Here is a 57,671-nt window from a genome sequence, read left to right on the forward strand (position 1 = left end):
GGCGGCGAGGCGGGCGGCGAGGCCGCGGTGGATCTCCCGGCACCAGAAGGGGCCTTCGTAGATGAACGCGCTGTAGCCCTGGACGAGGGTGGCTCCGGCGAGGATGCGCTCCCAGACGTCGTCGGCGGTGGTGACGCCGCCGACGCCGATCAGGGTGATCCGGTCGCCGACCCGGGCGTAGAGCCGGCGCAGCACCTCCAGGGAGCGGGCCTTGACCGGGGCGCCGGACAGCCCGCCGGCCCCGATCCGCTCGATCTCCTGCGCGGAGGTGGCCAGGCCCAGGCCCTCGCGGGCGATGGTGGTGTTGGTGGCGATGATGCCGTCGAGGCCGAGCTCCAGGGCGAGGTCGGCGACGGCGTCGACGTCCTCGTCGGCCAGGTCCGGGGCGATCTTGACGAGCAGCGGGACACGGCGGTCGGTGACGGTGCGGTCGGCGGCCTCGCGCACCGCGGAGAGCAGCGGGCGCAAGTGGTCGACGGCCTGGAGGTTCCGCAGTCCGGGGGTGTTCGGCGACGAGACGTTGACGACCAGGTAGTCGGCGTGCGCGGCGAGGCGCTCGGTGGAGGTCACGTAGTCGGCGACGGCCTCCTCCTCGGGGACGACCTTGGTCTTGCCGATGTTGACGCCGACAGTGGTCGGGAAGACCGGGTTGCGGGCCGCGAGGCGGGCGGCCACCGCCGCCGACCCGTCGTTGTTGAAGCCCATCCGGTTGATCAGGGCGCGGTCCGGGATCAGTCGGAAGAGACGCTGCTTCGGGTTGCCGGGCTGGGGCTGCGCGGTGACCGTGCCGATCTCGACGTGGTCGAAGCCGAGCATCGCCATGCCGTCGATGGCCACGGCGTTCTTGTCGAAGCCGGCGGCCAGTCCGAAGGGGCCGTGCATCCGCCGGCCGAGGGCCGTGGTGCGCAGCGCCTTGTGGCGCGGGGCGAGCACGGCGGCGGCCAAGGTGCGCAGCACCGGGATGCGGGCGACGCGCCGGATCCAGCCGAAGGCCAGGTGGTGGGCCTGCTCGGGGTCCATCCGCCGGAAGAGCAGATCGAAGAGGAGACGGTACATGGGGTGCTTTCTGCGCGGGGCCGGGGTCTCCTGCGGAGCCCGCCGGAGGTGGGGACGGGTGAGCTCACGGAGACGGGTGAGCTCATGAAGAGGGGGACACCGGCCGGTGTCCCCCTCTCTCGGTGCCGGGGCCGCCCGGATCGGATCATGCCGGGCTCACGGGGCGCGGTGCCGCACCACGCCGGGCGGCGTCCGTCCTGGCTCCCGCCATGACGTCGCCTCCCCCGCGCGGTGCGGCACCGGGCCCGGCCCGATCAGACCTCGCGGGCCGCGGTCAGGTGTTGCGCGTGCTCCTGGAGGGAGCGGACGCCGATGTCGCCGCGGCTGAGCGCCTCGATGCCCTGGACCGCGGCGGCCAGCGCCTGCACGGTGGTCAGGCAGGGCACCCCGCGGGCCACGGCCGCCGTACGGATGTCGTAGCCGTCGAGGCGGCCGCCGGTGCCGTACGGGGTGTTGACGATCAGGTCCACCCGGCCGTCGTGGATGAGCTGGACGATGGTCCGCTCGCCGTCCGGGCCCTCGCCCTCGCTCTGCTTGCGCACGACGGTGGCGTTGATGCCGTTGCGCTTGAGGACCTCGGCGGTGCCGGAGGTGGCGAGGAGCTCGAAGCCCATGGCGACCAGCTCCCGCGCCGGGAAGATCATCGAGCGCTTGTCGCGGTTGGCGACGGAGACGAACGCCCGCCCCTTGGTGGGCAGCGCGCCGTACGCCCCGGCCTGCGACTTGGCGTACGCCGTGCCGAAGACCGTGTCGATGCCCATGACCTCGCCGGTGGAGCGCATCTCCGGGCCGAGGACGGTGTCCACACCGCGCCCCGAGGCGTCCCGGAAGCGGCTCCACGGCATCACGGCCTCCTTGACGGAGATCGGGGCGTCCAGCGGCAGCGTGCCGCCGTCCCCGGCCGTCGGGAGCAGGCCCTCGGCGCGCAGCTCGGCGATGGTCGCGCCCAGCGAGATCCGGGCGGCGGCCTTCGCCAGCGGCACGGCGGTCGCCTTGGAGGTGAACGGCACCGTGCGGGAGGCCCGCGGGTTGGCCTCGAGGACGTAGAGGATGTCCCCGGCCATGGCGAACTGGATGTTGATCAGTCCGCGGACGCCGACGCCCTTGGCGATGGCCTCGGTGGAGGCGCGGAGCCGCTTGATGTCGAAGCCGCCGAGGGTGATCGGGGGCAGCGCGCAGGCCGAGTCACCGGAGTGGATGCCGGCCTCCTCGATGTGCTCCATGACGCCGCCGAGGTAGAGCTCGTGGCCGTCGTAGAGGGCGTCCACGTCGATCTCGATGGCGTCGTCGAGGAACCGGTCGATGAGGACCGGGTGCTCGGAGATCAGTCCGGCGTGCCGCTCCAGGTACTCGGCCAGCGAGGGCTCGTCGTAGACGATCTCCATGCCGCGGCCGCCGAGGACGTAGGACGGGCGGACCATGACCGGGTAGCCGATCTCGGCGGCGATCTCCTTGGCCTCGTCGAAGGAGAACGCGGTGCCGTACTTCGGCGCGGGCAGCCCGGCGTCGGTCAGTACGCGGCCGAAGGCCCCGCGGTCCTCGGCGGCGTGGATCGCCTCCGGGGAGGTGCCGACGATCGGTACGCCGTTGTCCTTGAGCGCCTGGGCGAGACCCAGCGGGGTCTGGCCGCCGAGCTGGACGACGACGCCCGCGACCGGCCCGGCCTGCTGCTCGGCGTGGACGATCTCCAGGACGTCCTCCAGGGTGAGCGGCTCGAAGTACAGCCGGTCGGAGGTGTCGTAGTCGGTGGAGACGGTCTCCGGGTTGCAGTTGACCATCACGGTCTCGTAGCCCGCGTCGCTCAGCGCGAAGGAGGCGTGGACGCAGGAGTAGTCGAACTCGATGCCCTGGCCGATGCGGTTGGGGCCCGAGCCGAGGATGATCACGGCGGGCTTCTCGCGCGGCGCGACCTCGCTCTCCTCGTCGTAGGACGAGTAGAAGTACGGGGTCTTCGCGGCGAATTCGGCGGCGCAGGTGTCGACCGTCTTGTAGACGGGCCGGACGCCGAGGGCGTGCCGGACCTCGCGGACGACGTCCTCGCGCAGCGAGCGGATGCCGGCGACCTGAGCGTCGGAGAAGCCGTGCCGCTTGGCGTCGGCGAGCAGCTCGGGGCCGAGCTTGTCGGCCGCCGCGATGTCGTCCGCGATCTCCTTGATCAGGAAGAGCTGGTCGACGAACCACGGGTCGATCTTCGTGGCGTCGAAGACCTCCTGCGGGGTGGCGCCGGCCCGGATGGCCTGCATGACGGTGTTGATCCGGCCGTCGGTGGGCACCTCGGAGGCGAGCAGCAGCGCGCCCTTGTCCCCCGGGTCACCGGTGAACGCGAACTGGCTGCCCTTCTTCTCCAGCGAGCGCAGCGCCTTCTGCAGCGCCTCGGGGAAGTTCCGGCCGATGGCCATGGCCTCGCCCACCGACTTCATGGTGGTGGTGAGGGTGGCGTCGGCGGCGGGGAACTTCTCGAACGCGAACCGCGGCACCTTGACGACGACGTAGTCGAGCGCGGGCTCGAAGGACGCCGGGGTCTTCTCGGTGATGTCGTTGGGGATCTCGTCGAGGGTGTAGCCGACGGCGAGCCGGGCCGCGATCTTCGCGATCGGGAAGCCGGTGGCCTTGGAGGCCAGCGCGGAGGACCGGGAGACGCGCGGGTTCATCTCGATGACGATGACCCGGCCGTCCTCGGGGTTGACCGCGAACTGGATGTTGCAGCCGCCGGTGTCGACACCGACCTCGCGGATGACGGCGATGCCGACGTCGCGGAGGACCTGGTACTCGCGGTCGGTGAGCGTCATCGCCGGAGCGACGGTGATCGAGTCACCGGTGTGCACGCCCATCGGGTCGAAGTTCTCGATGGAGCAGACGACCACGACGTTGTCGTGCTTGTCGCGCATCAGCTCCAGCTCGTACTCCTTCCAGCCGAGGATGGACTCCTCCAGGAGCACCTCGGTGGTGGGCGAGAGCGTCAGGCCCTGGCCGGCGATCCGGCGCAGCTCCTCCTCGTCGTGGGCGAAGCCGGAGCCGGCGCCGCCCATGGTGAAGGAGGGGCGGACCACGACCGGGTAGCCGCCGAGCGTGTCGACGCCCGCGAGGACGTCGTCCATGCTGTGGCAGATGACCGAGCGGGCGGACTCGCCGTGGCCGATCTTGGCGTTGACGGCCTCGACGACCTCCTTGAACAGGTCGCGGTCCTCGCCCTTGTTGATCGCCTCGACGTTGGCGCCGATCAGCTCGACGCCGTACTTCTCGAGGGTGCCCGCCTCGTGCAGGGAGATGGCGGTGTTGAGCGCGGTCTGGCCGCCGAGGGTGGGCAGGAGCGCGTCGGGGCGCTCCTTGGCGATGATCTTCTCGACGTAGTCCGGGGTGATCGGCTCGACGTACGTGGCGTCGGCGATCTCCGGGTCGGTCATGATCGTCGCGGGGTTGGAGTTGACCAGGATGACGCGCAGGCCCTCGGACTTGAGGACGCGGCAGGCCTGGGTGCCGGAGTAGTCGAACTCGGCGGCCTGGCCGATGACGATCGGGCCGGAGCCGATGACCAGGACGGACTGGATGTCGGTGCGCTTAGGCACGCTGGCCCTCCATCAGGCTGACGAAGCGGTCGAACAGGTAGGCGGCGTCGTGCGGGCCTGCGGCTGCTTCGGGGTGGTACTGGACGCTGAACGCGGGCTGGTCGAGCAGCTGGAGTCCCTCGACGACCTGGTCGTTGAGGCAGACGTGGCTGACCTGGGCCCGGCCGTAGGGGGTGTCGGAGTCGCGGTCCAGCGGGGCGTCGACGGCGAAGCCGTGGTTGTGCGCGGTGACCTCGACCTTGCCGGTCGTGCGGTCCTGCACGGGCTGGTTGATGCCCCGGTGGCCGTACTTCAGCTTGAAGGTGCCGAAGCCGAGCGCGCGGCCGAGGATCTGGTTGCCGAAGCAGATGCCGAAGAGCGGGGTCTTCCGCTCCAGCACGCCCCGCATCACGGAGACCGGGTGGTCGGCGGTGGCCGGGTCGCCGGGGCCGTTGGAGAAGAACACGCCGTCCGGCTGGACCGCGTAGATGTCCTCGACGGTGGCGGTGGCGGGCAGGACGTGCACCTCGATGCCGCGCTCGGCCATCCGCTGCGGGGTCATGCCCTTGATGCCGAGGTCGACCGCGGCGACGGTGAAGCGCTTGGTGCCGACCGCCGGGACGACGTACGTCTCGGTGGTGGCGACCTCGGCGCTGAGGTCCGCGCCCTTCATCTGCGGCGCGGCCTGCACCCGGGCGAGCAGCGCCGCGTCGTCGGCGGACTCCAGGGCGGGGCCGGAGAAGATGCCGACCCGCATCGCGCCGCGCTCCCGCAGGTGGCGGGTGAGGGCGCGGGTGTCGATGCCGCTGATGCCGACGACGCCCTGCGCGGTGAGCTCCTCGTCCAGGGTGCGGACGGAGCGCCAGTTGGAGGGGATCCGGGCGGGGTCGCGCACGACGTAGCCGGAGACCCAGATCCTCGCGGACTCGGCGTCCTCGTCGTTGACGCCGGTGTTGCCGACGTGCGGGGCGGTCATGACGACGACCTGGCGGTGGTACGACGGGTCGGTCAGGGTCTCCTGGTAGCCGGTCATGCCGGTGGAGAAGACGGCCTCGCCGAAGGTCTCCCCCACGGCGCCGTAGGCACTGCCGCGGAAGGTACGGCCGTCCTCCAGGACGAGTACGGCGGGGGTCCTGTCCCCCCGGGTGGAGGTGGTCATCGTGCGCCTTCCTGGTGGTGCGGTTCGGCGACACCGGTGTCGCCGGAGAGTTCGTTCAGGGCTTCGACCCAGGCCGGGTGCTCGGCGGCGTGGTCGGAGCGGAAGCCGGAGTCGATCAGGGTGTCCGCGTGCTGCCAGGTGATCACCAGCAGCCCGCCCTCGGTGAGGACCTTGCCCGCGATGCCCTTGTCGAGCCGGGCGCCGCGCAGCGCGGCCACCGGGACGAAGAAGTCCTGGGCGCCGGGGCGGACCACGGCCAGGCCCTCGGGGTGCAGGGCCAGCTCGGCCCGGCTGCGGACGCCCAGGCCGTGGGCGACGATCCGGTCGAGCCACTGCCCGGCGGTGGTGCTGCCGTGGTAGCGCCCGCTGAGGGTGCGCAGCGGCTCGCCGACGGCGTCGGGCGCGGCCGGGAGCGCGGGGAGGCCGGACTGGAGCAGCCGGCGCCACTTCCAGCCCTCGCGCATCAGCCAGTAGACGAAGGCGATGAAGATCAGCAGGCCGACGACCCAGCCGATGCGCGCCGCCCAGTCGGTCACTTCCTGGGACTTCCGTTCGGCCGCGAGATCCGCGGCCAGAAGGGTCAGAGGTGTCACGCCAGCTTCCCGTCCACGACCGTCGCCCGGCCCCGCAGGAAGGTGTGGGTGACGCGTCCCGGCAGCTCACGGCCCTCGTAGGGGGTGTTGCGGCTGCGGGAGGCGAAGCCCGCGGGGTCCACCTCACCACGGTAAGCCGGATCGACCAGCGTCAGGTTGGCGGGCTCCCCCTCGGCGACCGGACGGCCGTGCCCCTGGAGGCGGCCGATCTCCGCCGGGCGGAACGACATCCGGTCGGCGACCTGGGCCCAGTCGAGCAGCCCGGTCTCGACCATGGTCTGCTGCACGACCGAGAGCGCGGTCTCCAGGCCGACCATGCCCATGGCCGCGGCGCCCCACTCGCAGTCCTTGTCCTCGTGCGGGTGCGGGGCGTGGTCGGTGGCGACGCAGTCGATCGTGCCGTCGGCGAGCGCCTCGCGCAGGGCGTGGACGTCGGCCTCGGTGCGCAGCGGCGGGTTCACCTTGTAGACCGGGTTGTAGGACCGGACCAGCTCGTCGGTGAGGAGCAGGTGGTGCGGGGTGACCTCGGCGGTCACGTTCCAGCCCTTGGACTTGGCCCAGCGGACGATCTCCACCGAGCCGGCCGTGGAGAGGTGGCAGATGTGCACCCGGGAGCCGACGTGCGCGGCGAGCAGCACGTCACGGGCGATGATCGACTCCTCGGCGACGGCCGGCCAGCCGCCGAGCCCCAGCTCCGCGGAGACCACGCCCTCGTTCATCTGGGCGCCCTCGGTCAGCCGGGGCTCCTGGGCGTGCTGGGCGACGACGCCGTCGAAAGCCTTCACGTACTCCAGCGCCCGGCGCATGATCACCGCGTCGTCCACGCACTTGCCGTCGTCGGAGAAGACCCGGACGCCGGCCGCGGACTCGTGCATCGCGCCGAGCTCGGCGAGCTGCTTGCCCTCCAGGCCGACGGTGACGGCGCCGACGGGCTGGACGTCGCAGTAGCCGGACTCCCGGCCGAGCCGCCAGACCTGCTCGACGACGCCGGCGGTGTCGGCGACCGGGAAGGTGTTGGCCATGGCGTGCACGGCGGTGAAGCCGCCGACGGCCGCGGCGCGGGTGCCGGTGGCGACGGTCTCGGAGTCCTCGCGGCCGGGCTCGCGCAGGTGGGTGTGCAGGTCGACGAGGCCGGGCAGCAGCACCTTCCCGGCGGCGTCGATCACGGTGACGTCGTCGCCGTCGGCGGTCAGGCCGGTGCCGACGGCCGCGATGACGCCGTCCGCGATGATCACGTCCTGCGGCTCGCCTCCGAGGATCTTCGCGCCGCGGATCAGGGTCTTGCTCATGGTTACTTGCTCTCCTCGGGGCGGGACTGCGGGGTGCTGACGGCCGGCTCGGAGCCGCCCAGCAGCAGGTAGAGGACGGCCATCCGGATGCTGACACCGTTGGCGACCTGCTCGACGGCGGTGCAGCGCACGGAGTCCGCGACCTCGGCGGTGATCTCCATGCCACGGTTCATCGGGCCGGGGTGCATCACGATGGCGTGATCGGGCATCCGCGCCATCCGGTCGGCGTCGAGGCCGTAGCGGCGGGAGTACTCGCGCTCGGTGGGGAAGAAGGCGGCGTTCATCCGCTCGCGCTGGACGCGCAGCATCATCACCGCGTCGGACTTCGGAAGCACCGCGTCCAGGTCGTAGCTGATCTCGCAGGGCCAGCTGCCGACGCCGATCGGCACCAGGGTGGGCGGCGCGACCAGGGTCACCTCGGCGCCCAGGGTGTGCAGCAGATGGACGTTGGAGCGGGCGACCCGGCTGTGCAGGACGTCGCCGACGATCGTGATGCGGCGGCCGGCCAGGTCGCGCCCGGTACCGTCTCCGGGGCCCCGGTGGTGGGTCGGGCCGCCGTCCGGGGCGCCGGCCAGGTGGCGGCGCATGGTGAAGGCGTCCAGCAGGGCCTGGGTGGGGTGCTCGTGGGTGCCGTCGCCGGCGTTGACCACGGAGCCGTTGATCCAGCCGGAGGTGGCCAGCCGGTGCGGGGCGCCGGAGGCGTGGTGGCGGATGACGACGGCGTCCGCGCCCATCGCCTCCAGGGTGAGCGCGGTGTCCTTCAGCGACTCGCCCTTGGAAACCGAGGACCCCTTGGCGGAGAAGTTGATGACATCGGCGGAGAGGCGCTTGGCGGCGGCCTCGAACGAGATGCGGGTGCGGGTCGAGTCCTCGAAGAAGAGGTTCACGACGGTACGGCCGCGCAGCGTCGGCAGCTTCTTGATCGGCCGGTCGGCGACCCGGGCCATCTCCTCGGCCGTGTCGAGGATCAGCACGGCGTCGTCGCGCGAGAGGTCGGCGGCCGAGACGAGGTGACCGGGGTTCCGGGGGCTCTCCCCGGGAAGGTGCAGCATCCGGAGTCTCCGTGGGTGAGGGAGGTGAACGGGGGTGCGCACGGGCAGCGGGCCGGAGCCCCGCCCGGAGTCCGCCGTGCCGGGGGCAGGAGGACGTACGGGAGGGACGGCGGGGCGCTACTGCCCGTCGGCGGCCGGAGCGGTGGCCTCGGCGTCCGCGGGCGCGGCGGGCCGGACGCCGAGGAGCACGCTGTCGCGGCCGTCCTCCTCGGTGAGCTGGACCTTGACCGTCTCGCGCAGCGATGTCGGGAGGTTCTTGCCGACGTAGTCGGCACGGATGGGGAGTTCGCGGTGGCCGCGGTCGACCAGGACGGCGAGCTGCACGCCGCGGGGGCGGCCGATGTCGCCGAGCGCGTCGAGCGCGGCGCGGATCGTCCGGCCGGAGAACAGCACGTCGTCGACGAGGACGACCAGCCGGCCGTCGATGTCGTCACCGGGGATCTCGGTGCGGGCGAGGGCACGGGCCGGGCGCAGTCGCAGGTCGTCCCGGTACATGGTGATGTCCAGGGAGCCGACGGGAACGGCGCGGCCGGTGATCGATTCGAGCTTGGCCGCGAGCCGACGGGCGAGGAAGACGCCGCGGGTCGGGATGCCGAGCAGCACCACGTCGTCGGCGCCCTTGGCACGTTCGACGATCTCGTGGGCGATGCGGGTGAGTACCCGCGCGATGTCCGGGGCCTCCAGCACGGGGCGTGCCGGTTCCGCGGTCTTGGGTGCGTCCATACGAAACGGACCTCCTTCTCCGCCTCACGGGACGGACTTTAAAGGACGTCGAAATTACGCCGCCCACGGTATCAGGGCCGAGGGACAGGCCGGGAGGCGGCCTCCCGGAGCCGACCCGGATCATGCCCGGACCCCGCCCGAGCTGCGGCCCGGACCATTCGGCTTGACGAGTGAGATTACGCTGCGTAACCTCACAGTGAGTTACCAGCCTTCGTCCGGGGAGCTATATGTCCAGCGAATACGCCAAACAGCTCGGGGCCAAGCTTCGCGCCATCCGCACCCAGCAGGGGCTCTCCCTGCACGGTGTCGAGGAGAAGTCTCAGGGCCGCTGGAAGGCCGTCGTCGTCGGTTCCTACGAGCGCGGCGACCGCGCGGTCACCGTGCAGCGCCTTGCCGAGCTGGCGGACTTCTACGGGGTGCCGGTGCAGGAGCTGCTGCCGGGAACCACGCCGGGCGGTGCCGCCGAGCCGCCGCCGAAGCTGGTACTGGACCTGGAGCGCCTGGCCCACGTGCCGGCCGAGAAGGCGGGCCCGCTGCAGCGCTACGCCGCCACGATCCAGAGCCAGCGAGGCGACTACAACGGCAAGGTCCTCTCGATCCGTCAGGACGACCTGCGCACGCTTGCCGTCATCTACGACCAGTCCCCCTCGGTGCTGACCGAGCAGCTCATCAGCTGGGGTGTGCTCGACGCCGACGCACGGCGTGCGGTGCAGCACGAGGACGCCTGACCCTCGTCGGCCACCGACCGGGCCCGCACGGGCCCGTCCGGCACCGCTGCAGAAACGTGCCGCCGCCGCGAGCGGAACCCTTCCGGGTCCCGCTCGCGGCGGCGGTTTCGCTTTTCCGGGGCGGTGCGGCTCTCGCTGTCGGTTCACCTGCCGGCGGTTCTCCCGGCTGCACCGCTCGCGGTCGCCGATATGCGTCCGGGCCCGGAGCGCAGTGCGCTCCGGGCCCGGTGACGGCCGTACGGCGGCGGGGCTACGCCCTGCGCAGCGACGGCTTGAGCTCCTTGAGACGGCCCAGCAGGCCGTTCACAAAGGCCGGGGAGTCATCGGTGGAGAACTCCTTGGCGAGCTGCACCGCCTCGTCGATCACCACCGCGTCCGGGACCTCGTCCTCCCAGATCAGCTCGTGGGCGCCGAGCCGCAGAATGTTGCGGTCCACCACGGGCATCCGGTCGAGCGTCCAGCCGACCGCATAGGTGGCGATGAGTTCGTCGATCCGGTCCGCGTGCTCCGCGTACCCCTCGACCAGCTGCATCGTGTACTCGTTGACCGGCGGCTGCCGGTCGTCGGTCCGGGCCAGCCGCATCCAGTCCGCGAGCACGGTCTGCACGGACGTACCGCGCTGGTCGGACTCGAACAGGATCTGGAAGGCCCGCTTGCGGGCCTTGTTCCGGGCCGCCACGGTTACTTGTTCACCCGGCCGAGGTAATCGCCGGAACGGGTGTCCACCTTGATCTTCTCACCGGAGGTGATGAAGAGCGGGACCGCGATCTCGTAGCCGGTCTCCAGGCGGGCCGGCTTGCTGCCGCCGGTGGAACGGTCACCCTGCACACCGGGCTCGGTGTACTCGATCACGAGCTCGACCGAGGCCGGGAGCTCGATGTAGAGCGGGGCGCCCTCGTACATGGCGACCACGGCCTCGAAGCCCTCGAGCAGGAAGCGGGCGGCGTCGCCCACGACCTCCGGCGTGATCTGGATCTGGTCGTAGGTCTCCGTGTCCATGAACACGAAGTCGCTGCCGTCCTTGTACGAGAACTGCATGCCGCGCTTGTCGACGTTGGCCGTTTCGACCTTCACGCCGGCGTTGAAGGTCTTGTCGACCACCTTGCCGGAGAGCACGTGCTTCAGCTTGGTGCGGACGAAGGCAGGGCCCTTGCCGGGCTTGACGTGCTGGAACTCGACAACGGACCAGAGCTGGCCCCCGTCGAGCTTGAGCACCATGCCGTTCTTGAGGTCGTTCGTGGATGCCACGGTTGCGGAATCTCCTGGACTGAAGCTGGTGGAACCAAAGGTGCGCGCCAGAACCCTAGGGCTCAGAGCGCGAGCAGCTCTTTGGTCGTGATGGTGAGTAGCTCGGGTCCGCCGTCCGCCTCGGGGCGGACGACGAGCGTGTCGTCGATCCGGACACCGCCCCGCCCCGGGAGGTGGACCCCCGGTTCGACGGTGACCGGCACACAAGCGTCCAGTTTACCCATGGCCGCGGGCGACAGCTCAGGGTCCTCGTGGTTTTCCAGTCCCACACCGTGTCCGGTCGACGGGGCGAGGTGCTCACCGTAACCGCCATCGAGCAGCATCTGCCGGGCCGCGCGGTCGACCTCGCAGTACGCGGCACCGGGCGCGAGCGCCTCCCGTCCGGCCCGCTGAGCGGCGAAGACGAGGTCGTACAGCTCGATCTGCCAGGTCGCGGGGGTGCTGCCGATGACGAACGTCCGGCCCAGCTCGCTGCGGTAGCCGCGGTAGTTCGCGCCGAGGCAGACGCAGAGGAAGTCGCCCTCCTCGACGCGCCGGTCGGTGGGCAGGTGCCCGGCAGCGCCGGCGTGCGGCCCGGTGGCGACGGAGGTGGGGAAGGCCGGGCCGTCGGCACCGTGGTCGACCAGCCGGCGCTCCAGCTCCAGGGCGAGGTGCCGCTCGGTGCGTCCCACCAGGATCGACTCCAGCAGCTCCCCCAGCGCCTGGTCGGCGATCTCGGCCCCGATCCGCAGACAGGCGATCTCCTCGTCGTCCTTGATCAGCCGCTGCTGCTCCACGGCGGTGCCCAGGTCGGTCAGCCGGAGCCGGGGGGCCACCGCCGCCAGGGCGCGGTGCCGCGCCACGGTGAGGTGGTGCTCCTCCAGCGCGAGGCTCTCGGCGCCCGCCGCGGCGGCGAGCCGTGCGGCGGCGACGGCGGCGTCCTCGCCGGGGGCGGGGAGCACGAGCAGCCGCAGGTCCTCGGTGACGCGGCCCTCGGCGGGGTCGCCGGAGGGCGTGTCCGGGCAGAGCAGCACGTCCTCGTCGGGCCCCAGGAGCAGCGCAGCCGCGTGCGGCGCACCACCGGCGAGGTACCGCACGTTGGGGGGACGGGAGACGAGCACGGCGGCCCGGCCGACAGCGCACCGGTCGCGCAGCTTCGAGCGCCTGGCCGCGTGCACATCCGACATGATTCGAGCGTACGAGGAGACGGTGGCCCCGGCCGCTCCGGTGCGTCCGGACGGGCGGCACGGGCGCGGCCGCTCATGCGGAGGGCGGATCGGGGCGGAGCCGTCCGGGTGGAGGAGGGGGAGCGCGGCGGGGCCGGCCTGATGGAGGAGGCGGAGCGCGGCGGGGCCGGGCGGAGCGGACAGAGCAGGGCGAGGCCGACCCCACGGAGCGCAGCAGGGCGGCGCGGGCCCGTCACGTACGGGGCCGGGCGTGACGACCCTACGGAGCGCAGCAGGCCGCGCAGGCCGTCCCGTACCGGGCGTGCGGGCGGTGCCGACCCCGGCCGGGCCCCGTCCCGTGCCGGCGGTGTCCGGGCCGCACCGGGCCCGGGGAGGACGGGACCGCCCCGCCCCTCGCCGCTGGGCTACCAGCTCGGCGGGCTGGCGAGGCTCCGGGACAGGACGTCGTCCAGCAGGCGGGCCGTCGTGTCCACGTCGAGCTGGGAGTTGTCGATGATGGGCAGCCCCGAGCCGTACCAGCCGGCCATCTTGCCGTGGATCATGGCCACCTCCTCGTCGGAGAGTCTGCGGTTGCCGGTGCGCTCGGCGTTCCGCTCCAGGACGATCTCCAGGCCCGGCAGCAGGACGACCGGCAGGAGCCCGGGCCCCACATGCCGCTTCCAGCCGCCGAGGCCCACCGTGGGGCGGTCCGGGAAGACGGCGTCGTCGAGGATGCAGGAGATGCCGTTGGCGAGGAAGTTCCGGGCCGCGAAGCCGCAGGTGCGGCGGGCGAGACGGTACTGCGCCTCGGAGTTGTCGTTCCATCCGGACTGCGGGTCGGCGAAGCCGGAGCGGACCCATTCACGGACGTCGTCGAGGCTGATGTGCGCGGTCGGCACCCGGCGGGTGTCCGCCCAGTGGCGGGCCACCGTGGTCTTCCCGGCGCCGGCCGGACCTATGAGGAGCACCGCGACGGGCGCATGGGTCACATCGGCGACGGCGCTGCCCGCCGCCGGGCCGGGTATCGGCACCGGGGCGCCGGCCGGGAGCCGGATGTGCCCGGTGCTCTCGGACGGCGGCACGGAGGCGTGCCGGGCCGGTGCCTGCGGTGCCGGCGCGGGAGGCCCGGGCGGCTGCGGAACGGGCCCGCCGCCCGGCCAGCCCGGCTGCGGTCCGGGCGCCGGATGGGGCGGCACCGGTTGCGGCGGGACGGGCGGCCCCTGCTCGGGGTGGGGCTGCCCCGGGTGCGGAACGCCCGGATGGTGCGCACCCGGGTGCACCGGCGCGGCCTGCTCGTGGCCCTGCCCCGGGGGGACCGGCCCCCAGCCGGAGGCGGCCGGCGGGTGGGATCCGTGGGGCGGCGGCAGCGGAGCCCCCATCGTGTGCTGCATCCGCTGACTCTCCGTCTCGTGCAGGCAACTGGCGCGTGGTCGAGCGGCCTTGCGGGCCGCCCGGCCGGAGCGCCGGGCGCACGGCACCCGGTGGACCGGCCGGACGGACCGTGAACTGGTCGCCGGTGCCCCCGGTTTCCACCGGAAGCATCAGAACCGTACCCTTCCCGGCCGCTCGCCGGGTGAACGGCCGAGGGCCCACGGGAGTGCCCGGACCTGCGGGCAGGCCGCCGGAGGGAGCTTCCGGGCCGTCGGACGGACGTGCCGTCAGCCGGCCACTTCCTCCGCCAGCGCGCGCAGCGCCAGCCGGTACGAGCCGATGCCGAAGCCCGCGACGGTCCCCGAGGCGACGGCCGCGACGACCGAGGTGTGCCGGAACTCCTCACGCGCGTACGGGTTGGAGATGTGCACCTCGACGAGCGGGGCGGTGCGCTGCGCCGCCGCGTCCCGCATCGCGTACGAATAGTGCGTGAAAGCGCCGGGGTTGAGCACCACGGGGACCGAGCCGTCCGCGGCCTCGTGCAGCCACCGGACCATCTCGCCCTCGTCGTTGGTCTCCCGCACCTCGACCGCGAAGTCCAGCTCCTTGCCGAGCCGCGAGCACTCCTCGACCAGCCCGGCGTAGGAGGTGGCGCCGTAGACGTCGGGCTCGCGGGAGCCCAGCCGGCCCAGGTTCGGGCCGTTGAGCACCAGCACCCGCCGGGTCACTTGGAGACCTCCGCGTAGGCGGCGGCCAGCACGGCCGGGTCCGGGCCCTCCAGGACGGTCGGCTTGCCGAGGCCGTCGAGGACGATGAAGCGCAGCAGGTCGCCGCGGGACTTCTTGTCGACCTTCATGGTCTCCAGCAGCTTGGGCCACTGGTCGCCGCGGTAGGCCAGCGGCAGCCCGACGGACTCCAGGACGGTGCGGTGCCGGTCGGCCGTGGCGTCGTCCAGGCGTCCGGCGAGACGGCCCAGCTCGGCCGCGAACACCATGCCGATGGAGACCGCCGCGCCGTGCCGCCAGTTGTAGCGCTCGTTCTTCTCGATCGCGTGCGCCAGGGTGTGGCCGTAGTTGAGGATCTCCCGCAGGCCGGACTCCTTGAGGTCGGAGGAGACCACATCGGCCTTGACCCGGATCGACCGCTCGATGAGCTCGGCGGCGTGCCGGCCCCCGGGCGTACGGGCCGCGGCCGGGTCCTCCTCGATCAGGTCCAGGATCACCGGATCCGCGATGAACCCGGCCTTGATGATCTCGGCGAGCCCGCTGATGTAGTCGTTGACGGGCAGCGAGTCGAGGCTGGCGAGGTCGCACAGCACGCCGGACGGCGGGTGGAAGGCGCCGACCAGGTTCTTGCCCTCGGCGGTGTTGATGCCGGTCTTGCCACCGACGGCGGCGTCGACCATGCCCAGCACCGTGGTCGGCACTGCGACCCAGCGCACCCCGCGCAGCCAGGTGGCCGCGACGAAGCCCGCGAGGTCGGTGGTGGCCCCGCCGCCGACGCCGACGATCACATCGGTGCGGGTGAAGCCGGTCTGCCCGAGCGCCTTCCAGCAGTACGCGGCGACCTCGACGGTCTTGGACTCCTCGGCGTTGGGCAGCTGGATGGCGATGGCCTCGTAGCCCTGGTTCGCCAGATCCTCGCGCAGTGCCTCGCCGGTGGCCGCCAGCGCCTCGGGGTGCAGCACCGCGACCCGCTTGGCGCCGCGCCCGATGAGCCCGGGGAGCTCGCCGAGCAGCTGACGGCCGACCAGCACCTCGTAGGGGTCCGTCCCCGCGGTGCCGCCGACCTGGATACGCGTGGGGGTCTCGCTCATGCCTTCTTCTCCTGGCTGGGGGTCCGGGGAGTGCCCTCCGCGGGGCGCCGCAACTCCAGTGCGTCGAGCACCGCTTCGGCGACCTCCTCGGGGGTGCGGTCGTCCGTGCCCACGACCACGCGGGCGACTTCGGTGTAGAGCGGGCGGCGCCGCTCCATCAGCTCGCGCCAGGTCTGCCGCGGATTGACGGCGAGCAGCGGGCGGGGGGCGTTGAGACCGACGCGCTTGACGGCCTCGCTCACCCCCACGTCGAGGAAGACGACGGGCAGCCCGGTGAGCAGGGCGCGCGTGCCCTCGTCCAGGACGGCGCCGCCGCCCAGCGCGAGGACGCCGCGGTGTTCGGCCACGGCCGTGCCGACGGCCGTCCGCTCCAGCGCGCGGAAGTGCGGCTCCCCGCTGTCGATGAAGATCTCCGGGATGGCGCGGCCCGCGGTCCGCTCGATGTCGTCGTCGGTGTCGCGGTAGCCGAGGCCGAGCCGGTCCGCGAGGATCCGGCCGACGGTCGACTTCCCGACGCCCATGGGGCCGACCAGGACGACGGCCGGGCCCGGCGCCGCGGTCCCGCTCACCGGATCGCCAGGTGGTCGAGGAAGTTCTGCACATTGCGGCGGGTCTCGGTCACCGAGTCGCCGCCGAACTTCTCCGCCACGGCGTCGGCCAGGACCAGGGCCACCATCGCCTCGGCGACGATGCCCGCCGCCGGGACGGCGCAGACGTCCGAGCGCTGGTGGTGGGCCTGGGTGGCCTCACCGGTGGCGACATCGACGGTGGCCAGCGCCCGCGGCACGGTGGCGATGGGCTTCATCGCCGCCCGGACCCGCAGCAGTTCGCCGGTGGTCAGGCCGCCCTCGGTGCCGCCGGAGCGGCCCGTGGTGCGCCGGATGCCGTCGTCGGTGCCGACGATCTCGTCGTGGGCCTGGGAGCCGGGGACACGCGCCAGGTCGAAGCCGTCGCCGACCTCGACGCCCTTGATGGCCTGGATGCCCATCAGCGCGCCGGCCAGCCGGGCGTCGAGGCGGCGGTCCCAGTGCACGTGCGAGCCCAGGCCGACGGGAACGCCGTAGGCCAGCACCTCGACGACGCCGCCGAGGGTGTCACCGTCCTTGTGGGCCTGGTCGATCTCGGCGACCATCGCCTCGCTGGCGGCCACGTCGAGGCAGCGCACCGGGTCGGCGTCCAGCTTCTCCACGTCGGCGGGGACCGGCAGCACGCCGTACGGAGCCTTGGCCGCGGCCAGCTCCACCACATGGCTGACGATCTCGATGCCCGCGGTCTCCTTGAGGTAGGACCGGGCGACCGTGCCGAGGGCGACGCGGGCGGCGGTCTCCCGGGCGGAGGCCCGCTCCAGGATGGGCCGCGCCTCGTCGAAGCCGTACTTCTGCATGCCCGCCAGGTCTGCGTGGCCGGGGCGGGGCCGGGTGAGCGGGGCGTTGCGGGCCAGCTCCGCGAGCTCGTCGGGGTCGACCGGGTCGGCCGCCATGACCTTTTCCCACTTGGGCCACTCGGTGTTGCCCACCATGACCGCGACCGGGGAACCGAGGGTGAGGCCGTGCCGGACACCGCCGATGAACGTGACCTCGTCGCGCTCGAACTTCATCCGCGCGCCGCGCCCATAGCCGAGCCGCCGCCGGGCCAGCGCGTCCGCCACCATCTCCGTGGTGATCGGTACGCCGGCGGGGAGACCCTCCAGCGTCGCGACGAGTGCGGGGCCGTGCGACTCCCCCGCGGTCAGCCAGCGCAACCTGCTCAACGATGCTCCTCATGCCCGTGCCTCGGTGTGGGGCGCAGCCGGGGGCGGCTCACCCAGCGTGGCTGGTGGTACCCGGTCCCCGGTACGCCACCTCCGATCCTCCCACGTCGACGGCCGCGGGCCGGACGCCGGTCCATCAGGCGGACCACGGGTGACCACCGGCACGACCCGGCACGCGGGCCCCGGACAGAGGCGGAACGGTTCAGTCCGCCGGGGTCTCCGGCCGGGCGGCGAGGGCCCGCTCCCCGGCGGCGCGCATGGCGGCCAGCGGCGCCGGCACATGGCCGGTCATGCGCTGGACCTGGAGGACGGCCTGGTGGACGAGGAGGTCCAGGCCACCGACGACCTCGCCGCCGCGCGCCGACCAGGAAGCGGCGAGCGCGGTCGGCCAGGGCTCGTAGAGCACGTCGAACAGGGTGCCGGGACGGTCGGGGACGGCCGCGGCGAGGGCGTCGGTGGTACCGGCCGGGGTGGTGGCCACGACCAGCGGCGCGCCGAGCCCCTCGGCCGCGCGGGACCAGTCCGCCGTCCGCAGGTCCACGCCGAGCCGCTCGCCCCAGCGCCGCATCTCGGCCGCCCGGGCCTCGCTGCGCACATACGCGGTGACCTCGCCGAGGCAGATCCGGGAGAGCGCCGCGAGCGCGGAGGAGGCGGTGGCTCCGGCGCCGAGCACCGACGCCCGCTCCACCTTCTCCACCCCGTGTTCGCGCAGCGCCGCCAGCATGCCGGGGATGTCGGTGTTGTCGCCGTGCCGTCGGCCGTCCGCGCCGAAGACCACGGTGTTGACGGCCTCGACGGAGGCGGCCGTCTCACTGATGTCGTCCAGCAGCGGGATGACCACCCGCTTGAGCGGCATGGTCAGGGACAGCCCGGCCCAGTCGCCCTCCGGGAGCTCGTCCAGGAAGGCGGCGAGCCCGAGCTCGGCCACCTCGAAGCGGTCGTACGTCCAGCCGTCCAGGCCCAGGGCCTCGTAGGCGGCGCGGTGCAGGACCGGGGAGAGCGAGTGCGCGACCGGCGAGCCGAGGACCGCGGCGCGCCGGCCCGTCGGACGGTCAGCCACGGCCGGCCGCCCTGTCCTCGCGCCGGCTCTTGTTGAACTCCTCGACCAGCCGGTTGTGTTCCTCCAGCGTGCTGGCGAACTTCGTCTTCCCCTTGATGGCGACGAAGTAGTACCAGTCGCCGGACTCGGGGTTGAGTGCCGCGTTCAGGGCCTCGATGCCGGGGTTCCCGATCGGACCGGGCGTCAGGCCCTTGTAGAAGTAGGTGTTGTACGGGTCGTCGTACCGGCGGAGCTCCGCGGGGTCCAGATCGAGCTTGCTCTGGCCCTTCAGGTAGTTGTAGGTGGAGTCGAACTCCAGACGCCCGTTGGTCTCGGTGTTGCCCGGCTTCAGCCGGTTGTAGACCACCCGTGACATCTTGCGGAAGTCGGCGTCGGTCTTGCCCTCGGCCTGGACCAGGCTGGCCACGGTGACGACGTCCAGCGGCGACTTGAGCCCCAGCTTCCGGGCGTCGCCCGCCAGGTCGTGCTTGGCGTACTCCTTCTTGGCGCGGCTCACCATCTGCCGCAGCACGTCCACCGGCTTGGTGCCCTCGGCCGCGCTGTACCGGGAGGGGTAGAGGAAGCCCTCGAGGGGGTCCTTGATGTCCGGGTCGTCGTCGGCCCACTCGGGGAGCCCGAGCTTGTCGGCCTGCTTCGCGGCGACCTTCTTGGTGGTGCCGGCCGGCACGTCGAGCTTCTTGTCGACGGCCGCGTAGATCGCGGGGGCCCGGCTGCCCTCGGGGACGATGAGCGCGTTGAAGCTCGCCGGGTCCGTCATCATCGTGACGGCTTCCGCGCCGGACATCTTCTTGTGCAGCACATAGACGCCGGGCTGGATGTGCTTGCCCTTGGGGTTCGCCTCCTGCGCCTCGACGAAGGCGCCGGCGCTCTTCACGACGCCCGCTTTCTGCAGAATGCCGCCCATCTCCTGGCCGAGGGCGCCCTCCGGGATCTCGACCTGCACCGTGCCGGTGCCCTGGCCCGAGTAGTCCGGTGCCGGGCCGAAGTGCTCCTGCCAGAAGTCGTAGCCCAGATAGCCGACGCCGCCGAGGACGCCCACCAGGATCACCCCGGTGAGCAGGCAGGCCGTCCCGCTGCGGCGTTTGGGACGGTCACGGCGGTCGGCGTCGTCGGAGTCCGCGCCGCCGGGCTCGTCGTCGCCCTCGACGTACCGGCCGCGGCCGCGCTCCCGGCCCTCCTGCCCGGCGAAGAAGGGGTGCTCCTCCCGCGGCTCGGGCGCCGGCCCGGCTTCCGGTCCGGGCTCCGCCCCGGGGTCCGGCCCCGGGCCGTCGGCCTGCTGGGGCTCGAACGACGGGGGTTCGAACGGCTGGGTCTCGTGCGGCTGCCCCGGGTACTGCTGAGGCCCGCCGTACGGCTCCTCCTGGTACGGCTGCTCCTCCGGGTACGGCCGGCCGGGGTGCCCCGGCTCCGCGTACGGCGGCTGCCCCGGGTGGCCGGGCTGCGGCGGGTAGGCGCCGGGGGTGCCGTAGAGGTCGGGGCGCTCGCCCGGGTACGGGCCGGACGGCGCGGGGCCGTACGGGTCACCCTGGTCGCCGCCGTACGCCATGCCCGTCGTCCGCGCCGGGTCCCACCCGTACTGCTGATCGCCGTACGGCTGCTGGGCGTACTGCTGCTGCCCCGCGCCCGGACCGTACTGCTGCGCGCCGTCGTCCCACTGCGGCTGCTGGTAGTGCTGCCCGCCGTCGTACGGCCCCGGGGCACCGCCCTGGGGCTGCTGCCCGTTCCACCCGTCCCCGTACAGCGGGTCGTCGGGGTGCCAGGGTTCGGAGCCTGGGCCCCGGCCGTACTCAGTCATCGATCCCCTTGCGCCGCGAGACGGCTCCCGGTACGCCTTCTGTGCGGGCGTCCGGTCCGCCTCTTATCCGTGGCGGCCATGGAGCGCCGCCGCGTCGCGCGGAACGTTACCGTATCGCGATCAGATGACCACTTCGACGCCCTCCCCCGGAGCTTCACCTGATGTCCGCTCGGTCTCCAGCGCGTTCTGCAGGATGATCACGGCGGCGGCCTGGTCGACGACCTTGCGGCCCTTCTTGGAGCTGACGCCCGAGGCCCGGAGCCCCTGGGCGGCCGTCACCGTGGTCATCCGCTCGTCCACCAGGCGTACCGCCACCGGGGCGATCCGCCGCGCCAGGTCCTGGGCGAAGGCCCTGACCTTGGCGGCGGCCGGGCCCTCCCCGCCGCTGAGCGAACGGGGAAGGCCCACCACGACCTCGATCGGCTCGTACTCCTCGACGATCGCCGCGAGCCGCCGCTGGGCCGCCGGGATGTCGCGCCCCGGAACGGTCTCCACCGGGGTGGCGAGGACCCCGTCGGGGTCGCACGAGGCGACCCCGATCCGGGCGTCCCCGACATCGACGGCGATCCGCCGGCCGCGGCGCATGGCCCGAGTCTCCGTCATGCCGCTTCCGCCACCCGTCCCGTCAGGCCTTCTCGGCGACGAGGCGCTCGACGGCGGCCACGGCGTCGTCGACGGCGGCCGGGTTCTGTCCGCCGCCCTGGGCCACGTCGTCCTTGCCACCGCCGCCGCCACCGAGGGTCTTGGCGGCGGTACGGACCAGCTCACCGGCCTTGATGCCGCGCTCGCGGGCGGCCTCGTTGGTGGCGATCACAGTCAGCGGGCGGCCGTTCGCCACGGTGAACAGGGCGACCACGGCCGGGCGGCCGCCGCTGATCCGCTGACGCACGTCGAGGACGAGCTTGCGCAGGTCGTCCGCGCCGGTGCCGTCCGGCACCCGCCCGGCGGCCAGGGCCACGCCCCGGACGTCCTTGGCGCCCTCGGCGAGACCGGCGGCGGCCTGGAGGACCTTCTCCGCGCGGAACCGCTCGATCTCCTTCTCGGCGTCCTTGAGCTTGGCGAGCATCCCGGAGATCTTCTCCGGCAGCTCCTCCGGACGGCCCTTCACCAGGTCGGTGAGCTGGGAGACGACCGTGTGCTCGCGGGCGAGGAAGTTATAGGCGTCGACGCCGACGAGGGCCTCGACCCGGCGCACACCGGAACCGATGGACGACTCACCGAGCAGCTTCACCAGGCCCAGCTGGGCGGTGTTGTGGACGTGGGTGCCGCCGCACAGCTCCTTGGAGAAGTCGCCGATGGTGACCACGCGGACGCGCTCGCCGTACTTCTCGCCGAACTCGGCGATGGCGCCCTGCTTCTTGGCGTCGGACATGCTCATCACCTCGGCGGTGACGTCGAGTTCGCGCGAGAGCACCTCGTTGATCCGCTGCTCGACATCGGTGAGAACGGTGCCGGGTACGGCGGCCGGCGAGCCGAAGTCGAAGCGGAAGCGGCCCGGGGCGTTCTCCGAACCGGCCTGGGCGGCCGTGGGCCCGAGGGCGTCCCGCAGCGCCTGGTGGGTGAGGTGGGTGGCGCTGTGGGCGCGGGCGATGGCCCGGCGGCGGCTGACGTCGATGTGGGCGTAGGCCGCGGAGCCGACCGTGACCTCGCCCACCTGGACGACGCCCTTGTGCACGCTGACGCCCGGCACCGGCTGCTGGACGTCGCGGATCTCCACCACGGCGCCGGTGTCCAGCTTGAGCCGCCCGGTGTCGGCCTGCTGGCCGCCGCCCTCGGCGTAGAACGGCGTGCGGTCCAGCACGACCTCGACCTCGTCGCCCTCGTGGGCGGCCGGCGAGGCGACGCCGTCCACCAGCAGGCCCACCACGGTGGACTCGCCCTCGGTGTCGGTGTAGCCGGTGAAGACGGTGGCACCGGAGCTGTCGGCCACCTCGCGGTAGGCGGACAGGTCGGCGTGGCCCTGCTTCTTGGCCTTGGCGTCGGCCTTGGCGCGCTCCCGCTGCTCCTTCATCAGGCGCCGGAAGCCGTCCTCGTCCACGGACAGGCCCTGCTCGGCGGCCATCTCCAGGGTGAGGTCGATCGGGAAGCCCCAGGTGTCGTGGAGCAGGAACGCCTTGTCGCCGGGGAGCACCGTGCCACCCGCGGACTTGGTGTCGGAGACGGCGGTGTCCAGGATGTTGGTGCCGGTCTTGAGGGTCTTGAGGAAGGCGGCCTCCTCGCCCAGCGCGACCGTCTCGACGCGCTTGCGGTCCTCGAGGAGCTCCGGGTACTGCTCGCCCATGGTCCTGACGACCACGTCGACCAGCTCGCCGACGACCGGATCGGTGGCGCCCAGCAGACGCATGTTCCGGATGGCGCGGCGCATGATGCGGCGCAGGACGTAGCCGCGGCCCTCGTTGCCGGGGGTGACACCGTCGCCGATCAGCATCACGGAGGTGCGGATGTGGTCGGCGACGACGCGCAGCGACACGTCCGAGCCGTGGTCGTCGCCGTAGCGGACACCGGTGAGTTCGGTGGCCTTGTCCATGACCACACGCAGGGTGTCGGTCTCGTACATGTTCCGCACGCCCTGCAGGATCATCGCCAGGCGCTCGAGGCCGAGGCCGGTGTCGATGTTCTTGCTGGGCAGCTCGCCGAGGATCGGGAAGCTGTCCTTGCCCGAGCCCTCGCCGCGCTCGTACTGCATGAAGACCAGGTTCCAGATCTCCACGTAGCGCTCGTCGTTGACGGCCGGGCCGCCCTCGACGCCGAACTCCGGGCCGCGGTCGTAGTTGATCTCGGAGCACGGTCCGCACGGGCCGGGCACGCCCATGGACCAGTAGTTCTCCTTCATCCCGAGCCGCTGGATGCGCTCGGCCGGGACGCCGATCACGTTGCGCCAGATCTGCTCGGCCTCGTCGTCGTCCTGGTAGACGGTGATCCAGAGGCGCTCGAGGTCCAGGCCGTAGCCGCCGTCGGCCACCGAGGAGGTCAGCAGCTCCCAGGCGAACGTGATGGCGCCTTCCTTGAAGTAATCGCCGAAGGAGAAGTTGCCGCACATCTGGAAGAACGTGCCGTGCCGGGTGGTCTTGCCGACCTCTTCGATGTCGGGCGTGCGAACACACTTCTGCACGCTCGTGGCGCGGTCGAAGGGGGGCTTCACCTCGCCCAGGAAGTAGGGCTTGAACGGCACCATGCCCGCCGGGACCAGCAGCAGCGTCGGGTCGTCCGCGATCAGCGACGCCGACGGCACGACGGTGTGCCCTCGCTGCTCGAAGAAGCGCAGCCAGCGGCGACGGATTTCAGCCGACTCCATCAGTGGTCCTCATTCCGGTTGTACGGGTTCTTCCGTCCCAGCGCCGCCGGCCGGCGGGGCGCGGGCAGTTCTCGGTGGTCGTCCCGGGACTCGATGCCCAGGGCGTCGTTCAGTTCGGTCTCGCGCTGCGCCATGCCGTCGCGGACGTCGAGGGCGAACTCCTTGAGCCGGTGCCCCGCCTCGACGGCCTTGTCGGCCGCCTGGGCGGCGAGGCTCTCCGGGGTCAGGCTGCGGAGCTTGCGGTTGACCTTGGTGGTGGCCCACACACCGGCGGCTGCGCCCGCGGTGAACCAGAAGGTGCGGCGGAACATATACGTCAGGCCTTTCCGCCGCGGTTGCGCCGGCCCGCTCGCCGGGCCGACGGCAGGGTGCGTCCTACGATCACGGTACGGCGGCTCTCCGGCGCCTGCGGATCCTTCCGGCCCATCGCCCGGCGCACCGCGTAGCCGAACGAGGCGACCTTGACCAGCGGACCGCCGAAGGTGGAGGCGACGGTCGAGGAGAGGGCCGAGGCGTTGGAGGTGACCTCCTGGACGTCGCTCGCGATGGCGTCGACCCGGTTGAGCTGGGTCTGCGCGGAGCGCACGGTCGCCGATGCCTCGCCGAGCAGCGGGACGGCCTGTTCGGAGACGTCCGCCACCAGCTTGGTGGTCGCTCTGAGCACCTGGGCGAGCCTCACCAGCACGACGGCGAGGAAGGACACCAGGATGGCCCAGAAGACGGCCACGAGGATCCCGGCCACCTCTCCACCGGACACAATGCACCGCTTCCCTGTTGGACGAACCCTGTGAACGATTCGGTCGCCGCCCGTCCCGGTCGCCCCCGGCCTGCGGGGACATGGGGCGGCAGATGTCGACCTTATCGCGCCGCGCCCCCGGACCCGTACCGGGTTTACCCACCGGTCGGACACCGGGCGGCCCGGCCGATTGTACGGTCCGCACAGCTCCGAGTACGCTCCGTGTTCCATGCGACGCCCCTTGCGCCCCGGCACCGCCCTCGAACTCCCTCCCTCCCCCGGTAACCTCCCCGTCGAGCTGAACCGCTTCGTCGGCCGGAAGGCGGAACTGGCCGAACTCGGCCGCCGGCTGGACTGCTCCCGGCTGGTCACCGTCACGGGCGTGGGCGGGGTCGGGAAGACCCGCGTCACCCTGCGCGCGGCACACCTGATGCAGGAACGCTTCCTCGACGGGGCCTGGCTGGTGGACCTGTCCACCCTGCACGAACCGGATCTGCTGGAGCACGCGTTCACCGAGGCGCTGGGCCTGGCCGACCACCTGGGCCGCCGGCCGCGCAGAGCGCTCGCCGAGCAACTGGCGGAACGGCGGCTGCTGATCGTCCTGGACGGCTTCGAGCACATCGTGGAGGAGTGCGCCTCCCTCGTCCGCGAGCTGCTGTGCCGGGTGCCCGGCCTGCGGGTGCTGGCGGCGGGCCGGCGGCTGCTCGGGCTGCCGGGCGAGCAGGCGTTCCCCCTGTCCCCGATGCCCGCGCCGGCGCCGGCCCGCTCGCCCCGGGGTCCGCGGGCGCTCGTCGGGGACGCCGCGGTGCTGCTCGCCGACCGCGCCTCCGCGGTGCTGCCGGGCTTCACGATCACCGACGACAACCGCTGGGCCGTGGCGGAGCTCTGCCACCGGCTCGACGGGATCCCGCTCGCGCTGGAGCTGGCCGCCGGACGGCTGCGCGCGCTCTCCGTGGATCAGCTGCTGCACCGGCTCGACGACCGCTTCCGGCTGCTCACCGGCGGCAGCCGCGGCGCGCTGCCCCGCCACCAGACGCTGCGGACGGCCATCGGCTGGAGCCATGAGCTGTGCACCCCCCGGGAGCGGCTGCTGTGGGCGCGGCTGTCGGTCTTCGCGGGCCACTTCGACCTGGAGGCCGTGGAGTACGTCTGCTCCGGGCCGGACCTGCCCGCCGACGATGTGCTCGACGTGGTGACCGAGTTGGTGGCGCAGTCGGTGGTGGTGTGCGAGGACGCCCCGGGCGGCACCCCGCCCGCCGGAGGCCCCGCGGGGGCGCACGTCCGCTACCGGATGCTGGACACCGTGCGGGCGTACGGCGCGTGCTGGCTCGACGCGCTGGACGACACCGTCCGGATGCGGCGCCGGCACCGCGACTGGTACATGGGCCTGGCCACCTGGTGCGAACTGGACTGGTTCAGCCCGCGCCAGGCCGAGGTGGCCGCCCGGATCGACACCGAGCTGCCCAATCTGCGGGTGGCCCTGGAGTTCAGCCTGGAGGACGGCGAGGACGCGCACATCGGGCAGTACCTCGCGGGCACCCTGGGGTTCTTCTGGGTCGGCTGCGGCCGGCTCGCGGAGGGCAGGCACTGGCTGGACCGGGCCCTGGAGCTGGACGGCGACAACGACGAGGCACGGCTGAAGGCGCTGTGGGTCGCCGGCTACGTGGCGGTCCTGCAGGGCGACACGGTCGGGGCGATCGCGGCGCTCCGGGAGTGCAGCGAGGAGGCGGAGCGCACCGGCAGCGCCCTGGCCGCGGCCTGCGCGCTGCACCGCACCGGCTGCCTCGCGCTGGTCTCCGACGACATGCCGCGCGCGGAACGGCTGATCCGCTCGGCACTGGAGCGGTACCGGGAGATCGGCGAGCTGAACAGCAATGTCCTGACCGGGCAGGTCGAACTGGCCATGGCGCTGGCCTTCCAGGGCGACCTGTCCGGCGCGGTCGCGCTGTGCGAGAACGTGCGGGAGATCTGCGAGGAGCACGGGGAGCGCTGGACGCTCTCCTACGCGCTGTACGTGCTGGGCTTCGCCGCCTGGGCCCGGGGGGACGCCCGGGAGGCCCGCAAGCTGCTGGAGGAGTCCCTCGCCATCCACCACGCCTTCCACGACCTGGTGGGCACGGTGCTCACCCTGGAGCTGCTCGCGCTGCTCACCGCGTGCGAGGGCGCTCCGGAGGAGGCGGCCGTGCTCCAGGGGGCCGCCGGGCACCTCTGGCGGTCGGTGGGGCTGCCGCGGTTCGGCTCGCAGAGCTTCGACAGCCCGCACCAGCTGTGCGAGCAGCGGACCCGCGAGGAGCTGGGCGCGGAGCGGTACGAGGAGTGCCTGCGCGAGGGGGCCCGGCTCGATCTGGACGGGGCCGCGCTGCGGGCGCTGCGGGGCGCGGGGCGCGCCACGCCACTGCCGGGACCGCGCGGCGAGCTGCCGACGGTGGAGCCGGCCGCCACGCACGAACCCGCCGCCTCCCCCACCGCGAGCGGCGGGGAGACGGCGGGCTGAGTGGCGTGCGCCTGCGTCCGCGTCAGCGGGCGTAGTACTCGACGACCAGCTGCTCGTCGCAGATCACCGGGATCTCCTTGCGGTTCGGGTCCCGGTCGAGCCGGAAGGCGAGCGCCTTCAGGTTGACCTGCAGGTAACGGGGGGTCTCACCCTCCGTGTCGTAGCCGCCCTCGCGCGCAACCTGGAACGGGTGCTTCTCACGGCTGCGCTCGCGGACCATGACGACGTCGTCCGGGCTCACCCGGAAGGACGGCTTGTCGACCTTGCGGCCGTTGACCTCGATGTGGCCGTGAACGACCATCTGGCGGGCCTGGTAGATCGTGCGGGCGATTCCCGACCGCAGGACGAGCGCGTCCAGACGGCGCTCAAGCTCGATGATCAGGGCTTCGCCCGTCTTGCCTTCGACCTTCCGAGCGCGGTCGTAGGCACGGGCCATCTGGCGCTCACTGATGTCGTACTGAGCGCGCAGACGCTGCTTCTCCAGCAGACGGACCTTGTAGTCACTGTTCTGCTTCCGCCCACGACCGTGCTCGCCGGGCGGGTAGGGACGGGCCTCGAAGTACTTGACTGCCTTCGGCGTCAGAGCGATGCCGAGGGCACGCGACTTCTTGACCTTGGGACGCGACTGGTTCACGTGAACCGAACCTCCGTGTAAGTTAGGTGAGGCTTACCTTAGCGGAGGAGAACGCATGTTTCGACCTGGGAGCCCCCTGCCCGACACCGGCCGCGCTGCGGAATCAGCAGCGGACAGCGCTCGGGTGGGTCAGCCGCGCCCCTTGGACGACACCCGGCAGCCGACGGCTGCCGAGCGTGTACGAACCCTCGTGGAGTCGGACGCCTCGGCCGCATTGTGCATTCCGGGTGCGGACCTCGACGACCTGGGCGCCGCGGCGCCCGCAGCCCGTACCGTCACACCGGACGGAGACGTGCTGTTGCTGGTGCGTGGAGACTCCCCCACGGCTCGCGCCGCGGCCCACGCACAGGACGACGAGCTGACAGCAGTGATCGAAATTACCGATGTCGCGCCGGTCGCCGTGCCCCATCGTATCCGGGGCCGCGGGTGGATTGCCGGGTGGCTGGCTCCTGTACCCGCCGAAGAGCGCCCCGCGTGCGCGATGCTGCTGGCGAAACGGCACCCCGTGGGCGAGATCCTGGGCCTCGACGAAGCCCGGAAAAACGCTCTGACCAGCGATGATACCGTCCGGCCCGACTGGCTGCTGCTGCGGCTGGAGGTCGGCGAGGCATGTGTCGAAGACCTCTGGGGATCCGAGTCCGTCGAGCCGGACGATCTTGCCGCGGCGCACGCGGATCCGCTGGTCGGACACGAGACCGAATTGCTCCAGCACCTCGCCTCGGCCCACTCGGACCAGGTCCGCGGTCTGTGCACGCTGCTCGGGGACCGGATGTGCGGGGTCGGCGACCGGGCCGTACCGGTCTCCCTGGACCGCTTCGGGCTGCGCGTCCGCTTCACGGACGAGGACGACCACTCCTTCGACGCGCGCTTCGACTTCCCGGAGCCCGTGAGCGACGTCGTGGGGCTGCGCCGCGCGATGCACACGCTCTTCGAGGCGGCGCTCGAGAGCGAGTGACCGCCCGGGGCGGCTCCGCGGGGCTCTGCCCCGAGCCGGACCCCGGTGCCTGCCCGGAGCCGGACCGCGATGGCCGTGCGGCGGCGGCCCGGGGGCGGCTGCCGGGGACGGCTGCCCCGCGGCGGGTGAGCGGTGCCCCGCGCGGGCACCGGGCACGGACACCGAGCCCAGAGGCGCCTCAGTCGGCTTCCTGGCCGCCCTGTGCGGTCGCCCGGCCGTCCGCGTCGGAGACGCCGCCACCCGGCCGCGAGGCGGGCTCCTGCGCGGCCTCCCGGCTCGGGGAGGCGGGCTCCTGCGCGGCCTCCCGGCTCGCCTTCTCCGTCGTCGCGGGGGCCGGTTCGTCGGGGAGCGACGACGCGGCCGGCTCCGGGGACGCATCCGGCCGGGAGCCGGGAGCCGTCGGACCAGAGTCCACCGCCGCCCCCTGCTCCTGCTCCGGCGCCTTCGCGGGCCGCTCCGCCTGCTGCGGCGGCTTCGCGGCGGACTGCTGCGCCGCGGACTGCCGGGCCTGCTTCGCGGGCTGCCGTGGCGGCTCCGCCGGGCGCGGCTGCTCGCCCCGCAGCCGGCTGCGCACCCGCTCCGCGACATCCGCGTACCGCGCCTCGGCGCCGTAGCGCGTCGGCTCGTAGTAGCGCTTGCCGTGCACCGCGTCGGGCGCGTACTGCTGGGCCGCGATACCGCCCGGCACATCGTGCGGATACACGTAGCCCTGGGCGTGGCCCAGTTTTTTGGCGCCCTGGTAGTGGCCGTCCCGCAGGTGCGCGGGCACCGGGCCCGCCAGTCCCGCCCGGACGTCCGCCAGGGCGGCGCCGATCGCCGTGGTGGCGGCGTTGGACTTGGGGGCCAGCGCGAGGGCGATGGTGGCGTGGCTGAGCGTGAGCGCGGCCTCCGGGAAGCCGATCATGGCCACCGCCTGCGCGGCGGCCACCGCGGTCTGCAGCGCCGTCGGGTCGGCCATCCCGATGTCCTCGCTGGCCGAGATCATCAGCCGCCGGGCGATGAACCGCGGATCCTCCCCCGCCTCGATCATCCGCGCCAGGTAATGCAGCGCGGCGTCCACGTCCGAGCCGCGGATGGACTTGATCAGGGCGCTCGCGACGTCGTAGTGCTGGTCGCCGCTGCGGTCGTATGTCACCGCCGCCCGGTCGACGGCCTCCTCCAGGGACTGCAGGGTGACCTCGTCCTCGCCCTTCGCGAGGGCGGAGCCCGCCCCGGCCTCCAGCGCCGTGAGCGCCCGCCGGGCGTCACCGCCCGCGATCCGCAGCAGATGCCTCTCGGCGTCCTCCGGGAGCCGCACCGCACCGCCCAGGCCGCGCTCGTCGGTGAGCGCCCGGTGGGCGAGCCCGCGCAGGTCGTCGTCGGTGAGCGGCTCCAGGGTGAGCAGCAGCGAGCGGGACAGCAGCGGGGAGATGACCGAGAAGTACGGGTTCTCGGTGGTGGCGGCGATCAGGGTGACCCAGCGGTTCTCCACCGCGGGCAGCAGGGAGTCCTGCTGGGCCTTGCTGAAGCGGTGGATCTCGTCGAGGAAGAGGACGGTCTCCTTGCCGTATCCGCCCGAGGCGCGGCGCGCGCCGTCGATGACCGCCCGCACCTCCTTGACCCCGGCGGTGATCGCGGAGAGCTCCACGAAGCGCTTGTTGGTGGCCTGGCTGACGACGTAGGCGAGGGTCGTCTTGCCGGTGCCGGGCGGCCCCCAGAGGATCACCGAGGACGGCCCCGCGGGCCCGCCGCTGCCCTCGCCGACGAGTCTGCGCAGGGGTGAGCCGGGCCGCAGCAGATGCTGCTGCCCGACGACTTCGTCGAGGGTGCGGGGACGCATCCGCACGGCCAGCGGGCTGCTGGCCGGATCCTTCTCTCGGCGGTCCTCTTCGGCTGCGGTGAACAGGTCGGGCTCCACGCCGGGAAGCCTATGACACCCCACTGACAGCGCCCCCGGGCAACCGATCTCAGGAACGGTCCGGGGGCGGGAGGTGACGCGACGGCGTCGGTCGGCTCGGCAGGAGACGCGGCACCGCGACGGTCCCGGCCGAGCCGGCGGGTCACATGACCCAGAGGCGGGAGCCCCAGCGCGTCAGCACCAGCATGGCGATGACGCCGACCCAGAGCACCGACGGGACCCAGTGGAACTCCAGCAGCCCCTTGCGCAGGCCTTCCGGCACCCGCAGGAACCGGTGCCGGATGTTGTGCAGCGTGACATAGCAGAACATCACGATGGTGGCGACCCAGGCGAGGCAGCACCAGAGGCAGAGCGCGTTGATGACGTAGAGCGACTGGTACTGGAGCCAGGTGCAGAATCCGACGCCGAAGAGCATGCCGGCGTTCAATCCCAGCCAGAACCAACGCGGATAGCGCACCTGGGCGATCAGTGCCACACCGATCGCGATGACCATGCCGTAGGTCACCAGGCCGAGCATCGGGTTCGGGAAGCCGAAGGCCGACGCCTGCTCGCTCTCCATGATGCTGCCGCAGGAGACGATCGGGTTGAGGCTGCATCCCGGGGTGAAGGTCTTGCCCTCGGCCTTCGCCTCGAGAATCTTGATCTTGTCGATCGTGATCACCCACGCCGCGAGCAGTCCGGCGGCGCCGGTGATCACCAGCAGCCAGGCGAGGGCACGGCTGCTGCCGACCGCTCCCCCGCTGGGGTGCTCCCGGTCGTGCTCGTCGGTGGACACGTCGTCAACCACTGTCGTCGCCATATCGCCGTTCATCGCTCCCGAAGAATTGCGCCCTGCCGGACACGGCACATTGTGCCCCAATAAGGGCCGTCGGCGGACCGTCTCCACCGGACGAGGGACCCTGATCGGCCATCCTCGTCCGGTGGGCGTTCGACCCGCGTAAGAAAGGCCGTGTCAGGCCTGCCTGCCGCGCAGTTCGTCGACGATGCGGTCGAGTGCGACCGGCGACTGCTCGCCGGTCTCCAGGTCCTTCAGCTGGACGAGGCCCTCGGCGAGGTCCCGCTCGCCCGCGACCACGGCGAAGCGTGCGCCCGACCGGTTGGCGGACTTCATCGCGTTCTTCAGGCCCTTGCCGCCGAAGGCGAAGTCCGTGGCGATCCCGGCCCGGCGCAGCTCGGTGACCACGCCGAACAGCGCGCGCCGCGCCTCCTCACCGAGCGGCACCGCGAACACCTCGGTGGCGGAAGGCAGTTCCAGCTCCACGCCCTCGGCCCTGAGGGCCAGGACCGTGCGGTCGACACCGAGCGCCCAGCCGACCGACGGGAGCGCCGGGCCGCCGATCATCTCGGAGAGGCCGTCGTAGCGGCCGCCGCCGCCGACCGCGGACTGCGAGCCGAGGCCGTCGTGGACGAACTCGAAGGTGGTGCGGGTGTAGTAGTCCAGGCCGCGCACCAGCTTGGGGTCGTCCTCGAAGGCGACGCCGGCCGCGGTCAGCAGCTCGCGCACCTGCTCGTGGTAGGCCTTGCAGGCCTCGCACAGGTGGTCGCGCATCATCGGCGCGCCCACGAGCTGCTTCTGGACGGCGTCCCGCTTGTCGTCGAGCACCCGCAGCGGGTTGATGTCGATCCGCTTGCGGGTGTCCTCGTCGAGGTCGAGGCCGCGCAGGAAGTCCTGGAGCGCGGCACGGTAGACGGGGCGGCACTCCTTGTCGCCCAGCGAGTTGAGCAGCAGGCGGAAGTTCTTCAGGCCCAGGGACCGGTAGGCGTCGACCGCGAGGATGATCAACTCGGCGTCGAGCGCGGGGTCCTCGGAGCCGATCGCCTCGGCGCCGACCTGGGAGAAGTGCCGGTAGCGCCCGGCCTGCGGCCGCTCGTAGCGGTAGTAGGAGCCGGAGTACCAGAGCTTGACCGGCAGGTTGCCCAGCCGGTGGAGGTTGCTCTCCAGCGCCGCGCGCAGCACGGAGGCGGTGCCCTCGGGGCGCAGCGCCAGCTGGTCACCGCCCTTGGTGGTGAGCGTGTACATCTCCTTGGTGACGATGTCGGTGGACTCGCCGACACCGCGGGAGAAGAGCTCCACGCTCTCGAAACCGGGGGTCTCGATGTAGCCGTACCCGGCGCGCCGCAGCGGGCCGGAGATCGCCTCGCGTACCGCGAGATAGGTCGCGGAGTCCGGCGGGATCAGGTCGTACGTGCCCTTGGGGGCCTGGAAGGTGGTCACGGGAGAAGTCTCGTCACATTCCTCGTCGCGGAGCGGCGCGGTCGGCGGCTCCGAGGCCGGCGGCCACATCCCGGAGGTACGGGTTGGTGGCGCGCTCGCGGCCGATGGTCGTCTGGGGGCCGTGGCCGGACAGCACCACGGTCGAGTCGTCGAGCGGCAGGCACACACGGGCCAGCGAGTCGAGGATCTCGGCGTGGTCGCCACCGGGCAGGTCGGTGCGTCCGATGGAGCCGGCGAAGAGCAGATCGCCCGAGAAGAACACCGACGGGATGTCGTCGCTCTCGGGCATCCGGAAGGTCACCGACCCCTTGGTATGGCCGGGCGCATGCGCGACGCCGAACTCCAGCCCCGCGAGGTCGAGCTTCGCACCGTCGGTGAGCTCGTGCAGGTCGTCCGGTTCGCCCACGGTCAGGTCGCCCATCAGCTGCATGCCGATGGAGCGTCCCAGAGCCTTCTCCGGGTCGCTCAGCATGTAGCGGTCCTCGGGGTGGATCCAGGCGGGTACGTCGTGCGCGCCGCAGACCGGCACGACCGACGCGACGTGGTCGATGTGCCCATGGGTGAGCACCACGGCGACCGGCTTGAGACGGTGCTTCTTCAGTGCCTCTTCGACGCCGGGGGCCGCTTCGTGGCCCGGGTCGATGATCACGCACTCCTCGCCGGCGGCGGGGGCGACCAGGTAGCAGTTGGTCCCCCAGGCCCCGGCGGGGAACCCGGCAATGAGCACGATCGTCCTTAAGAGTCGTCCGACACAAGAATCTGAGCAGTTCAGAGCCTACCGGCGACGGTCCCGCCACAGCGAACCCGTATACGGTACGGCTCGAGTGTCCGGGGGACATCAGACGAGACGGCTCAAGGGAGACCACCGGTGGCCACGAGGGACCAGCGGCGACGGCAACTCGCCCGGGAGAAGTTCGCACGGCAGCAGCAGCGGCGGGCCGAGCAGCACGGCAGGACACGGCGGAGGACCGCGGTGCTGGCGGCGGGCCTCGCCGTCGTCCTCGCGGCGGGTGCGGCGGTGTACGCGAGTGTGGGGCTCAGCGGCGACGGGCGGGAGGACGGCGCCGCGCCGGACCCCTCCGCCACGAGCAAGGCGCCGGATCCGTGCCGCAAGCCCGCGCCGGGCAAGCCGGGTACCCGGCAGTGGAAGAAGGAGCCGGCGCTCTCCGTCGACCGTTCGGCCGGCTACACGATGGAGCTGCGGACGACCTGCGGGGACATCGAGGTCGCGCTCGACACGGCGAAGGCTCCGCACACCGTCAATTCGTTCAACTTCCTGGCGGGCCGGGGCTACTTCGACCACACCCGGTGCCACCGGCTGACCGAGGGCGGCATCTTCGTGCTGCAGTGCGGCGATCCGAAGGGCACCGGCGAGGGCGGTCCGGGGTACACCATCCCGGACGAGAACCTGAAGGACTCCCGGCTCGAGGGCGGCGTCTATCCGGCCGGGACGGTCGCCATGGCGAACCGGTACCAGGCGGGGACCGGGAAGGGCCGGGACACCGGGGGCAGCCAGTTCTTCCTCGTGTACCGGGACAGCAAGTTGCCGCCGGACTACACGCCGTTCGGCAGGATCACCGGCGGCACGGACGTGCTGAAGAAGATCGCCGACGCGGGCGCGGCCCCGCCGGACGGCCACGACAACACCGCGCCCAACGCCACCGTCGTGATCGACAAGGCCGTAGTGCGGACGTCCTGACCCGGGCGGCGGTGAAATTTCGGTCGCGCTGGGCGGACAGCCGGCCTGCGGGTCGCCTATGTTTGCGTATGGCAGGGTGCCTGCTCCGACGGCTGCCGCCCTGCCCCGCGAGGGCGGGAAATGAGCAGCGTGTCGGACCGGCTCGGGCGCGGCCCGGTCCGGGCCCCTCCTCCCCGAAGGGGGCGAGGAGGGAGAACTGTGGACGATGCCCACGGGCTGCGCGCCCGTGCCGGCATCATGTGGAGGAGGCGCTGTGAGCAGCGACCCGTGGGGCCGCGTCGATGAGACGGGGACCGTGTACGTGCGTACCGCCGAGGGCGAACAGGTCGTCGGATCGTGGCAGGCGGGGACTCCCGAGGAGGCCCTGGCCTACTTCGAGCGCAAGTACGACGGCCTGGTCGTCGAGATCGGCCTCCTCGAACGCCGGGTGCGGACCACCGACCTGTCGGCCAAGGACGCGACGACGGCGATCGACCATCTGCGGCAGCAGCTCGACGAGCACCATGTCGTCGGCGACCTGGACGCACTGCGCAAGCGGCTCGACGCGCTGGTCGGCGAGGTCGAGAAGCGCCGTGAGGAGCGCAAGGCGGCCAAGGCGAAGCAGTCCGACGAGGCCCGGCACGCCAAGGAGGCGCTGGTCGCCGAGGCCGAGGAGCTGGCCGCGAGCGACCACTGGCGGGTCGCGGGCGAGCGGCTGCGGGCCCTGGTCGACACCTGGAAGGGCCTGCCCCGGCTGGACCGGAAGACGGACGACGAGCTGTGGCACCGCTTCTCGCACGCCCGTTCGGCGTTCTCCAAGCGGCGGAAGGCGCACTTCGCGTCGCTGGACGCGCAGCGCGAGGAGGCCCGGAAGACCAAGGAGAAGCTGGTCACCGAGGCCGAGGCGCTGTCCGGCTCCACCGACTGGGGTCCGACGGCCGCCCGGTACCGCGAGCTGATGTCGGAGTGGAAGGCCGCGGGCCGCGCCCAGCGCGAGGCCGAGGAGGACCTGTGGAACCGCTTCCGCGGGGCCCAGGACGTGTTCTTCCAGGCGCGCGGTGAGGTCTTCGCCGAGCGGGACGCCGAGCAGCGGGAGAACCTGACCCGTAAGGAGGAGCTGGCGGTCGAGGCCGAGAAGCTCCTTCCGGTCTCGGACCTGAAGGCGGCCCGTTCGGCCTTCCGTTCGATCAACGAGCGGTGGGAGGCCGTCGGTCATGTGCCGCGGGACGCCCGCCCGAAGATCGAGGGGCGGATGCACGCGGTCGAGCGCGCGATCCAGGAGGCCGAGGAGGCCGAGTGGCGGCGGACGAACCCGGAGGCGCGGGCCCGTGCGGCGGGTCTGACCGGGCAGCTCGAAGCGGCGGTGGAGAAGCTGCGCTCGCAGATCGACGCGGCCCGTGCGGCGGGCAACAACGCCAAGGCCGACAAGCTGGCGAGGGAGCTCGAGGGCCGTCAGGCGCTGCTGGACCAGGCGCTCAAGGGTCTTGAGGAGTTCGGCGGCTGACCTTCCCGGTCCGCTGCGCGAAGCGGCCCCGGTGCTGACGCACCGGGGCCGCTTCGTGTCCCGGGCGGCCGGGACCTTCGAACCACGCCCTACGAGGGCCGGCGGGCCGACGTCACCCGGTAGACGTCGTAGACGCCCTCCACCCCGCGCACCGCCTTGAGCACATGGCCCAGGTGCTTGGGGTCGCCCATCTCGAAGGTGAAGCGGGAGGTCGCCACCCGGTCGCGGGAGGTCTGCACGGCCGCGGACAGGATGTTGACGTGCTGGTCGGACAGCACGCGGGTGACGTCCGAGAGCAGCCGGGAGCGGTCCAGTGCCTCGACCTGGATGGCGACGAGGAAGACCGAGGACTGGGTGGGAGCCCACTCGACCTCGAGGATCCGCTCGGGCTGCTTGGAGAGCGAGTCGACGTTGACGCAGTCCTGGCGGTGCACCGAGACGCCGTTGCCACGGGTGACGAAGCCCATGATCGGGTCGCCGGGCACGGGGGTGCAGCAGCGGGCCAGCTTCACCCAGACGTCGTCGACGCCCTTGACGACGACACCGGGATCGGCACTGGAACGCCGCTTGGTGCGGCGCTGGATCGGCGGAGTGGTCTCCGCGATGTCCTCGTTGGCCGCGTCCTCGCCGCCGAGCGCCTGGACCAGCTTCTGCACGACGTTCTGCGCGGAGACGTGGTTCTCGCCGATGGCCGCGTAGAGCGAGGAGATGTCCGGGTAGCGCATCTCGTGCGCCAGAGTCACCAGCGAGTCGCCGGTGAGGATCCGCTGGATGGGCAGGTTCTGCTTGCGCATGGCCCGGACGATGGCGTCCTTGCCCTGCTCTATGGCCTCGTCGCGGCGCTCCTTGGAGAAGTGCGCGCGGATCTTGTTGCGGGCGCGGGGGGACTTGACGAAGCCGAGCCAGTCGCGGGACGGGCCGGCCCCGGCGGCCTTGGAGGTGAAGACCTCCACCAAGTCACCGTTGTCCAGGGTGGATTCGAGGGGCACCAGCCGCCCGTTGACCCGGGCACCGATGGTGCGGTGGCCGACCTCGGTGTGCACGGCGTACGCGAAGTCGACGGGAGTGGCTCCGGCCGGCAGCGCTATGACGTCGCCCTTGGGCGTGAAGACGAAGACCTCGTTGCGGGAGAGGTCGAAGCGCAGCGACTCCAGGAACTCGCCCGGGTCCTCCGTCTCCTTCTGCCAGTCCAGCAACTGGCGCAGCCAGGCCATGTCGTTGACGGTGTCCTGGCCGGCGCCCTTGCCGGCGTTGCGCGGCACGTCGGTGCGGACCTTGGAGGCGCCCGCGACGGCCTCCTGCTTGTACTTCCAGTGCGCGGCGATGCCGTACTCGGCCCGGCGGTGCATGTCGAAGGTGCGGATCTGGAGTTCGACGGGCTTGCCGCTGGGCCCGATGACCGTCGTGTGCAGCGACTGGTACATGTTGAACTTGGGCATCGCGATGTAGTCCTTGAACCGCCCGGGCACCGGGTTCCACCGTGCGTGGATGGTGCCGAGTGCCGCATAGCAGTCGCGGACGGTGTCGACGAGGACGCGGATGCCCACCAGGTCGTAGATCTCCGCGAAGTCCCGGCCGCGGACGATCATCTTCTGGTAGACGGAGTAGTAGTGCTTCGGCCGTCCGGTGACGGTGGCCTTGATGCGGGCGGCGCGCAGGTCGCCCTGGACCTGGTCGGTGACGACCGCCAGATACTCGTCGCGCTTGGGCGCCCGCTCGGCGACCAGCCGCACGATCTCGTCGTACATCTTGGGGTAGAGGATCGCGAAGGCGAGGTCCTCCAGCTCCCACTTGATGGTGTTCATGCCCAGCCGGTGCGCCAGCGGGGCGTAGATCTCCAGGGTCTCGCGGGCCTTCTTCTCCTGCTTCTCCCGCTTGAGATAGCGCATGGTGCGCATGTTGTGCAGGCGGTCGGCGAGCTTGATGACCAGGACGCGCGGGTCCTTGGCCATGGCGACGACCATCTTGCGCACGGTCTCGGCCTGGGCGGCCTCGCCGAACTTGACCTTGTCGAGCTTGGTGACGCCGTCGACCAGCAGGGCGACCTGGTCACCGAAGTCGCGGCGCAGGGTGTCGAGCCCGTACTCGGTGTCCTCGACGGTGTCGTGCAGCAGGCCGGCCATCAGGGTCGCCGGGTCCATGCCGAGCTCGGCGAGGATCGTGGTGACGGCTAGCGGGTGGGTGATGTAGGGGTCGCCGCTCTTGCGCTTCTGGCCGCGGTGCCAGCGCTCGGCCACCTGGTACGCCTTCTCGATCTGGCGCAGCGTGGTGGATTCGATCTTGGGGTCGTTGCTCCGGACGATCCGCAGCAGCGGTTCCAGGACCGGGTTGTACGGGCTGGAGCGCTGCACGCCGAGGCGGGCGAGCCGGGCGCGTACCCGGTTGGAGGAGGCGGAGCGGGGGGCCGGGCCGTTCTGCGGGGGCCGGGCCACGGACGCACCGGTGGTGCCCGGGCTGCCGGCCGGACGGTCGGCGGGGGCCTTCGGCCGGGATTCAGGGGTGGCCTTCACCGCGTCGGACGCCTTCTTGGCAGGCGTGTCTCCGGCCGCGGCCTCGGCCGAGGCCTTCTGCTGTCGCGCGGCTGGGGTTCCCTCCGGACTCCGTCCGGGGGAGAGCGGCTGGGCCTCGTCTGGCAAGAGCACTCCTCGTGATGGCCCTCCGTGCCGCAGGCGGACAGGGAGGGAGGTCCGGCCCCCCGATCAGGTCCGGACTGCCCATGGTATCGAGGACCCGCCGGGAACCGCGGGGCCGGGGCACGACGGAGGGGCGGGCCCCGGTCGTCGCCGGTGGCCCGCCCCTCGCGTACGCGGTGCCTCAGATGGTGATCAGGGCGTCCAGCGGAGCGCCCCGCAGGGCGGACTCGATGCGTCCGCGGCCGGCCAGGAAGCCCAGCTCCATGAGCACGGCCACCCCGGCGACCTGCGCCTTCGCCCGACGGACGAGCTCCAGCGAGGCATGGCCGGTGCCACCGGTGGCGAGGACGTCGTCGATGACCATGACGCGGTCCTCGGGCGTCAGGTCCTCGGCGTGCACCTCGAGCTCGGCGCTGCCGTACTCCAGCTCGTACGCCTGCGACAGGGTCGCCCCGGGCAGCTTGCCCGCCTTGCGGACGGGGACGAAGCCGAGGCCCGCCCGTATGGCGGCGGGGGCGGCGAGGATGAAGCCGCGCGCCTCCAGGCCCATGACCTTGGTGGCGCCGTTGCGGACGCAGAGCTCCGCGAGGGCCTCGGTCAGGGCGGAGAACGCCGCCGGGTCGGCGAGGAGCGGGGTGATGTCCTTGAACATCACGCCCGGCTTCGGATAGTCCGGCACGTCCCTGATCCGGGAGAGCAGCAGCTCCCGCAGTTCCGGCGTGGCGCTCATCGGCGCCCGCCCGAGGGACGGTTCCGGCCGCCGCGGTCGCCGGACGCCGGCTGGGCGCGCTGGCCGACGACACCGGCGGCCTCGCCGGCCCCGTGCGCCTCGTCCTCCGCCAGTGCGTCCCCGCCCTTGGCGGCGGCCGCGGCGCGCTTGGCCCGCACCCGCTTGGCCAGGGCCTTCATCTTCGGGTCGCGCTCCTTGAGGTCGGCGACCAGCGGGGTCGCGATGAAGATCGAGGAGTACGCACCGGCCGCCAGGCCGACGAACAGCGACAGCGAGATGTCGTTCAGCATGCCGGCGCCGAGGAAGCCGCCGCCGATGAAGAGCAGACCGGCCACCGGGAGCAGGGCCACGACCGTGGTGTTGATGGAACGGACCAGGGTGGCGTTGAGGCTGCGGTTGGCGATCTCGCTGTAGGTCCAGCGGGTCTGCTTGGTGATGCCCCTGCTGGCTTCCTTCAGACCGTCGAACACGACGACGGTGTCGTAGAGGGAGTAGCCGAGGATGGTGAGCAGACCGATGACGGTGCCCGGGGTGACCTCGAAGCCGACCAGGGCGTAGATGCCCACGGTGATCGTGAGGTCGTGGACCAGGGCGATGAGCGCGGCGACGGCCATGCGCCACTCGAAGGCGATGGCGAGATAGACCACCACCAGGGCCATGAAGATGCCGAGGCCCAGCCAGGCCTTGTTGGCGATCTGCTCGCCCCAGCTCGGTCCGACCAGTTCGGCGTTGATGGACTGCGAGGAGAGCTTGAAGTCCTTGGCCAGCTCCTCGCGGATCTGGTCGGACTTCTCGGTGCCGACGTCGGTGATCTGGATCCGCAGACCGCCGTTGCCCAGCTTCTGGACGATGGCGTCGTGGCCGGAGGCCTTCTCCGCCTTCTCCTGGGCGTGGGCGGCGGAGACCGTGGTCTTCGGGGTGGTGAAGACCGCGCCGCCGGAGAACTCGATGCCCATGTTCAGACCACGCACCGCCAGGCCCACGATGGCCACGATGGTGATCAGGATGGAGACGCCGTACCAGATCTTGCGCTTGGCGACGAAGTCGTAGCCGACCTCACCGCGGTACAGCCTGGCGCCGATGTTGCCCAGTCGCGACATCTCACGCCTCCTTCGGGTGGTCGGTACGGGCGGCGGTGCGACGGCTGCGGCGCAACGGCGGCTTGGCGCCGAGGCGTTCCGGATCGAGACCGGACCAGGGGTGGCCGCTGGAGAAGAACTTGCGCTTGGCGAGGATCGTCATCAGCGGCTTGGTGAAGAGGAAGACCACGACGACGTCGAGCAGGGTGGTGAGACCCAGGGTGAACGCGAAGCCCTGCACCTTGCCGACCGTGACGGCGAACAGCACCGCGGCGGCGAGGAACGACACGAAGTCGGAGACCAGGATGGTGCGGCGGGCCCGGGGCCAGCCGCGCTCGACCGCGGGGCGGAGCGTCCGGCCCTCGCGGATCTCGTCCCGGATCCGTTCGAAGTACACGATGAACGAGTCGGCGGTGATGCCGATCGCCACGATGGCGCCGCAGACCGCCGGGAGGTTCAGCGCGAAGCCGATGGCCGGGCCGAGCAGCGTCATGATCGTGTAGGTGAGGATCGCCGAGGCCAGGAGGCTCAGGATCGCGATCATCGACAGACCGCGGTAGTACACCACCAGGTAGAGGACCACGAGGGCCAGACCGATGGCGCCGGCGATCAGACCCGCCTGCAGCTGCTCTCCGCCGAGCGCGGCGGAGACGGTGGTGACGCTGGACTCCTCGAACGTCAGCGGCAGCGCACCGTAGGAGAGGACGTTGGCCAGGTCCTCGGCGGTCTGCTGGGTGAAGCTGCCGGAGATCTCGGCGTTGCCGCCGGTGATGGACTGGCTGACGCTCGGCGCGGAGACGACCTGGCCGTCCAGCACGATGGCGAACTGGTTCTGCGGCATCTGCTGGCCGGCGAGCTTGCCGGTGGAGGCGGCGAACTGCTTCGAGCCCTTGTCGTTGAAGTCGAGCTGGACCAGCCAGCCGCTGCCCCGCTGGTTGTCGTAACCGGCCTTGGCGTCGGTGACTTCGGTGCCCGCGACGTCGGACGGGCCGAGGACGTACTTCTGCTTGCCGTCGTCGCTGCACGCGATGGTGGGCTCGGAGGCCTGGACGCCCTGTCCGGCCTGGGCGCGCTCGATGGGCTTGGTGCAGTCCACCGAGGCGAGCTTCTTCTGCAGCGCGGGCGGCACGTTCGCACCGGGCTGCGGCTGCGGCACCGGGGGCGTGGAGGGCTGGGGCTTGCCGGAGGGCTTACCGGAAGGAGTGGCCTTCGGCGTGGCGTCGGCCTTCAGCGCGTCGGTGACGGCGCGGCCCTGGGTGGTCGGGCTCGCCGACGGGGACGCGGACTTCTCGGCCCCGTCACCGGTGGCGGGCTTGTCCCGGCCGGTCGCCTTGTCCTTCGCGGAGGGGCTCGGGGTGGGGGCCGGGGTCTTCCCGCCGGGGGCGATCGTCAGCACGGGGCGGAAGAACAGCTGGGCGGTGGTGCCCACCTGCTTCCGGGCCTGCTTCTCGTTCGTTCCCCGGGGGATGTTGACGATGATGTTCTCTTTGCCCTGGGTCTGAACCTCGGACTCGGTGACGCCCAGGCCGTTGACACGGCGGTCGATGACGTTGACCGCGGTGTTCATGTTGGTCTGGTTGATCGCGTTCTTCTGGCCCGGCTGGTTCTTCGCCGTGAGCGTGATGCTCGTGCCACCCGCGAGGTCGATGCCCAGGCGCGGTGTGGTGTGCCCGGAGATGAACATGCCTCCGGTCAGCGCCACCATGGCGATCAGGATGAAGGCCAGGGCACGCCCCGGCCTGCCCTGGCCCCCGGAGGGCTTCCGGCCCTTCTTCGGTGCTGCCACCTTCTCGATTCTCCCTGTCCAACCGCCCCGCAGGTCATTCGCGGGCGGCCACGAAGTGTGTGTGGGGACGTACCCCCCGCCGGAGCCTAAACCGTCCGGGGGCCGCGTTGCGCGCACAGGAGGATGCCGCCCCCGACGGAGCGGTTCCCCTGCGGGGCGCGGCGCGGCCCGCCGGAGGGCTTACTTCGCGTCGGCGTCGCCGTCCGCCTTGGTGTCCTTCGGCTCGCCCTGCTCGGCGTCCTGCGCCTTCGCGTCGGCGGCGTCGGACTTGCCCAGGTCGATCTTGGCCGAGTCGGAGCCGGTCGTGGCGGGCGCGTCGCCGTCGGTCAGCGTGGAGGCGTCGTCCGGGACGAACGGGCCGTCGACCTTGAGGTCGCCCTCGGGCTCGATGCCGTGGACGATCCGGTTGTACTCGGCGTCCTCGAGGACCGCGCCGACGGAGTTCTTGGCGTAGACGGCGTGGACGCCGGGAGCGACCTCGAGGAGGACGGTGTCGTCGCCGACCTCCTTGACGGTGGCGTACATGCCGCCGATCGTGCGGACGCCGGTACCCGGCTGCATCTGGTCGCGCATCTGCGCGGCCTGGCGCTGCTTGTTCTTCGCCGACCGGGTCATCAGGAACATGGCCCCGATGAGCACGATGAACGGGAGGAGAGTCACGATATTCACGGGCCGGAAATCCTTCGCACGACCGCGCGCCTACGGCGGCCTGGTCTTCGGGGATGGTTTTGGCCGTCCGATCCGGACGGCATCGGCGGAGTCTAGGCGAGTCCGCACCGGTGGAACAACGCACAGCATGTCACCGGGGTTCCCCCCGCGGCGAGTCTCCGCGCCGTCACGTCGTGGTCACGCTCCGAACAACCCCTGCTGTCCCTGGCCTGCGCCGCCCTGCTGCGGCGGCGTCAGCCCGAGGTGCGCCCAGGCCGCGGGGGTCGCGACCCTGCCGCGGGGCGTCCGGGCGAGCAGCCCCTCGCGGACGAGGAACGGCTCGGCGACCTCTTCCACCGTCTCACGCTCCTCCCCCACCGCGACGGCGAGCGTGGACAGGCCGACGGGGCCGCCGCCGAACAGCTTGAGCAGGGCGGAGAGCACGGCGCGGTCGAGGCGGTCCAGGCCGCGGCCGTCGACCTCGTACACCCCGAGGGCCGTGGCGGCGACCTCCCGGGTCACCACGCCGTCCGCCTTGACCTGCGCGTAGTCCCGGACGCGGCGGAGCAGACGGTTGGCGATCCGCGGGGTGCCGCGGGACCGGCCGGCGATCTCCGCGGCTCCCTCGGGCTCTATGCCGACGTCCAGCAGCCGGGCGGAGCGGTGGATGACGCGCTCCAGTTCGACCGGCTCGTAGAACTCCATGTGGCCGGTGAAACCGAAGCGGTCCCGCAGCGGGGGCGGCAGCAGCCCGGCCCGGGTGGTCGCGCCGACCAGGGTGAAGTGCGGCAGTTCGAGGGGGATGGCGGTGGCGCCCGGGCCCTTGCCGACGATCACGTCGACCCGGAAGTCCTCCATCGCCATGTAGAGCATCTCCTCGGCGGGGCGGGACATCCGGTGGATCTCGTCGAGGAACAGCACCTCCCCCTCGGTGAGCGAGGAGAGGATCGCGGCGAGATCGCCCGCGTGCTGGATGGCGGGGCCGGAGGTGATGCGGATCGGGGCGCCCATCTCCGCGGCGATGATCATGGAGAGGGTGGTCTTGCCGAGGCCGGGGGCGCCGGAGAGCAGGACGTGGTCGGCGGTGGCACCGCGCTGCCGGGCCGCCCGCAGCACCAGGTCGAGCTGTTCGCGGACCCGCTCCTGGCCGACGAACTCCGTCAGGTCCTTGGGCCGCAGCGCGGCCTCGATGGCCTGGTCCTCACCATCGGCGACGGCCTCGACCAGTCGCTCCGTTGCCTCGGGGGTGGTGTCGTCCCAGTTCACTGCGGTTCGCCTCGCGATGTGGTTCGGATCTGTCGACGGTGGTCGGCGCACGGCTGCCAGGGGTCGGTCCGGTGCATCCTGCCGGGCTCGCGGCGCGCCCGGTGCCCCGGGGAGGTCTCCCCCGCACCGCAGGCAGCGCGCCGGTCCGGCCTGATCCACACGCCGGGCCCCCTAGCGGCTGCGGTTGAGGGTCTGCAGCGCCGCGCGCAGCAGCTGCGGAACGGGCGGGGCGGTTCCCTCGGCCGTGGCCGCCTCGGCCTGCGGGGCGACGGCGTCCACCGCTTCGTCCGCCTCGCGGGTGGCGTAGCCCAGGCCGATCAGTGCGGCGTGCAGCTGGTCGCGCCAGGAGGAGGTGACGGCGCTGCCCACGCCGCGGGCCCCGGCGGGGGCACCGAGCGGCTCTCCGAGCCGGTCCTTGAGCTCCAGCAGCAGCCGCTGGGCACCCTTCTTGCCGATGCCGGGCACCGCGGTGAGCGCCTTCTCGTCGCCGGTGGAGACGGCCCGGCGCAGTGCGTCCGGGGCGTGCACGGCGAGCATCGCCTGGGCGAGGCGGGGGCCCACGCCGCTGGCGGTCTGCAGCAGTTCGAAGATCTGCCGGGCGTCGTCGTCCGGGAAGCCGTACAGCGTCAGGGAATCCTCGCGGACCACCAGCGAGGTGGCGATCCGGGCCTCCTGGCCGACGCGCAGTCCGGAGAGGGTGTCCGGTGTGCACTGGACCACCATGCCGACGCCGCCGACCTCGACGACGGCGGAGTCCGGGGCGAGCGCGGCGACCGGGCCGCTGACGAAGGCGATCATCGGGTGGTGCCCTTCTGGGGTGCCCGGGACCGGAGGCCGGGGTGCTGAACGGAGGTGCGGCGGGCGGCCGCATGGGCCTGCTGGAGGCGGTTCACGGCGGGAGCGCGCCAGATGTGGCAGATGGCGAGGGCCAGGGCGTCGGCGGCGTCGGCCGGCTTGGGCGGTGCATCGAGCCGCAGCAGCCGGGTGACCATCGCGCCGACCTGTGCCTTGTCGGCCCGGCCGCTGCCGGTGACGGCGGCCTTGACCTCGCTGGGCGTGTGCAGGGCGACGGGCAGCCCGCGCCGGGACGCGCAGAGCATGGCGACCGCGCTGGCCTGGGCGGTGCCCATCACCGTCCGCACGTTGTGCTGGCTGAACACCCGCTCCACGGCGACGTATTCGGGGCGGTGCTCGTCCAGCCACTGCTCGATGCCCTGCTCGATGAGGACCAGACGCTGCCCGATCTCGGCGTCGGCCGGGGTGCGGACCACACCGACGCCGAGCATGCGCAGCGGGCGGCCCGCGACGCCCTCGACGACGCCGATTCCGCACCTGGTCAGCCCCGGGTCCACGCCCAGCACCCGCATCGCGGCCCCTCCCCTCCGGCCGTCGCTCCCGGCCTCGTTCATGTGTTCCCGCAGGTTATCGGTCGGCTCGGACAACGGCCGCGCACAACGCCGACGGGCCGACGGGGTGTCCCCGTCGGCCCGTCGCCGGATGCGGAAGTGACCGGCCGTCAGGCGTCGACCTTGGCCATGACGTCGTCGGACACATCGAAGTTGGCGAAGACGTTCTGCACGTCGTCGCTGTCCTCCAGCGCGTCGATCAGCTTGAAGATCTTGCGCGCGCCGTCCTCGTCGAGCTCGACCTGCATGGTCGGGACGAAGTTGGCGTCGGCCGAGTCGTAGTCGATCTCGGAGCCCTGGAGGGCCGTGCGGACCGCGACGAGGTCGGTGGCCTCGCTGATCACCTCGAAGCTCTCACCGAGGTCGTTGACCTCCTCGGCACCGGCGTCGAGGACCGCGCCGAGCACGTCGTCCTCGGTCAGCTCGCCCTTGGGGACGATCACGACGCCCTTGCGGTTGAAGAGGTAGGAGACGGAGCCCGGGTCGGCCATCGAGCCGCCGTTGCGGGTCATGGCGACGCGGACGTCCGAGGCGGCCCGGTTGCGGTTGTCGGTGAGGCACTCGATGAGCACCGCGACACCGTTCGGCCCGTAGCCCTCGTACATGATCGTCTCGTAGTCGGCGCCGCCGGCCTCGAGGCCCGCTCCGCGCTTGACCGCGCTGTCGATGTTCTTGTTCGGGACGGAGCTCTTCTTCGCCTTCTGAATGGCGTCGTAGAGCGTGGGGTTGCCGTCCGGGTCACCGCCGCCGGTGCGGGCCGCGACCTCGATGTTCTTGATCAGCTTCGCGAAGAGCTTGCCGCGCTTGGCATCGATCACGGCCTTCTTGTGCTTCGTCGTAGCCCATTTAGAGTGGCCGGACATCCGCCTGTCTCCTTCACGTAACCCATGTTGAACGAACCCCTGTGATCCTACCGGGATCCGCTCGTCTCCTCGTGCGCGCCGCCCGCCGCGGCCGGGGCCGGACCGGGCTCCGCTCCGGGCAGGACAGCCTAGGCGCCGCGGACCATGTCCACGAACAGCCGGTGGACGCGGTGGTCCCCGGTGAGCTCCGGGTGGAAGGACGTGGCAAGCACCTGGCCCTGCCGCACGGCGACCATGTGCTCCTCGTGCGTGGCCAGCACCTCGACGTCACCACCGACCGACTCCACCCAGGGCGCCCGGATGAAGACGCCCTCGACCGGGCCGCCGTCGACGCCGGTGAAGTCCACCGCGGCCTCGAACGACTCGTTCTGCCGCCCGAAGGCGTTGCGGCGCACGATCATGTCGATGCCGCCGACGGTCTCCTGGTCCTCCCGGCCGTCCAGGATCTTGTTCGCCAGCATGATCATGCCGGCGCAGGTGCCGTACGTCGGCAGGCCCGCGCGCACCCGCTCGCGCAGCGGCTCCAGCACGCCGAAGGCGACCGCCAGCTTGGACATGGTGGTCGACTCGCCACCGGGGATCACCAGGCCGTCGACCTCGGCGAGTTCCTCGGCACGGCGGACGGGACGGGCCTGGGCGTCGGCCTCGGCGAGCGCCACGAGGTGCTCCCGGACGTCGCCCTGGAGGGCGAGGACGCCGATGACTGGGGTGGACACGGTGGGCCTCTCAGCAGATGCGTGGGGTGGACGGCCGATGGACGGCCCGCGGGCGCCGCGGGCCGTCCATCGGGGAGTCGGTGGGACCGCGGCGCGGCCGCGAACCGGCTGTCACCAACCGCGGTTGGCGTAGCGCTCCGTCTCGGGGAGGGTGTCGCAGTTGATGCCGACCATGGCCTCGCCCAGGCCGCGGGAGGCATCGGCGACGATCTTCGGGTCGTCGTAGAAGGTGGTGGCCTTCACGATCGCGGCAGCGCGCTTCGCCGGGTCGCCGGACTTGAAGATGCCGGAGCCGACGAAGACGCCCTCGGCGCCGAGCTGGCGCATCAGCGCGGCGTCGGCCGGGGTGGCGACGCCACCGGCGGAGAACAGCACGACCGGCAGCTTGCCCAGCTCCGCGACCTCCTTGACCAGCTCGTACGGGGCGCGCAGCTCCTTGGCGGCGGCGTACAGCTCGTTGTTGTCGTAGGCGCGCAGCTTGCCGATCTCGTTCTTGATCTGGCGGAGGTGGCGGACGGCCTCGACGACGTTGCCGGTGCCGGCCTCGCCCTTGGAGCGGATCATGGCCGCGCCCTCGGCGATGCGGCGCAGGGCCTCGCCCAGGTTGGTGGCACCACAGACGAACGGGGTGGTGAAGGCGAACTTGTCGCTGTGGTTGACCTCGTCGGCCGGGGTGAGGACCTCGGACTCGTCGATGTAGTCCACACCGAGCGCCTGGAGGATCTGGGCCTCGACGAAGTGGCCGATCCGGGACTTGGCCATCACCGGGATGGAGACGGCGTTGATGATGCCGTCGATCATGTCCGGGTCGGACATCCGGGCCACGCCGCCGTCCTTGCGGATGTCGGCGGGCACCCGCTCCAGGGCCATGACCGCCACGGCACCGGCGTCCTCGGCGATCTTCGCCTGCTCCGGCGTGACGACGTCCATGATCACGCCGCCCTTGAGCTGCTCGGCCATGCCGCGCTTGACGCGCGCGGTGCCGGTCTCGGGAGTCCCGTTGGAGGCGTTGGCGGACGTGCTGGTGGGCGTGGTGGACACGGTTTGACCTCACTCGATGACGAATGTGCGATGGGCCCATCGTAGGCCCGTTCGAACCCGCCTCCGACCGGCCATCCGGTTCCGGGCGGGCCGCCGCACTGCTGCACGGACGAGACAACCCTGCCGCGCGGGTCCGCGACAAGGGCCAATCGTCCGCCGGTGGCCCGCAGGGGCCGGGGGCGCGGCCGCGGTCGCCCCACGCGGCGGGACCCGACGGGTGGCCGCCGGGCCGGTCACCGGCGGATCGGCCCGGGGCGGGCGTCTTCGCGGACGGCCCCGCGCCGCTCAGGACGGGCGGTCCGCGAGGGCCGCCGGGGGCTCGTCGTCCATCTCGAAGGCCAGCGGGAACGGCGCGTGTCCGGCGAGCCGGAACCAGCGCACGGTGCGGTGCCGCCGCAGCGCCCGAGCGGCCCGTACGGCGTCGTTGTGGAAGCGCCGGGCCATCGGGACACGGCGGACGGCGGCGGCCAGCTCCCCGGCCGCCTCCTCGCCGCCCGGAGCCTCGCGTACCGCCTCGACCTGCTGGGTCTCCGCGAACACCGCCCGCAGCGCCTGGCTGAGCTCGCTCTCGGCGACCTCGCGGTGCTCCTCCTCGGTCTGGCGGGCGGAGTGCGCGGCCTCGTAGAGCACGATCGACGCGGCCGGGTCGAGCACCCCTGCCGTGGCCAGTTCCTGGGCCACCGAGGCGCGGCGCAGCAGTTGGGCGTCGAGCGCGGCCCGGGCGGCGTCGATCCGGGCGTGCAGCCGGTCGAGGCGGCCGGCCGTCCAGCTGAGGTAGACGCCGACGAGGAGCAGGGCGACTGCGATCCAGATCAAGGTGCTCACGCCGGGTCACAGTACCGGCCGCCGCGGGACGCACCCGCACGCGGCAGCCGGCCCGAGCGCCCGGGGCGGGCCGAGCCGCGGGGGGTCGTGCGGTGCGGCCTCCGCTTCCGGGCCACGCACGCAAGCGGCCTCCGCTTCCGGGCCGCTGCGGCTGCAGCACGCGGCAGCGGCGCGAACACCCGGCCCGAGCCGAGCCGCGGCCGATCCACGCGGCGCGGCCCCCGGGGCACCGCCTCCGGACACAGGACCGGCGACAGGCCCCGGCGGGGCGGCGGAGTCAGCCGCGGGCCAGCCCCAGCCGGGCGCGCAGCCCCGTGGTGCGGTCGTCGGCCGCCACCGAGGCCGCGCCGTCGGTCACCGTCTCGTAGACCGCCAGGATGTCCGCGCCGACCGTCCCCCAGTCGAACCGCCGGACGTGCCGGCTGCCCAGCTCGCGCAGCTCGGCCAGGCGTGCCGGGTCGCCCAGCAGCCGCACCGCGCTGCGGGCCAGCGCGTCCGCGTCCTCGTTGGCGAACAGCTCCCCGGCCTCTCCCCCGTCGAGCACCTGGGCGAACGCGTCCAGATCGCTGGCGAGCACCGGGGCGCCCGCGCTCATGGCCTCGACGAGGATGATCCCGAAGCTCTCGCCGCCGGTGTTCGGCGCCACGTAGAGGTCGACACTGCGGAGCAGGCGCGCCTTGTCCTCGTCGCTGACCATGCCGAGGAACTCGACCCGGTCCCGGAACTCGGCGGGGAGCCCCGCGACGGCCTCCTCCTCGTCGCCGCGCCCGGCGACCAGCAGCCGGGTCTCCGGCCGTTCGGCGAGGATTCCGGGCAGCGCCTTCATCAGCACCGGCAGGCCCTTGCGGGATTCGTCGATCCGGCCGATGAAGCCGATCGTCCGCCCCTCGCCCGCGGCCGGTACGGGCCCGTCGGTGTCACCGCCGGACCGCTGCGCGGCCGCGCGGGCGGTGTCGCCCTGCCACTCGGGCTTGGGCTCGGCGCCGGCGAAGAAGTTCACCTCGACGCCGTTGGGAATCACGACCGCGTCCCCGCCCAGGTGCTCGACGAGGGTCCGCCGGGCGTACTCGCTCACCGCGATGCGCGCGCTGATCTTCTCCAGCGCGGGCTGCAGGATCGGATACGCGGCGATCATGGCGCGGGAGCGCGGGTTCGAGGTGTGGAAGGTCGCCACGATCGGCCCCTGCGCCGCCCAGCAGGACAGCAGCCCCAGCGACGGCGAGGTGGGCTCGTGGATGTGCAGCACCTCGAAGTCGCCGTCGTGCAGCCAGCGGCGCACCCGCGCGGCGGAGAGGAAGCCGAAGTTCAGCCGGGCCACCGAGCCGTTGTACGGCACCGGGACGGCCCGCCCGGCGGAGACGACGTACGGCGGCAGCGGCGTCTCGTCGTCCGCCGGGGCCAGGACGGACACCTCGTGGCCCAGCCGGATCAGGTGCTCGGCCAGGTCGCGGATGTGGAACTGGACGCCGCCCGGTACGTCCCACGAGTACGGGCAGACGATGCCGATCCTCACGCTGTCTCCGTTCCGGTCTCTGCCGTTCCGGGGGCGGCCGGGCGGTCGGGGCGGGGCTCGAGATCCTTGATCCACAGCCGCTGGAGCATGTGCCAGTCCTCGGGGTGCTCGGCGATGCCCGCGGCGAACACATCGGCCAGGGCCTGGGTGATCGTGGCGGTGCGCGAGGTGCGGTCGCCGCCCGCCGGCACCTCGATGGCCGGGTGGATCCGGCCGCGCATGACCGGCGTCCCGTCGTACCAGAGGGTGACGGGCAGCAGCAGCGCGCCGGTCTGCTGGGCGAGGATCGCGGGGCCGGCGGGCATCCGGGCCGCGTCGCCGAAGAACGAGACCTCGACGCCGGAGGCGGACAGGTCCCGGTCGGCGACCAGGCAGACCAGCCCGCCGGCGCGCAGCCGCCGGGCGAGGGTGCCGAACGCGCTGCCGCCGCTGTGCGGCAGCACCTCCATGCCCAGTCCCTCGCGGTAGGCGACGAACCGGTCGTAGAGCGTCGCGGGCTCCAGCCGCTCGGCGACCGTGGTGAAGGGCACCCCGAGCGCGGTGGTGACCCAGGCGCCGGCGAGGTCCCAGTTGGCCAGGTGGGGCAGCGCGAGTATCACCCCGCGGCCGCTCGCCAGCCCCTCCTCCAGCAGGTGCACGTCCTTGACCTCGAAGCCGCCCGCCACCCGCTCCTTGCTCCAGGCCGGCAGCCGGAAGGACTCCATCCAGTAGCGCAGGTACGAGCGCATACCGGCCCGGGACAGCTCCGCGAGGCGCTGCGGGCCCGCGTCCGGGACGACCCGGGCGAGGTTGGACTCCAGCCGCAGCACGCCCTTGCCGCGGCGCTTCCAGACCGTGTCGGCGATCCGCCGGCCGAGCGCCGTGGCCACCGGCTCCGGCAGGTGCTTGACCGTGCCCCAGCCGAGCCCGTACAGCGCGTCGGTGATCCGGTGCTTCATGTCGCCTCACTCCCCTGTGCGGCGGCCGTGCCGTCGGCCTCCGCGGCCTCCCGGCGTACGGTGACCATCCGCTGCCCGAGCGTGACCAGGCTGCCCACGGCGACGATCCACAACGCGATCGGCAACAGGATGTCGATGTGCGGCACACCGAACGTGTGCAGCCCGGCGAGCCCGGCCGCGACCAGCGTGATCACCAGCCGTTCGGCCCGCTCCACCAGGCCGTTGACGTTCACCGGCAGGCCGATGCTCTCGCCCCGCGCCTTGGTGTACGAGACGACCTGCCCGCTGGCCAGGCAGAAGATCGTGACGGCGCAGAGCAGCAGGTCGTCCCCGCGGCCCGCGTACCAGAGCGCCAGCCCGCCGAAGATCGCGGCGTCCGCGACCCGGTCGAGCGTGGAGTCCAGGAAGGCACCCCACCGGCTCGACCTGCCCAACTGCCGGGCCATGTTGCCGTCCACCAGGTCCGAGAAGACGAACAGGGTGATCACCATGGTGCCCCAGAAGAGCTCTCCGCGGGGGAAGAAGACCAGGGCACCCGCCACCACACCGGTGGTCCCGGCGAGGGTCACCGCGTCCGGACTGACCCCCAGGCGCAACAGCAGCGCGGCGAACGGTGTGAGAACACGCGTGAAAAACGCACGCGCGTACTTGTTCAGCATGGCCTTCCCGGAGGGTAGGGGGCGCCGCGCGGCCCCAGTGGCCACCGGTGGCCCCATCGTAGCCAGGCCCGCACCGGCGCACTGCGGGGCACCCGCGCCCGCTGTCGCGGGTACGACGTATGGACGCATCGTGACGGGGGTGGAAAGCTCGAAGAACGCAACAGGTGCAGACCGGGAGGCGACGCACATGGGCGACAAGACGAACACCCACCCCGGGGCCGCCGGCAGGGCGGCGACGGCCGACCGGCCCTCCGCCATTCGGAATGTGGTGCTGGTCGGCCACAGCGGCTCCGGAAAGACGACGCTGGTGGAAGCCCTCGCCCTCGCGGCGGGCGCGGTGAACCGGGCGGGCCGGGTCGAGGACGGCGGCACGCTCTCCGACTACGACGAGATCGAGCACCGCCAGCAGCGTTCGGTACAGCTCTCCCTCGTTCCGGTGGAGTGGGGCGGAGTCAAGATCAATATTCTGGACACCCCCGGATACGCCGATTTCGTCGGGGAGTTGAGGGCCGGTCTGCGGGCAGCGGACGCGGCCCTCTTCGTCGTCTCGGCGGCGGACGGCGTGGACGGCTCGACCCGCATGGTGTGGGAGGAGTGCGCCGCGGTGGGCATGCCGCGGGCGATCGTGGTGACCCACCTGGAGTCGGCGCGCGCCGACTTCGAGGGGATGACGGCGGTGTGCGGCCAGGCCTTCGGGGGCGACGACCCGGACGCGGTGCTGCCGCTCTACCTCCCGCTGCACGGCGCGGAGGGCCCGGACGGACACGCGCCGGTGGCCGGGCTGATCGGCCTGCTCTCCCAGCGGGTCTTCGACTACTCCTCGGGGGAACGGACCGAGCGGGCACCGGACCCCGAGCACCTGCCGCTGATCGAGGAGGCGCGCAACCGGCTCATCGAGGGGATCATCGCCGAGAGCGAGGACGAGACCCTGATGGACCGCTACCTCGGCGGCGAGGAGATCGACGTCAAGACCCTGATCCAGGACCTGGAACGGGCGGTCGCCCGCGGGACGTTCCACCCGGTGCTGGCCGCCGCCCCCGCGGCCGAGGGCAGCCGGCAGGGCATCGGGACGGTGGAGCTCCTGGAGCTGATCACCGGCGGGTTCCCGACGCCGCTGGAGCGCGAGGCCCCCGCGGTCACCACCCCGGACGGCGCGCCCCGGCCCGCCCTGGCCTGCGATCCGGACGGGCCGCTGGCCGCGGAGGTGGTCCGGACCACCTCCGACCCGTACGTGGGCCGGATCAGTCTGGTCCGGGTGTTCTCCGGGACGCTGCGCCCCGACGAGACGGTGCATGTGTCCGGCCACGGCCTGGAGGACCGCGGCCACGAGGACCACGACGTGGACGAGCGCATCGGCGCGCTCTCCGCCCCGTTCGGCAAGCAGCAGCGGGTACTGCCCCAGGCGATCGCGGGCGACCTGGCCTGTGTGGCGAAACTGAGCCGCGCCGAGACCGGCGACACCCTGTCGGCCAAGGACGGTCCGCTGCTGATGGAGCCGTGGGTGATGCCCGACCCGCTGCTGCCGGTGGCGATCGAGGCACACAGCAAGCCGGACGAGGACAAGCTGTCCCAGGGGCTGTCCCGGCTGGTCGCCGAGGACCCGACGATGCGCCTGGAGCAGAATCCCGACACCCACCAGGTGGTGCTGTGGTGCCTGGGCGAGGCACATGTGGATGTGGCGCTGGAGCGGCTGCGCAGCCGGTACGGCGTCCGGGTCGACGCCGTACCGCACCGGGTGTCGCTGCGCGAGACGTTCGGCGAACGGTCCGCGGGGCGCGGCCGGCACGTCAAACAGTCCGGCGGGCACGGGCAGTACGCGATCTGCGAGATCGAGGTGGAGCCGCTGCCGGCGGGCTCCGGCATCGAGTTCGTGGACAAGGTCGTCGGCGGTGCCGTGCCGCGGCAATTCATCCCTTCGGTGGAGAAGGGCGTCCGCGCCCAGGCCCTCCGCGGGGTCGCCGCCGGGTACGAACTGGTGGACGTCCGGGTCACCCTGCTGGATGGCAAAGCGCACTCGGTCGACTCCTCCGACGCCGCTTTTCAGACGGCGGGCGCACTGGCGCTGCGCGAGGCGGCGGCCGAGGCCCACATCCATCTGCTGGAGCCGTACGCCGAGGTCAAGGTGCTGGTCGCGGACGAGTACGTCGGCCCGGTCATGAGCGACCTCTCGAGCCGCCGGGGCCGGGTGGTCGGCACCGAACAGGCCGGGGCGGGGCGCACCCTCGTCCGGGCCGAGATCCCCGAGATCGAGATCGGCCGGTACGCGGTGGACCTGCGGTCCCTGTCGCACGGCACCGGGCGGTTCAGCCGTGCGTACTCGCGGCACGAGCCGATGCCGCCGCAGCTCGCCACCAAGATCCGTGAACAGGCTGGATCCGGCGCATAGTTGACCTGCCGCCCGCCTCAACTGCCGTGCGGCGGGCGGCTCACCGCGGATACGCTGAGATGCAGTTCAGAAGGTGTGCGGGGCGTTGCTGCCGGGAAGAGCCGCAGCAGCGGATACCGAGCGGTGTTGGGGGCGGTAGTGACAGAGGGCAGTTTCGACTTCAGTCCCGGGGCACAGGTCCCGCTGTCCGGCTCCGACGGGCAGACGGCGGCGACCAGTGCCCTGGCCTCCGCCGCGTATCGGGACAGCCCGGTCGCGGATGTGCTGAAGGCGAACAACGAGTGGCACAAGTCAAAGATCACGGCGCCGAAACTGTCCCTGTTCGAGCCGAACCTCGGTGAGGCCTTCTCCCGTGCCGTCCAGGTGCGGATGCTGGGCGGCGCCCGGCCCGCGCTGATCCAGTCCTTCGGCACCGAACCGCAGGCCGTCGTCGAGCACTGCCTGGCCGCCAACCGGATCCGCAAGGAGCGCGACGCCCGGCTGACCGTGGTGATGGCGGTCTTCGGGCTGCTGTTCCTGCCGGGCATGCTGGTGTGGCTCTCCGCGTTCCAGCTGCGCCGGACGCTGGCCGGGGGGCAGAAGTCGGGTGCGGGGGCGCTGGGGAGCGTCGTGCTGGTGGCGGTGGGCGGCCTGGCCGTGATGCTGCTGCTGAAGCCGCCGATGACCGGCGCGCTCTCGTTGTACCTGCGGTTCGTCATGCTCGTTCCGGTGGTCGGCTGGCTGGTGGCCAAGCGGGTCTGCGAGAGCACCGCCAAGGACCTCCGGGAGCGCTGGGAGGGGCTGCTGTCGGGCGGCGGCATCGGGGCGAAGATCCCCGAGGCGGTGCCGGGCAACCCGAACGAGACCAGCGCCGAACGGCTCCGGCAGGGTCTGGCCATGCTCAGCGCCGAGCAGCGCAGCAATCTGGTCTTCTACGCCGGCCCCAAGGGGATACTCGGCATGGGCACCCGCTGGGGCAGCTGGCACCTGGCGGAGCAGCTGGTCTCCAGCGACCCCGACAAGGAGATCAACCCGTTCCGCAGCTGGGACGTCATCCGCGCGGTCCACGACCAGCTGCGGCTGCTGGAGCGCGGCCCGCTGCACACCGGCGGCTTCCCCACCCCCTCGGTGACGCACTGGGTGGTGTCGCCGATCGGGGAGAACGCCGCCGAGGTGTCCCGGCCGAACGGCGCGGAGACCGACCACTTCCAGATCAAGAGCGCCGAGATACAGCGCATCTGCAACGAGCAGCAGTTCGGCAGCGGCAACCGGCACTACCTGGGTGTCCAGTTCGTGCTGTGGGACGGCCAGTTGGTGATCACCCTGCTGGTCACCGTCACCGTGCTGCACCACACGCTGCGGATCGAGGTGACGGGCCACGCGCTGGGGCCGGTGCACCCGCTGTTCACCACCAAGCCCGCGGCGAAGACCAAGGAGGTCTCCAAGAGCGTCAAGTTCTGGGAGACCCGGACGGTGAACCTGCCGCTGGTGGATCCCCGGGAGGTCGTGCGGCTGTCCGCGCGCGCCCCGCTCACCTGGTTCCCGTCGGTCCTCGACTACCTCGGCGGGAAGCTGTCGCTGCCGGAGCCGTTCGGCCTGCGGCACGCCTGGGCTGACCAGCCGTGGCGGCACCGCTTCATGGCCGACGACGCGCTGCGGGCGGCCACCCCGGTGCTGCGGGTGGTGCACTCGGCGGCGATCAAGGTGCTGGCGGAGAACGGCGTGGACACCGAGAACTTCGGCACCCGCTCGACCTTCCTCAGCGGCGCGGTGCAGGGCGCGGAGCCGCGGCAGGCGGACGTCTACAACGCGTAGCCGCCCGGCAGCGGCACGAGCGGCACGAGAGCCCGTGGGGAGCGCGCTCCCCACGGGCCCTTCGCACGGCTGCAGGCGCCGGGCCCGTCGCGCGGTTCAGGAGGCCGGCCAGGCCTCCGCCAGCATCCGGCGGGTGTCGGCGAGGAGCTGCGGCAGCACCTTGGTGTGGCCGACGACCGGCATGAAGTTGGTGTCCCCGCCCCAGCGCGGCACCACGTGCTGGTGCAGGTGCGCGGCGATCCCGGCGCCGGCGACGGTGCCCTGGTTCATCCCGATGTTGAAGCCGTGGGCCCCGGACGCGGTGCGCAGCGCCCGCATGGCCGCCTTGGTGAACTCGCCCAGCTCGGCGGTCTCCGCGGCGTCGAGGTCGGTGTAGTCGGCGACGTGCCGGAACGGGACGACCATGAGGTGCCCGCCGTTGTACGGGTACAGATTCAGCACCGCGTAGACGTGCTCGCCCCGGGCGAGGACGAGGCCGTCCTCGTCGGACTTCTCCGGGATGGTGCAGAACGGGCAGCCGTCCCCGGCGCCCGGCCCCGTCGGCTTGTTCTCCCCCTGGATGTAAGCCATCCGGTGGGGCGTCCACAGGCGCTGGAACGCGTCCTGCGTCCCCACTCCGATCTGCTGTTCCGGCTCACTCGTCATGGTGTGCAGCATATGACTTCGCCCGTTCGCGGCGTGTCGCCGGGGCGGATGCCGCGGCCCCGGCCGGGATGCTGAACCGATGGACGACAACAGCCGGGTGCAGCGGTGGGAACGGCACGCCGAGTTCCCGCTGCTCCTGGCATCCCTGCTGTACCTCACGGCGTACTCGGTGCATGTGCTGGTCCCCGGCCTGTCACCGGGCTGGTACGACTTCTGGCTCTCGGTGACCGTCGGGACGTGGACGGTCTTCGGCATCGACTACTTCGGCCGGCTGGCGCTCAGCCGGCCCCGGGGCGAGTTCGTCCGGCGCCGCTGGCTGGACCTGCTGGTGATGCTGCTGCCGCTGCTGCGCCCGCTGCGGATGATGCACGCCTACGCGGCGGCGCAGACCCGCCACCGGGAATCGCGCATGAGCCTGGAGGGCCAGGTCATGTCGCTGACCCTGCTGACCGCGCTGCTGCTGGGCTACTCCGCCAGCCTGGCCGTCTACCGGGCGGAGCGCCACGCCCCCGGGGCCACGATCACGACCTTCGGTGACGCGGTGTGGTGGGCCTGTGTGACGCTCTCCACCACCGGTTACGGCGACGCGGTGCCCATCACGCCGCTCGGCAGGGTCGTGGCGGCCGTCCTGATGGCCGTCGGCGTCGGGCTGATCGGCGCGGTGGTCGGGGTGTTCTCCTCCTGGCTGGTGCAGAGCTACCGGGAGGGGGTGCAGGGGACGCGCCGCCCCCCGGAGAGCCGTACGCCCCCGGAGGGCGGCGGAACGGGTCCGGACTCCGGGGGCGGGCGCGGCTGATCAGACCTGGACGCGGTCCTCGACGGCCTGCAGGATCTCGGCGACGGCCTCGTCGACCGGCACGCCGTTCTTCTGCTCGCCGTTGCGGTAGCGGAAGGAGACCGCGCCCTTGGAGACGTCGTCGTCGCCCGCGATCAGCATGAACGGGACCTTCGCCTTCTGGGCGTTGCGGATCTTCTTCTGCATCCGGTCGGAGGAGCCGTCCACCT

General features: G+C 72.2%; 50 protein-coding genes and 1 pseudogene (1 of these 51 running past the window's edge). 8 read left to right on the plus strand and 43 right to left on the minus strand.

The window, feature by feature from the left end:
- The 7 genes from ABT112_RS14145 to pyrR all read right to left on the minus strand — a co-directional run.
- Positions 1 to 1,056 (minus strand): quinone-dependent dihydroorotate dehydrogenase (locus ABT112_RS14145; protein ID WP_351509162.1); only part of this gene is annotated, 1,056 nt, incomplete at its 3' end.
- 254 nt (positions 1,057 to 1,310) lie between these two features.
- The gene (carB, locus tag ABT112_RS14150; protein ID WP_351509164.1) at positions 1,311 to 4,622 is read right to left on the minus strand and encodes a carbamoyl-phosphate synthase large subunit; all 3,312 of its coding nucleotides are present in this window, start codon (positions 4,620 to 4,622) and stop codon (positions 1,311 to 1,313) included.
- On the minus strand, positions 4,615 to 5,760 hold the full coding sequence (carA, locus tag ABT112_RS14155) for a glutamine-hydrolyzing carbamoyl-phosphate synthase small subunit (RefSeq protein WP_351509166.1): 1,146 nt from the start codon (positions 5,758 to 5,760) through the stop codon (positions 4,615 to 4,617). Before carA ends, carB begins: the two co-directional genes overlap by 8 nt.
- Positions 5,757 to 6,353 carry a PH-like domain-containing protein gene (locus ABT112_RS14160; RefSeq protein ID WP_351509168.1) on the minus strand — a complete coding sequence of 199 codons (597 nt, stop codon included), beginning with the start codon at positions 6,351 to 6,353 and terminating at the stop codon, positions 5,757 to 5,759. Before ABT112_RS14160 ends, carA begins: the two co-directional genes overlap by 4 nt.
- Positions 6,350 to 7,642 carry a dihydroorotase gene (locus tag ABT112_RS14165; RefSeq protein ID WP_351509170.1) on the minus strand — a complete coding sequence of 431 codons (1,293 nt, stop codon included), beginning with the start codon at positions 7,640 to 7,642 and terminating at the stop codon, positions 6,350 to 6,352. Before ABT112_RS14165 ends, ABT112_RS14160 begins: the two co-directional genes overlap by 4 nt.
- Before the next feature lie 2 nt (positions 7,643 to 7,644).
- Positions 7,645 to 8,694: an aspartate carbamoyltransferase catalytic subunit gene (locus tag ABT112_RS14170; RefSeq protein WP_351509172.1), complete on the minus strand. Its 1,050-nt coding sequence runs from the start codon at positions 8,692 to 8,694 to the stop codon at positions 7,645 to 7,647.
- 117 nt (positions 8,695 to 8,811) lie between these two features.
- Positions 8,812 to 9,417: a bifunctional pyr operon transcriptional regulator/uracil phosphoribosyltransferase PyrR gene (gene pyrR, locus ABT112_RS14175; protein WP_351509173.1), complete on the minus strand. Its 606-nt coding sequence runs from the start codon at positions 9,415 to 9,417 to the stop codon at positions 8,812 to 8,814.
- Positions 9,418 to 9,644: 227 nt separating this feature from the next.
- Between pyrR and bldD the strand changes: the two genes are divergently transcribed.
- On the plus strand, positions 9,645 to 10,145 hold the full coding sequence (gene bldD, locus ABT112_RS14180) for a transcriptional regulator BldD (protein WP_004948690.1): 501 nt from the start codon (positions 9,645 to 9,647) through the stop codon (positions 10,143 to 10,145).
- 250 nt (positions 10,146 to 10,395) lie between these two features.
- Here the strand turns inward: bldD and nusB are convergent, their stop codons facing one another.
- The 14 genes from nusB to ABT112_RS14250 form a co-directional block, all read right to left on the minus strand.
- Positions 10,396 to 10,824: a transcription antitermination factor NusB gene (gene nusB / locus ABT112_RS14185; RefSeq protein ID WP_351509176.1), complete on the minus strand. Its 429-nt coding sequence runs from the start codon at positions 10,822 to 10,824 to the stop codon at positions 10,396 to 10,398.
- Between the two features lie 2 nt (positions 10,825 to 10,826).
- On the minus strand, positions 10,827 to 11,393 hold the full coding sequence (gene efp / locus ABT112_RS14190; protein WP_351509178.1) for an elongation factor P: 567 nt from the start codon (positions 11,391 to 11,393) through the stop codon (positions 10,827 to 10,829).
- Between the two features lie 62 nt (positions 11,394 to 11,455).
- Entirely contained in the window at positions 11,456 to 12,559 is a 1,104-nt protein-coding gene (locus ABT112_RS14195) for a M24 family metallopeptidase (RefSeq protein WP_351509180.1), read from the minus strand.
- A 404-nt stretch (positions 12,560 to 12,963) separates the two neighbouring features.
- Positions 12,964 to 13,929: an AAA family ATPase gene (locus ABT112_RS14200; RefSeq protein ID WP_351509182.1), complete on the minus strand. Its 966-nt coding sequence runs from the start codon at positions 13,927 to 13,929 to the stop codon at positions 12,964 to 12,966.
- Between the two features lie 267 nt (positions 13,930 to 14,196).
- Positions 14,197 to 14,637: a type II 3-dehydroquinate dehydratase gene (gene aroQ / locus ABT112_RS14205; RefSeq protein WP_351509183.1), complete on the minus strand. Its 441-nt coding sequence runs from the start codon at positions 14,635 to 14,637 to the stop codon at positions 14,197 to 14,199.
- Positions 14,634 to 15,725 (minus strand): 3-dehydroquinate synthase, encoded by a 1,092-nt coding sequence (aroB, locus tag ABT112_RS14210; protein WP_351509186.1) that lies wholly within the window; start codon positions 15,723 to 15,725, stop codon positions 14,634 to 14,636. Before aroB ends, aroQ begins: the two co-directional genes overlap by 4 nt.
- Positions 15,722 to 16,246 (minus strand): shikimate kinase, encoded by a 525-nt coding sequence (locus tag ABT112_RS14215; protein ID WP_351509372.1) that lies wholly within the window; start codon positions 16,244 to 16,246, stop codon positions 15,722 to 15,724. Before ABT112_RS14215 ends, aroB begins: the two co-directional genes overlap by 4 nt.
- Before the next feature lie 44 nt (positions 16,247 to 16,290).
- Positions 16,291 to 17,475 (minus strand): chorismate synthase, encoded by a 1,185-nt coding sequence (gene aroC, locus ABT112_RS14220; RefSeq protein ID WP_351509188.1) that lies wholly within the window; start codon positions 17,473 to 17,475, stop codon positions 16,291 to 16,293.
- 202 nt (positions 17,476 to 17,677) lie between these two features.
- Entirely contained in the window at positions 17,678 to 18,535 is an 858-nt protein-coding gene (locus ABT112_RS14225) for a shikimate dehydrogenase (RefSeq protein ID WP_351509191.1), read from the minus strand.
- Positions 18,528 to 20,330, minus strand: a complete 1,803-nt coding sequence (gene mltG, locus ABT112_RS14230; RefSeq protein WP_351509193.1) for an endolytic transglycosylase MltG — start codon at positions 20,328 to 20,330, stop codon at positions 18,528 to 18,530. Before mltG ends, ABT112_RS14225 begins: the two co-directional genes overlap by 8 nt.
- A gap of 120 nt (positions 20,331 to 20,450) precedes the next feature.
- A complete protein-coding gene (gene ruvX, locus ABT112_RS14235; RefSeq protein ID WP_351509374.1) occupies positions 20,451 to 20,915 on the minus strand; it encodes a Holliday junction resolvase RuvX in 465 nt (154 codons plus the stop codon).
- A 40-nt stretch (positions 20,916 to 20,955) separates the two neighbouring features.
- Positions 20,956 to 23,625 carry an alanine--tRNA ligase gene (alaS, locus tag ABT112_RS14240; RefSeq protein ID WP_351509195.1) on the minus strand — a complete coding sequence of 890 codons (2,670 nt, stop codon included), beginning with the start codon at positions 23,623 to 23,625 and terminating at the stop codon, positions 20,956 to 20,958.
- Positions 23,625 to 23,936, minus strand: a complete 312-nt coding sequence (locus ABT112_RS14245) for a DUF6167 family protein (protein WP_351509197.1) — start codon at positions 23,934 to 23,936, stop codon at positions 23,625 to 23,627. Before ABT112_RS14245 ends, alaS begins: the two co-directional genes overlap by 1 nt.
- Before the next feature lie 5 nt (positions 23,937 to 23,941).
- The gene (locus tag ABT112_RS14250) at positions 23,942 to 24,382 is read right to left on the minus strand and encodes a DUF948 domain-containing protein (protein ID WP_351509200.1); all 441 of its coding nucleotides are present in this window, start codon (positions 24,380 to 24,382) and stop codon (positions 23,942 to 23,944) included.
- A 208-nt stretch (positions 24,383 to 24,590) separates the two neighbouring features.
- Here ABT112_RS14250 and ABT112_RS14255 point away from each other — a divergent pair, with 208 nt between their 5' ends.
- A complete protein-coding gene (locus ABT112_RS14255) occupies positions 24,591 to 26,855 on the plus strand; it encodes an ATP-binding protein (protein WP_351509202.1) in 2,265 nt (754 codons plus the stop codon).
- 22 nt (positions 26,856 to 26,877) lie between these two features.
- Here the strand turns inward: ABT112_RS14255 and rpsD are convergent, their stop codons facing one another.
- Complete coding sequence (rpsD, locus tag ABT112_RS14260; RefSeq protein ID WP_351509204.1) at positions 26,878 to 27,489, minus strand: 30S ribosomal protein S4; 612 nt, start codon at positions 27,487 to 27,489, stop codon at positions 26,878 to 26,880.
- 55 nt (positions 27,490 to 27,544) lie between these two features.
- On the opposite strand from rpsD, the gene ABT112_RS14265 reads away from it, so the two are divergent.
- Entirely contained in the window at positions 27,545 to 28,444 is a 900-nt protein-coding gene (locus tag ABT112_RS14265; protein WP_351509206.1) for a DUF2470 domain-containing protein, read from the plus strand.
- A 544-nt stretch (positions 28,445 to 28,988) separates the two neighbouring features.
- Here the strand turns inward: ABT112_RS14265 and ABT112_RS14270 are convergent.
- The 4 genes and pseudogenes from ABT112_RS14270 to ABT112_RS14285 all read right to left on the minus strand — a co-directional run.
- Positions 28,989 to 30,341: pseudogene (locus ABT112_RS14270) on the minus strand (replication-associated recombination protein A); the annotation flags it as partial.
- Positions 30,342 to 30,483: 142 nt separating this feature from the next.
- On the minus strand, positions 30,484 to 31,140 hold the full coding sequence (locus tag ABT112_RS14275) for a vitamin K epoxide reductase family protein (RefSeq protein ID WP_351509207.1): 657 nt from the start codon (positions 31,138 to 31,140) through the stop codon (positions 30,484 to 30,486).
- Positions 31,141 to 31,293: 153 nt separating this feature from the next.
- Positions 31,294 to 32,556, minus strand: a complete 1,263-nt coding sequence (gene hisS, locus ABT112_RS14280; RefSeq protein WP_351509209.1) for a histidine--tRNA ligase — start codon at positions 32,554 to 32,556, stop codon at positions 31,294 to 31,296.
- A gap of 13 nt (positions 32,557 to 32,569) precedes the next feature.
- A complete protein-coding gene (locus ABT112_RS14285; RefSeq protein ID WP_351509211.1) occupies positions 32,570 to 33,283 on the minus strand; it encodes an MBL fold metallo-hydrolase in 714 nt (237 codons plus the stop codon).
- 141 nt (positions 33,284 to 33,424) lie between these two features.
- On the opposite strand from ABT112_RS14285, the gene ABT112_RS14290 reads away from it, so the two are divergent.
- On the plus strand, positions 33,425 to 34,255 hold the full coding sequence (locus ABT112_RS14290; RefSeq protein ID WP_351509213.1) for a peptidylprolyl isomerase: 831 nt from the start codon (positions 33,425 to 33,427) through the stop codon (positions 34,253 to 34,255).
- 253 nt (positions 34,256 to 34,508) lie between these two features.
- Positions 34,509 to 35,738, plus strand: coding sequence for a DUF349 domain-containing protein (locus ABT112_RS14295; RefSeq protein WP_351509215.1), 1,230 nt, complete (start codon positions 34,509 to 34,511; stop codon positions 35,736 to 35,738).
- An 89-nt stretch (positions 35,739 to 35,827) separates the two neighbouring features.
- Here the strand turns inward: ABT112_RS14295 and ABT112_RS14300 are convergent, their stop codons facing one another.
- The 15 genes from ABT112_RS14300 to pgsA all read right to left on the minus strand — a co-directional run bounded on the left by ABT112_RS14300 (position 35,828) and on the right by pgsA (position 51,841).
- Positions 35,828 to 38,374: a RelA/SpoT family protein gene (locus tag ABT112_RS14300; protein WP_351509217.1), complete on the minus strand. Its 2,547-nt coding sequence runs from the start codon at positions 38,372 to 38,374 to the stop codon at positions 35,828 to 35,830.
- A 178-nt stretch (positions 38,375 to 38,552) separates the two neighbouring features.
- A complete protein-coding gene (locus ABT112_RS14305; protein WP_351509220.1) occupies positions 38,553 to 39,101 on the minus strand; it encodes an adenine phosphoribosyltransferase in 549 nt (182 codons plus the stop codon).
- On the minus strand, positions 39,098 to 40,201 hold the full coding sequence (gene secF, locus ABT112_RS14310; RefSeq protein ID WP_351509222.1) for a protein translocase subunit SecF: 1,104 nt from the start codon (positions 40,199 to 40,201) through the stop codon (positions 39,098 to 39,100). Before secF ends, ABT112_RS14305 begins: the two co-directional genes overlap by 4 nt.
- Before the next feature lies 1 nt (position 40,202).
- Positions 40,203 to 41,966 (minus strand): protein translocase subunit SecD, encoded by a 1,764-nt coding sequence (gene secD / locus ABT112_RS14315; protein ID WP_351509224.1) that lies wholly within the window; start codon positions 41,964 to 41,966, stop codon positions 40,203 to 40,205.
- A 180-nt stretch (positions 41,967 to 42,146) separates the two neighbouring features.
- The gene (gene yajC / locus ABT112_RS14320) at positions 42,147 to 42,635 is read right to left on the minus strand and encodes a preprotein translocase subunit YajC (RefSeq protein ID WP_351509226.1); all 489 of its coding nucleotides are present in this window, start codon (positions 42,633 to 42,635) and stop codon (positions 42,147 to 42,149) included.
- A 177-nt stretch (positions 42,636 to 42,812) separates the two neighbouring features.
- Positions 42,813 to 43,880 carry a Holliday junction branch migration DNA helicase RuvB gene (gene ruvB / locus ABT112_RS14325; protein WP_351509228.1) on the minus strand — a complete coding sequence of 356 codons (1,068 nt, stop codon included), beginning with the start codon at positions 43,878 to 43,880 and terminating at the stop codon, positions 42,813 to 42,815.
- Between the two features lie 171 nt (positions 43,881 to 44,051).
- Positions 44,052 to 44,678 (minus strand): Holliday junction branch migration protein RuvA, encoded by a 627-nt coding sequence (ruvA, locus tag ABT112_RS14330; RefSeq protein WP_351509229.1) that lies wholly within the window; start codon positions 44,676 to 44,678, stop codon positions 44,052 to 44,054.
- Positions 44,675 to 45,247, minus strand: coding sequence for a crossover junction endodeoxyribonuclease RuvC (gene ruvC / locus ABT112_RS14335; RefSeq protein ID WP_351509375.1), 573 nt, complete (start codon positions 45,245 to 45,247; stop codon positions 44,675 to 44,677). The genes ruvA and ruvC overlap by 4 nt, the downstream gene beginning before the upstream one ends.
- A 149-nt stretch (positions 45,248 to 45,396) precedes the next feature.
- Complete coding sequence (locus ABT112_RS14340; protein WP_351509231.1) at positions 45,397 to 46,149, minus strand: YebC/PmpR family DNA-binding transcriptional regulator; 753 nt, start codon at positions 46,147 to 46,149, stop codon at positions 45,397 to 45,399.
- Positions 46,150 to 46,277: 128 nt separating this feature from the next.
- Positions 46,278 to 46,865 (minus strand): pyridoxal 5'-phosphate synthase glutaminase subunit PdxT, encoded by a 588-nt coding sequence (gene pdxT, locus ABT112_RS14345; RefSeq protein ID WP_351509233.1) that lies wholly within the window; start codon positions 46,863 to 46,865, stop codon positions 46,278 to 46,280.
- A 111-nt stretch (positions 46,866 to 46,976) separates the two neighbouring features.
- Entirely contained in the window at positions 46,977 to 47,906 is a 930-nt protein-coding gene (gene pdxS / locus ABT112_RS14350) for a pyridoxal 5'-phosphate synthase lyase subunit PdxS (protein ID WP_502975337.1), read from the minus strand.
- Positions 47,907 to 48,191: 285 nt separating this feature from the next.
- Positions 48,192 to 48,731 carry a LemA family protein gene (locus tag ABT112_RS14355; protein ID WP_351509235.1) on the minus strand — a complete coding sequence of 180 codons (540 nt, stop codon included), beginning with the start codon at positions 48,729 to 48,731 and terminating at the stop codon, positions 48,192 to 48,194.
- 277 nt (positions 48,732 to 49,008) lie between these two features.
- Positions 49,009 to 50,244 (minus strand): glycosyltransferase family 4 protein, encoded by a 1,236-nt coding sequence (locus ABT112_RS14360; protein WP_351509238.1) that lies wholly within the window; start codon positions 50,242 to 50,244, stop codon positions 49,009 to 49,011.
- The gene (locus ABT112_RS14365; RefSeq protein WP_351509240.1) at positions 50,241 to 51,182 is read right to left on the minus strand and encodes a phosphatidylinositol mannoside acyltransferase; all 942 of its coding nucleotides are present in this window, start codon (positions 51,180 to 51,182) and stop codon (positions 50,241 to 50,243) included. The genes ABT112_RS14360 and ABT112_RS14365 overlap by 4 nt, the downstream gene beginning before the upstream one ends.
- Positions 51,179 to 51,841 carry a phosphatidylinositol phosphate synthase gene (pgsA, locus tag ABT112_RS14370; RefSeq protein WP_351509242.1) on the minus strand — a complete coding sequence of 221 codons (663 nt, stop codon included), beginning with the start codon at positions 51,839 to 51,841 and terminating at the stop codon, positions 51,179 to 51,181. Before pgsA ends, ABT112_RS14365 begins: the two co-directional genes overlap by 4 nt.
- Before the next feature lie 187 nt (positions 51,842 to 52,028).
- Between pgsA and ABT112_RS14375 the strand changes: the two genes are divergently transcribed.
- Positions 52,029 to 54,227, plus strand: a complete 2,199-nt coding sequence (locus tag ABT112_RS14375) for an elongation factor G-like protein EF-G2 (protein WP_351509244.1) — start codon at positions 52,029 to 52,031, stop codon at positions 54,225 to 54,227.
- A gap of 138 nt (positions 54,228 to 54,365) precedes the next feature.
- A complete protein-coding gene (locus tag ABT112_RS14380) occupies positions 54,366 to 56,021 on the plus strand; it encodes an AbeC-like domain-containing protein (protein WP_351509246.1) in 1,656 nt (551 codons plus the stop codon).
- Positions 56,022 to 56,117: 96 nt separating this feature from the next.
- On the opposite strand, the gene ABT112_RS14385 is transcribed toward ABT112_RS14380, so the two are convergent.
- Positions 56,118 to 56,678: an HIT family protein gene (locus ABT112_RS14385; RefSeq protein WP_351509248.1), complete on the minus strand. Its 561-nt coding sequence runs from the start codon at positions 56,676 to 56,678 to the stop codon at positions 56,118 to 56,120.
- Positions 56,679 to 56,745: 67 nt separating this feature from the next.
- On the opposite strand from ABT112_RS14385, the gene ABT112_RS14390 reads away from it, so the two are divergent.
- Positions 56,746 to 57,462: a potassium channel family protein gene (locus tag ABT112_RS14390; RefSeq protein ID WP_351509249.1), complete on the plus strand. Its 717-nt coding sequence runs from the start codon at positions 56,746 to 56,748 to the stop codon at positions 57,460 to 57,462.
- On the opposite strand, the gene thrS is transcribed toward ABT112_RS14390, so the two are convergent.
- A protein-coding gene (thrS, locus tag ABT112_RS14395; RefSeq protein WP_351509251.1) for a threonine--tRNA ligase crosses the window boundary here: on the minus strand, positions 57,463 to 57,671 show its final stretch. Its footprint extends 1,771 nt past the window's final position; 209 of the gene's 1,980 nt are visible here — the last part of the coding sequence; the start codon falls outside the window, past its right edge — the gene reads right to left on this strand; the stop codon is at positions 57,463 to 57,465. It lies immediately after the preceding gene.

The organism is Streptomyces sp. NPDC002055 (assembly GCF_040296705.1).
Taxonomy (GTDB): Bacteria; Actinomycetota; Actinomycetes; order Streptomycetales; family Streptomycetaceae; genus Streptomyces.

Excerpts from the sequence above, each read along its gene's own strand:
- ruvC (WP_351509375.1), bottom strand. The coding sequence starts at position 45,247 with ATGCGGGTGCTGGGCGTGGACCCGGGGCTGACCAGGTGCGGAATCGGC.
- bldD (WP_004948690.1), top strand. The coding sequence starts at position 9,645 with ATGTCCAGCGAATACGCCAAACAGCTCGGGGCCAAGCTTCGCGCCATC.
- ruvX (WP_351509374.1), bottom strand. The coding sequence starts at position 20,915 with ATGCGCCGCGGCCGGCGGATCGCCGTCGATGTCGGGGACGCCCGGATC.
- ABT112_RS14200 (WP_351509182.1), bottom strand. The coding sequence starts at position 13,929 with ATGCAGCACACGATGGGGGCTCCGCTGCCGCCGCCCCACGGATCCCAC.
- pgsA (WP_351509242.1), bottom strand. The coding sequence starts at position 51,841 with ATGCTGAACAAGTACGCGCGTGCGTTTTTCACGCGTGTTCTCACACCG.
- ABT112_RS14170 (WP_351509172.1), bottom strand. The coding sequence starts at position 8,694 with ATGCTGCACCTTCCCGGGGAGAGCCCCCGGAACCCCGGTCACCTCGTC.
- ABT112_RS14265 (WP_351509206.1), top strand. The coding sequence starts at position 27,545 with ATGTTTCGACCTGGGAGCCCCCTGCCCGACACCGGCCGCGCTGCGGAA.
- ABT112_RS14245 (WP_351509197.1), bottom strand. The coding sequence starts at position 23,936 with ATGTTCCGCCGCACCTTCTGGTTCACCGCGGGCGCAGCCGCCGGTGTG.
- ABT112_RS14375 (WP_351509244.1), top strand. The coding sequence starts at position 52,029 with ATGGGCGACAAGACGAACACCCACCCCGGGGCCGCCGGCAGGGCGGCG.
- mltG (WP_351509193.1), bottom strand. The coding sequence starts at position 20,330 with ATGACTGAGTACGGCCGGGGCCCAGGCTCCGAACCCTGGCACCCCGAC.
- ABT112_RS14390 (WP_351509249.1), top strand. The coding sequence starts at position 56,746 with ATGGACGACAACAGCCGGGTGCAGCGGTGGGAACGGCACGCCGAGTTC.
- ABT112_RS14215 (WP_351509372.1), bottom strand. The coding sequence starts at position 16,246 with ATGGGCGTCGGGAAGTCGACCGTCGGCCGGATCCTCGCGGACCGGCTC.
- ABT112_RS14340 (WP_351509231.1), bottom strand. The coding sequence starts at position 46,149 with ATGTCCGGCCACTCTAAATGGGCTACGACGAAGCACAAGAAGGCCGTG.
- carA (WP_351509166.1), bottom strand. The coding sequence starts at position 5,760 with ATGACCACCTCCACCCGGGGGGACAGGACCCCCGCCGTACTCGTCCTG.
- ABT112_RS14385 (WP_351509248.1), bottom strand. The coding sequence starts at position 56,678 with ATGCTGCACACCATGACGAGTGAGCCGGAACAGCAGATCGGAGTGGGG.
- ABT112_RS14275 (WP_351509207.1), bottom strand. The coding sequence starts at position 31,140 with ATGGCGACGACAGTGGTTGACGACGTGTCCACCGACGAGCACGACCGG.
- alaS (WP_351509195.1), bottom strand. The coding sequence starts at position 23,625 with ATGGAGTCGGCTGAAATCCGTCGCCGCTGGCTGCGCTTCTTCGAGCAG.
- ABT112_RS14195 (WP_351509180.1), bottom strand. The coding sequence starts at position 12,559 with ATGTCGGATGTGCACGCGGCCAGGCGCTCGAAGCTGCGCGACCGGTGC.
- ruvA (WP_351509229.1), bottom strand. The coding sequence starts at position 44,678 with ATGATCGCCTTCGTCAGCGGCCCGGTCGCCGCGCTCGCCCCGGACTCC.
- ABT112_RS14255 (WP_351509202.1), top strand. The coding sequence starts at position 24,591 with ATGCGACGCCCCTTGCGCCCCGGCACCGCCCTCGAACTCCCTCCCTCC.
- secF (WP_351509222.1), bottom strand. The coding sequence starts at position 40,201 with ATGTCGCGACTGGGCAACATCGGCGCCAGGCTGTACCGCGGTGAGGTC.
- ABT112_RS14165 (WP_351509170.1), bottom strand. The coding sequence starts at position 7,642 with ATGAGCAAGACCCTGATCCGCGGCGCGAAGATCCTCGGAGGCGAGCCG.
- ABT112_RS14305 (WP_351509220.1), bottom strand. The coding sequence starts at position 39,101 with ATGAGCGCCACGCCGGAACTGCGGGAGCTGCTGCTCTCCCGGATCAGG.
- ABT112_RS14365 (WP_351509240.1), bottom strand. The coding sequence starts at position 51,182 with ATGAAGCACCGGATCACCGACGCGCTGTACGGGCTCGGCTGGGGCACG.
- pyrR (WP_351509173.1), bottom strand. The coding sequence starts at position 9,417 with ATGGACGCACCCAAGACCGCGGAACCGGCACGCCCCGTGCTGGAGGCC.
- aroB (WP_351509186.1), bottom strand. The coding sequence starts at position 15,725 with ATGAGCGAGACCCCCACGCGTATCCAGGTCGGCGGCACCGCGGGGACG.